This is a genomic window from Streptomyces sp. NBC_01546 (assembly GCF_045208355.1).
Taxonomy (GTDB): domain Bacteria; phylum Actinomycetota; class Actinomycetes; order Streptomycetales; family Streptomycetaceae; genus Streptomyces.
The window spans coordinates 6,509,842-6,565,617 of sequence record NZ_CP109379.1; the positions used below are offsets into that span (position 1 = coordinate 6,509,842).

Consider the following 55,776-nt stretch of genomic DNA (forward strand, 5'->3'; position numbering starts at 1 on the left):
TGGTCGCCGAGCCGACGCTGCGGCCGGTGCAGGCGCTGGTGCGGTGGGATCCGGTGGGCCATGCCGTACGGGAGCTCGCGGAGCGGGCCCAGCTCGGGTTCCCGCCGGTGTCCCGGATGGCGGCGGTGGCCGGCCGGGGCGAGGTCGTGGAGGCCTTCCTGGCCGGGGCCGGGCTGCCGCCGGACGCGGAGATCCTCGGCCCGGTGCCGCTGGTGGGGCGGCGGGGGGAGGCCAGTCCCGGGGAGCGGGCGCTGGTCCGGGTCCCGCCGGGCAGCGGGGCGGCCTTGGCGGCGGCCCTCAAGTCGGCGCAGGCGGCCCGTATGGCACGGGGACTCCCGGCGTCGGAGTCGGTCCGGGTCCGCATCGACCCGCTGGACATCGGCTGAGGGGTCGCCCTGCGTGCGCTGCGCGCCCGTGCCCTCACACGGCGACGGGCTGGACTGCGCTGTGCGCGATCCAGCCCGTCGGTGTTCGAGGCGGGGAGTCTCCCAGGCCGTCGGGGGTCGGCGTCCCGGCGGCGGGAGGGTCAGCCGTTGCGCGGGCCGGGGAAGGCCGGGGAGCGGGGGCCCGACACGGCCTGGGACTCCTCGCGCAAGGGCTGCGGCGGCACCGAGCGGGCGGCCGGGATCGTGGGCAGCGGGCCCATGGTCCGGGTGGTCGTCGCCTCGGCCGCCGGCTCCGCGGACTCGGCGGCCTGCGCACGCCGCGCACCGTAACGCCGGTGTACGGCCTGCTTGGTGACGCCCAGCGCCGAGCCGACGGCGTCCCACGAGAAGCCGAGTGAGCGGTCGAAGTCCACGGCGGCGGTGACCAGCGTCTCGACGCTGTCCCGGAGTTCCTGCGCGAGGCGGACGGTGGGCGCGGGCGCCCGGCCGTAGACGACGAAGCCCGTGGAGGGACCGGAGCGGCGGGGGCGGTACACATTGCCGAGCTGGGCGGTGAGCGTACGCAGGGCATCCACCTGCCGGCGAACCCGCTCGATGTCCCGCACCAGCAGGTGCAGGCTGGCCCGGGCTTGGGCGTCGTGGGTGGCGTGGTCGGCCATGAAGAAGCCTCTCGAACCGGTGCTGAAGGGCGGTCGGGCCGCAGAAACCGTTCGCGGCGCGGCCCGTTTTGGTCAATCTCTCTTGACCAACGCGCCACCCGGCGCCCAGGTCACGCTCTGGGGGCGTGTCGGCATATGCGAGAGGCGCGTGTGTGTACGTACGCCCCCTTCCGGTCACCGGTGGGGCGCCCGGCCAACGCCCCATAGACTGGTGCGCTGCTGACAGCCGAGATAGCGAGGTAGGACCCCAGTGAAGCTCGTCTTCGCAGGCACCCCCGAGGTCGCCGTGCCCGCCCTGGACGCCCTCATCGCCTCCGGGCGGCACGAGGTCGCCGCCGTCGTCACCCGGCCCGACGCACCCGCCGGCCGCGGGCGCCGGCTCGTCGCCAGCCCGGTCGCCGAGCGCGCCGAGGAAGCCGGGATCGAGGTGCTCAAGCCCGTCCGGCCGCGCGACCCCGAGTTCCAGGCCCGGCTGCGCGAGATCGGCCCGGACTGCTGCCCGGTCGTCGCCTACGGGGCGCTGATCCCCAAGAGCGCCATCGAGATCCCCAGGCACGGGTGGGTCAACCTGCACTTCTCGCTGCTGCCCGCCTGGCGCGGTGCCGCGCCCGTACAGCACTCGATCATGGCGGGGGACCAGGTCACCGGCGCCTCCACCTTCCAGATCGAGGAAGGCCTGGACTCCGGCCCGGTCTACGGGATCCTGACCGAGGAGGTCCGGCCGACCGACACCAGCGGCGACCTGCTCACCCGGCTCGCCTTCGCCGGCTCCGGACTGCTGGCCGCCACCATGGACGGCATCGAGGACGGCACCCTGCGCGCCGTCGAGCAGCCCGTCGACGGGATCTCCCTCGCCCCCAAGATCACCGTGGAGGACGCCCGGATCGACTGGACCGCCCCGGCGATGCGCGCGGACCGCGTCGTGCGCGGCTGCACGCCGGCGCCGGGCGCGTGGACCGTCTTCCGCGGGGAGCGCCTCAAGCTGATCTCGGTGGGCCTGGTGCCGGACCGCACCGACCTCGCGCCGGGTGTGCTGGCCCCGGCCAAGAACAACGTCTACGTCGGAACCGGCTCGCACGCCGTGGAACTGCTGTGGGTCCAGCCCCAGGGCAAGAAGCCGATGCGGGGCGCCGACTGGGCCCGAGGGGTGCGGATCGCTCCCGGCGAGCGCGTCGGCGGGGCCGACGTAGGCTGATCCCAGCCGGTTCCTCCCCGGCCGATTCGCATACTCGTACGCAGTCGAAGCACCTCGTAAACCCGGAGCACCTTTCACGTGAGCGAACAGCCCCGTCGCCGACCCGCCGCCGGAGCGGGAGGCAAGCAGGCCAAGCCGTACCGCCGACCGCAGAAGGACCCCGTCCGGATGCTGGCCTTCGAGGTGCTGCGGGCGGTGGACGAGCGCGACGCCTACGCGAACCTCGTGCTGCCGCCGCTGCTGCGCAAGGCCCGCCAGACGGAGGGCTTCGAGGCGCGGGACGCGGCGCTGGCCACCGAGCTGGTCTACGGGACGCTGCGCCGGCAGGGCACGTACGACGCGGTCATCAAGGCCTGCATCGACCGCCCGCTGCGGGAGGTCGACCCGCCCGTGCTGGACGTGCTCTCGCTCGGCGCGCACCAGCTGCTCGGGACCCGCATCCCCACGCACGCGGCCGTCTCCGCGAGCGTGGAGCTGGCCCGCGTGGTGCTCGGGGACGGGCGCGCGAAGTTCGTGAACGCCGTGCTGCGCAAGATCTCCGCGCACGACCTGGACGGCTGGCTGGAGCGGGTCGCGCCGCCGTACGAGGACGACGCCGAGGAGCACCTCGCGGTGTACCACTCGCACCCGCGGTGGGTGGTCAGCGCCCTGTGGGACGCGCTGGGCGGCGGGCGCGCCGGGATCGAGGACCTGCTGGAGGCCGACAACGAGCGGCCCGAGGTCACGCTGGTGGCGCGGCCGGGGCGGTCCACCCCCGAGGAGCTGCTGGAGGCGGTGGGCGAGGAGTCGGCGCTGCCCGGCCGCTGGTCCCCGTACGCGGTACGGATGGCCGAGGGCGGCGAGCCGGGCGCGCTGGAGGCCGTGCGCGACGGGCGCGCGGGTGTCCAGGACGAGGGCAGCCAGCTGGTGGCGATGGCCCTGGCGGCGGTGCCGGTCGAGGGCCGCGACGAGCGCTGGCTGGACGGCTGCGCGGGCCCCGGCGGCAAGGCGGCGCTGCTCGCGGCGCTGGCGGCGCAGCGCGGCGCGTTCCTGCTGGCCTCCGAGAAGCAGCCGCACCGGGCGCGCCTGGTGGAGCACGCGCTGGCGGGCAACCCCGGCCCGTACCAGGTCATCGCGGCGGACGGCACCCGGCCGCCGTGGCTGCCGGGCTCCTTCGACCGCGTCCTGATGGACGTCCCGTGCTCCGGCCTGGGCGCGCTGCGCCGCCGCCCCGAGGCCCGGTGGCGCCGCCGCCCGGAGGACCTGGAGGGCTTCGCGCCGCTCCAGCGCGGGCTGCTGCGGGAGGCGTTGTCGGCGGTGCGGGTGGGCGGCGTCGTCGGCTACGCGACCTGCTCGCCGCACCTGGCGGAGACGCGGGTGGTCGTGGACGACGTCCTGAAGGGCCGCGGCGCGGCCGCGACCCCGGTATCGGCCGAACTGATCGACGCCAGGCCGTTCATGTCGGGCGTCCCGGGCCTGGGCGACGGACCGGACGTCCAGCTGTGGCCGCACCTGCACGGCACGGACGCGATGTACCTGGCACTGCTGAGGCGCACGGCGTAGGCGCGTTTCGCGGGGGGCGGGGAGTCCCGCCCCCCGCCCCCCGCAGTCACACCGCCATCCGCCGTCCCCGGATCGGTGACAGTGCCACCGGCAGGAACGACACCGCCAGGATCGCCGCGCCCGTCCACAGGGTCGTGTGCAGCGTGGTGAGTTCCGCCAGGAGGCCCGAGGCCGCCGCACCCAGGGCGATGGCGCCCGTCAGCATGAAGCGGAAAGTGGCGTTCATGCGGCCCAGCAGGGGGTCCGGGGTCAGGTGTTGGCGGAGGCTGACCCCGAGGACGTTGTCCGAGCCGATCTTCATGCTGGACACCATCCAGCCGGCGCCCGCGAGCCACAGCCACGGGCCGTGGTCCAGCAGCGGTACCAGCAGCGCCGCCGGCGTCAGGCTCAGCAGCAGGGCGCGGCCGTAGCCCACGCGCGCCGCGAAGGGGCGGGCCAGCCGGGCGCCCAGGAGCAGCCCCGCACCGCCCGCCGCCCAGAACAGGCCCAGCGAGGCGGGGGAGAGGCCCAGCTCCCGTACGAAGAGCACCGGCAGCATGGCGTTGACGATCGAGCCGCCCAGGTTGGTCAGGCCGGCGGCCAGGGCCAGGGCGCGCAGTTCGGGGTGGCCCAGCACGTGCCGCAGGCCCTCCCCGATCTGGGACCGCAAGGACGTACGGACGCCTCCGGGCGGGGCCGGGGCGGGCCGGATCCGGGTGAGGCGGAGCGCCGAGACGAGGTACGCGGCCGAGGAGCAGGCCAGTGCGAACGGGGCGGTGAGTGCGGCGATCAGTACGCCGCCCACGCCGCGTCCGGCGATGTTGGCGGCGGCCATGAGCGTCACCATGGCCGCGTTCGCCCGGACCAGGCCGCCCCGGCCGACCAGCTGGGGCAGCACGCTCTGCGAGCCCACGTCCGAGAACACGGTCGCGCAGCCGTTCAGGAGGACGACCAGGTAGAGCTGGGTCAGGGTCAGCGCGTCCAGCCACCACGCGAGCGGGAGCGAGGCGAAGAGGGCCGCCCGGGCGAGGTCCGCCGCGATCAGTACGCCGCGGGTGCGCATCCGGTCGACCCAGGCGCCGGCCGGCAGGCCGATCAGCAGGAAGGCGAGCGTGGCCAGCGCGGCGAGGGTGCCGACCTGCGCGGGGGAGGCGTCGAGGGAGGTGAGGGCGAGCAGCGGGACGGCCACGTGGCCGGTGTTGGTGCCGAGCTGGTTGAGCGTGGCGGCGCCGAAGAGGGTACGGAAGTCCCGGCTGCCCCAGGGAGAGGAGGGGCGGATGACCTCTTCCGGGGCCGGTGCGGCCGGCTTCCGGGAGTCCCCGGGATGCCGACCCGGCCGCTCGTGGGGCATGGATGTCATGGACAGAACCGTGCCGAAGGCGACCTCGCAGGACAAGTGAAATGTTCTCCATGATCACTTTAGCTGCGCTACGCGGCGCGTGACTTCCGGGGTCGTGGCCGGAACCGTGTGGAGGCATGGCACGCTTGGGGCATGGCCGCTCAGATTTATCCCAGCATCCTGTCCGCCGACTTCGCCCGACTCGCCGAGGAGGCGAAGGCGGTCGAGGGAGCCGACTGGCTGCATGTCGACGTCATGGACAACCACTTCGTCCCCAACCTCACCCTCGGGATGCCGATCGTGGAGTCCCTGAGCAGGGCCACGGACATTCCGCTGGACCTCCACCTGATGATCGCGGACCCGGACCGCTGGGCCCCGCAGTACGTCGAGGCGGGCGCCGGGTCGGTCACCTTCCACGCCGAGGCCGCGGCGGCCCCGGTGCGGCTCGCGCGGGAGATCCGGGCGAAGGGCGCGCGGGCGTCCATGGCCCTCAAGCCCGCGACGCCGATCGAACAGTACGAGGACATCCTCCCCGAGCTCGACATGCTGCTGATCATGACGGTCGAGCCGGGCTTCGGAGGCCAGCCCTTTCTCGACATCATGCTGCCCAAGATCCGCCGCACCAGGGAGCTGATCGCCAAGCACGGTCTGGAGCTCTGGCTCCAGGTGGACGGCGGGGTCTCGGCCTCGACGATCGAACGCTGTGCCGAGGCCGGCGCCGACGTCTTCGTCGCGGGCAGTGCGGTCTACGGCGCCGTCGATCCGGCCGCCGCCGTGAGCACGCTGCGTGAGCAGGCGGACGCGGCGATCTCCGTGGCGCCCTGGGCTTGCGACCACTGAGCCAAGCGTTGGTGAACAGCTCGATGAACGGAAGCTGTCCAGGCTGATCAACGGCCGTCGGATCTGACAGGATGAACGGCGAGTCGAGAGTGTGAACACGAGAGTGTGAACAGCAGTGAGGAGAACGCGGTGTCTGCAATGTCGGCGGGACGGTCAGCCCTGCGGATGGGACCCGCGGAGCTGGTACAGGCGGCGGCCATGGCGCGCCGCTTCTACCTCGAGGGCAAGTCCAAGATCCAGATCGCCGAGGAGTTCGGCGTGAGCCGCTTCAAGGTGGCCCGGGTCCTGGAGACCGCCCTCGAACGCGACCTCGTACGGATCGAGATCCGGGTGCCGGCCGAACTGGACGCGGAGCGGTCGGACGCGCTCAGGGCCCGGTACGGGCTGCGGCACGCCGTCGTGGTGGAGTCGCCCGCCGACGCCACCGAGGACGCGCCCGATCCGGAGAACCTGGGCGCGGTCGCCGCCGATCTGCTGGGCGAGCTGGTCAACGAGGGCGACGTACTGGGCCTGGCGTGGGGACGGTCGACCATTCACATGGCCGCCTCCCTGCACCGGCTGCCGCCGTGCACCGTGGTGCAGCTGACCGGTGTGTACGACGCGGGGACCGCCGAGCGCGGGTCCGTGGAGGCCGTACGGCGTGCCGCGCAGGTCTCCGGCGGGGACGCCCACCCGATCTACGCGCCGATGCTGCTGCCCGACCCGGCGACCGCGGCCGCGCTGCGCAGCCAGACCGGGATCGCGCGTGCCTTCGAGTACTTCGACAAGGTGACGGTCGCCGCCGTCTCCATCGGGTCGTGGGAGCCGGGCATCTCCACCGTCCACGACATGCTGACGGACGAGGAGCGGGCCCACTATGCCTCGCTGGGCGTGGCGGCCGAGATGTCGGCCCACCTGTTCGACTCCGAGGGGCGGCGGGTCGGCCGGGACCTCGGCGAGCGGTGCATCACCGTCGAGGCCGACCGGCTGCGGCGGATCCCCGAGGTCGTGGCGATCGCGGGCGGGCTGCGCAAGGCCTCCGCGATCGGGGCGGTGCTGCGGTCGGGGCTGGTGACCAGCCTGGTCACGGACACGGCGGTCGCCGACTACCTGCTGACCGAGTCGGCCCCCGGGCTGCGGCCGGCGCTCGAGCGGGCGGATCCGGACGACCTGTAGGCGCCGCTGGTGCGGATGGTGCCGGAATTGAGATCCGAACGGCGGACCGCACGGCGGCTTGCTGGGCGCATACTGGTTCCAATGACAAAGTCAGCAGTACCTCGCCGCCATTTGCCGTCCAGCCCGTTCAAGGCCCCCGTGGAACAGCCCATCCGGCAGTTCAGCGTCGGCGACCGGGTTACTCACGATGAGCACGGCCTCGGCCGTGTCGTCGGAATCGAGGAGGGGATCGCTGTTCTCGTCGACTTCGGGTCGGTCCAGAAACGAGTCCTGAGCCCATACACCAAGATGGCCGCGCTCTGAGGCCACCGGGCGATTCGCGAGCGAATCGGATATTTGGCACGATCGGTGCATGATCTTTCGGAACGTGCCCCGATCGTTGCTGCGTTTGCTGGGGGCCGTGTTCCTGTGCGCCGCGCTGGTCGGTGCGGTGGGCTGCGGCGGGAAGGACCCCGCGTCACCTGTCGCGGCCAGTTCCCGTGCCGTCCCCGGTGCCGCTCCTTCGTGGGCGAAGGGGATGGCGACCGTACGGGCCGACGCGCTGCCGCAGCAGGCCCGGGACGTGCTCGCGCTCATCGACAAGGGCGGGCCGTATCCGTACCGCCAGGACGGGACGGTCTTCGGGAACTTCGAGAAGATCCTGCCCAAGCAGAAGCGCGGCTATTACCACGAGTTCACGGTGAGGACGCCGGGGGAACGGGACCGCGGGGCCCGGCGGATCGTGACGGGTGAGGGTGGGGAGTTCTTCTACACGGACGACCACTACGACACCTTCAAGGCGGTTCTCCGATGACCCTGGACCCGCAGCCGCTCGCCCCTGCGCTCGCCGCCGCCGAAGCCGCCGGGTGGACGGCCCTAAGGCTGGACCTGGACGGCGTACGGGGGAAGGCCGAGCTGATGCGGCGTTGCGGGGACGCCCTGCGGCTGCCGGAGTGGTTCGGGGGGAACTGGGACGCGCTGGCCGATTCGCTCCGGGACCTGTCGTGGTTGCCGGACGCCGCGGGGCGGCTGGTGGCCGTGACCTCGTGGCGGGGCTTCGCCGATGCGCGGCCGGGTGACTGGGAGGTCCTGGTCGAGATCCTCGAGGAGGCCGTCGATTTCTGGCGGGAGGCCGAGGGGGCTGCGCCGCCGCTGACCGTGCTGCTCGCCGAGTCCGGGCCCGGGCCGGTTGCCGGGGCTCCGCCCCGGACCCCGCGCCTCAAGCGCCGGCGGGGCTGAAAGAATCGGGGCTCCGCCCCGGACTCCGCGCCTCAAACGCCGGCGAGGCTGGATGTGCGCCGGCCGGGCTGAAAAGACCTGGGGCTCCGCCCCAGACCCCGCGGATCGTGCCCGGTGGGGCTGGGGCGGTCGCCTTGTCAGGAGGTCGGGGTCTTCGGGACCCACGGGGGAGTTTGGCCCCAGGACCAGACCGGGATCTTGGCCGCGTCCACCGGCGGCGGGTTGGGGCCCGAGTAGATCAGGGCCATGCGGGTGCCCCACTCGATGTAGTAGACGAACACCGCGCGGAACTCGGGGTCCGTCGGGAGGCCGACCTCGTCCGCCGTGTCCAGGAGCAGGTCCACCCAGCGGCGGCGCTGCTTCTCGGTGATGGCGCGGCCCAGGTGCTTGGTGGCCATGTGCTGGTGGCCGCCGTGGTGGGCGGAGTAGTCCGACGGGCCGCCGAAGACCTCCGACAGCCAGACCGCGACGTGCTGCGGGTGCTCGGAGTCCATGCCGGCGAAGACCGGGGCCAGGATCTCGTCCTGCAGGGCGTGGCCGTAGAAGGCGTCGGTGAGGCGGTTCATCGCCTCCGCGCCGCCCATCCACTCGTAGATGGTGGGTGTCGTGCTCATGGTTACCCTGCGGCCTTTCCTGTTCCGACGACGGACGTCACGAGGTAGTGCTGCATCTCCTCGATGGCCGTCACGTACGGCCGGATCGCGCTGAAGAAGGCGGGGAAGTGCTCGCCCTTGCGGAAGCCGTTGAGGTGGGCGTCGACCGAGGTCCAGCGGATACGGAGGATGTAGCGCTCCTTCTCCTCCTCGCAGCGGGCCAGTTCGTAGTCGATGCACTCGGGCGAGGCGGCCAGGGCCTCGGCCGCCCGGGTGTACGCGTCCTCGAAGGCCTGCTGGTCGTCTAATGCGATCCGGTAGCGGATGTATTCGACGGTGGTGGTCATGGTGCGTGCCTCTCCCTGGATGGTGGTCGTGGCCAGCCTTACGGGATCATGCGTGCCCGTGGGGGGATTGCGTTATTCGGACTCGGACTTCCTGGAGTCCGTGCTCTCCGCCACGTCCGGGCCCTGTGCACGGACCTGGTGGACCTTGTCCAGGGAGTCGCGCAGTTCCGTCAGCCAGGTGTCGGTGTTGGCCCCCACCAGGCGGACGCACCAGGCGAGGGCGTCGGCCCGGCTGCGGGCCACGCCGCCGGCGACCAGGGTGTCGAGGACCTGGCGTTCGGACTGGCGCAGGCGGGTCATGACCGGGACGGCGAGGTGGGTGAAGAGGGTCGTCTCCTCACCCGCCCGCACGCCCCAGGCGACCTTGCGGCGGTAGAGCTCCTCGGCCTCGCGGGCCACTTCGATGCGCTGTTCGCGGGTGCGTTCGCGGAACGCCTTGACCGACTCGGTCGCCGGGACGGTGCCGACGACCGTGATCTCCTCGCGGTCGGCCGTGACCGACACGAGGGACTCGTACACGTCCACCGGCAGGCGCTCGGCGAACCACGCGCGGAGCTGTTCGCTCTGTTCGGCTGTAATCATGTAATCAACGTTGCATCCGATACCTTCTTGATCGCAAGGCGTTCGCGGTCGCGTTCGCTCTCAGCCCATCGAGCGGTAGCGGTGGATCAGCGAGACGGCCATCGCGCCCTCGCCGACGCCCGACGCGACCCGCTTCACCGAGTGGGCGCGGACGTCGCCCGCCGCGAAGACACCGGGGACGCTGGTCTCCAGCGGGTAGGGGGCGCGCTCCAGGCTCCACTCCGCCGGGAGCTCGCCGCCGTTCGCGATCAGGTCCGAGCCGGTGAGTACGAAGCCGTACTCGTCGCGCTCGACGACGCCCGAGAGCCAGTCGGTGTGCGGGCGGGCGCCGATGAAGGTGAACATGAAGCGGGCCGGGACCTCGGTGTCCTCGCCCGTCGCCGAGTCGTGCAGGGTCAGCCGTTCCAGGTGCTCCTCGCCGTCCAGCCGGAGCACCGTCGTACGGACCCTGACCTCGATGTTCGGGGTGCGGTCGATCTCGTCGATCAGGTAGCGGGACATGCTCGCGTCCAGGGAGTCCGCGCGGACCAGGATCGTCACGCGGGCGGCGTACTTGGCGAAGTGCACCGCGGCCTGGCCGGCCGAGTTGGCCCCGCCCACGATGAACACGTGCTGCGAGATGCAGGCCGAGCTCTCCGTGGTCGCCGCGCCGTAGTACAGGCCCGCCCCCTCGAAACGGTCCGCGCCGGGGGCCTCGAGGCGGTTGTACGAGACCCCGGTGGCCAGGAGGACCGTCTCGGCGGAGATCTCCGTGCCGTCGGCCAGCGTCAGGATCTTCGCCGGGTCGTCGCGGGTCAGCGAGACGACCTCCACCGGGTGCAGGATCTCGGCGCCGAACCGGGAGGCCTGGATGGTGGCGCGGCGGGTCAGGTCGCTGCCCGAGAGGCCCGACGGGAAGCCCAGGTAGTTCTCGATCAGGCTGGAGGTGCCGGCCTGGCCGCCCGGGGCGCGGGAGTCCAGCATCAGCGTCGACAGGCCCTCGGAGGCCGAGTAGACCCCGGCCGCCAGGCCCGCCGGGCCCGCTCCGACGATGACGCACTCGTAGTGCGGGCGGGAGGCGGTGGTGATCAGGCCCAGGTGCTGTGCGAGCTGGGTGTCGGTCGGGGCGGAGAGCACCGCTCCGTCCGGGAAGCGGACGAGCGGGAGCGCGGCGTCGGGCTGGCCGGCGATCAGGGTCAGCGCCTCGGGGTCCCGTTCCACGTTGAGGAAGCGGAACGGCTGGCCGTTGCGGGTGAAGAAGTCCCGCACGGCGTGGGTGCCCGGGGAGACCAGGTGGCCGGCGACGATGATCCCGTCGTACGCGGGCCGGTAGGTGGCCAGCCAGTCCGACAGCAGGTCGTCCAGGACCGGGAAGAGCCGCTCGTGCGGCGGGTCCCACGGCTTGAGCAGGTAGTAGTCCAGTCGGACCCGGTTGATGGCGGTGATCGCCGCGTCCGTCTCCGCGTACGCGGTCAGCAGCACGCGACGGGCGTCCGGGAAGCGGCTGACCGCCTCCAGCAGGAACTCGACGCCGGTGACGTCGGGCATCCGCTGGTCCACGAGGAACAGCGCCGGGTCGTGGCCGCGTTCGTCGAGGGAGTCCAGGATCTTCAGGGCGTCGGCGGCCGAGGAGGCGCCGAGCACCCGGTAACGGTCTCCGTAGGCGCTGCGCAGGTCGCGGCGCACCGCGCGCAGCACCTGCGGGTCGTCGTCCACGGCCAGGATGACGGGCTTGCGGTTCTCCGCGCGCTCGGTCACGGCCGCGGTCACGGCGGCCGCGCTCTCGGGGGCCGCGCTCACGCCGGGTCCAGCATCAGCTGGTCGGCGTAGCACCAGGCCCAGTCCTCGCCGGGCTCGTGGGAGGCGGCGATGGGGTGCTCGGACGTGCGGTAGTGCCGGGTGGCGTGACGGTTCTTCGAGGAATCACAGCATCCGACGTGCCCGCAGCTGAGGCACATCCGCAGATGTACCCAGCCGTCACCGGCGATGAGGCACTCCTCGCAGCCCTCGGTCCCGGGCTTCACCGGACGTATCTGATCGATGTGCGTGCACAACAGGTCCATCGTCATCGTCCCCGTCCCTCTCCTCGTGCTCACGCTCGTCAACAACACAGCCGCGCGCCCGTGATTCACGGCGCGTCCAGACGATAGATCGGGGCCCTGGTAATGGTTCACTGATTCGGCCGAAGTCAGGTAGTCCTGAAGCTACTTCATGACGTCCGACGACGACTTCCTGAGGTGACCCCATGACCTGGCCCGCTACCTCACGAAGTCGCACACGGGCGCTTTGACGCAGGCTCTGGGCGCGGCCAGTGTGGTGGACGCCAACGACAACAGGCGGCGCCTGGAGGAATACGTGAGCAGAAAGATTCTGGTCATTGTCTCCGAACACGGTTACTGGGCCGAAGAACTGATAGGGCCCGTATCGAAGTTCGATGAGCGGGGCTACGAGGTCATATTCGCCACGCCGACCGGAAAGCGTGCACACGCTCTCCCGCCGAGCCTCGACGCGAACTACATCGATCCTCCACTGGGACGCTCGGTCACCACCGAGGAGAACGCCCGGCTGGGCCGGGAGTTCGAGCAGTCGAGCCGGCTCGACTCGCCGCTCGACATCGAGGCGTGGGTTCCCGAACGCCCGTACACGAGCGACGCGGGCTACCTGCCCAAGCTGGAGCAGTACCACCGCGATCTGGACAAGATCGACGCCGACATCGCCGACTACGACGCGATCCTCATCGTAGGCGGCAGCGGCCCGATCGCCGACCTCGCCAACAACGAGCGCGTGCACGCCCTGATCCTGGCCTTCAAGAAGGCCGGCAAGGTCGTGGCCGCGGAGTGCTACGGGGTCGCCTGCCTGGCCTTCGCCCGGGACTGGAGCGACCGCAGGAGCATCATCTGGGGCAAGCACGTGACCGGCCACTGCAAGGAGTACGACTACAAGGACGGCACCGGATTCCTCGGTACCGACTTCAACATGGGGCCGCCGCCGTACCCGCTGGAGTACATCCTGCGCGATGCGACGGGCCCGCGCGGCGCGTACCACGGGAATTTCGGAAAGCCCGTGTCGGTCATCGTCGACTTCCCGTTCGTGACGGGACGGTCCACCCCGGACTCGTACCTCACGGGACAGAAGATCGTGGAAGTCCTCGAGGACGGTCTCACCCGATACGGCTGGTAATTCCGGAAACTCGTGGGAATGAGGGGGAGTTCGATGAATACCGGAGCCACTCCCGGACGGGAAAGGCTGATCGAGCAGTTCAAGGCCGACGGCCTGAATGTGATGTTCGGAAATCCGGGGACGGTGGAACAGGGATTCCTCGACGCGGTGGACGCGGCAGAGGACTTCCAGTACATCCTCGCTCTCCAGGAGACCGTGGCCGCCGGTATCGCCGACGGATACGCCCGGGCGACCGGCGGCGCGGCGCTCCTCCAGCTGCACTCCGGGGTGGGGCTGGGCAACGGCATCGGGATGCTCTACCAGTCGCTGCGCGGCCACACCCCGCTCGTCGTGGTCGCCGGTGACGCCGGGGTCCGCTACGACGCCATGGACGCGCAGATGGCGTCCGATCTGGTGGCGATGGCCAAGCCGGTGACGAAGTACGCGACCCGGGTCACCGACCGGCACTCCGTGCTCCGCACCATCCGGCGGGCCGTGAAGATCGCGCTCACCCCGCCCCGCGGGCCCGTGTTCGTGGCACTGCCGATGGACGTGCTGGACGAGCTCAACTCCGAGCCCGTGCTGCCCGCCACGGTGCCGCTCACGGACGTGGCGCCCTCGCCGGCCTCGGTGGGGCGGGCGGCCGAGCTGCTCGCCTCCGCCGAGCGGCCCGTCGTCCTCATCGGCGACGGGGTCTCGCTCTCCGGGGCGCAGAACGAACTGGCCGCCGTCGCCGAGCTGCTGGGCGCCGACGTGTACGAGGTCGACTCCTCCGAGGTCAACATCGCGGCCTCGCACCCGCTGCGGCGGGGCCAGACGGGCCACATGTTCGGCCCGCACAGCAAGGACCTCGTAGGGAACGCCGACGGGGTGCTGATCGTGGGCACCTATGTCTTCCCGGAGGTGTTCCCCGAACTGGAGAGCCCCTTCCGGGAGGGCGCGAAGGTCGTCCACATCGACCTCAACGCCTATGAGATCGCCAAGAACCACCCGGTGGACCTGGGGCTCGCCGCGGATCCCAAGCAGGCGCTGCGCGCGCTGGCCGGCGTACTGGAACACCGGCTGACCCCGCAGCAGCGGGCCGCCGCGGCGGCCCGGATCGACGTACGGGCCCGCGAACGGGCCCGCGAGGCAAAGGCGCAGACCGACGACGGCACGCCGATGTCGGTCTTCCTGCGGACCCTGGCCGAGCGCACCGGCGGAGACCTGATCGTCTTCGACGAGGCGCTGACCACCTCCCCGCTGGTCACGAAGTACCTGCCCGCGGAGCGCCCGGGCGACTACCACCTCACCCGGGGCGGTTCGCTGGGCGTGGGCTTCCCGGGCGCGGTCGGCGCCAAGCTGGCCCGTCCGGACCGGCTCGTCGTCGGCTTCGCGGGCGACGGCGGCTCGATGTACACGTACCAGGCGCTGTGGACCGCGGCCCGGCACGGCATCGACGCCAAGTTCGTCGTCTGCAACAACCGCAAGTACCGGCTGCTGGACGACAACATCGCCCAGTACTGGCGGGAGCGGGACATCCCCGAGCACGGGTTCCCGGGCTCCTTCGACCTCTCGCACCCCGAGATCGACTTCGCCGGGCTCGCGCGGTCGCTCGGCGCCGGCGGGATGCGGGTGGAGAAGCCGGACGAGGCGGCCGCGGCCGTGAGCCGGATGCTGGCCCACCCCGGTCCGTTCCTCGTCGACATCCAGATCTGACCAGAGCAGTCACGCAGCACGGAACAGGAGGAGACCGCATGCCCGCCGAGCGGCAGTTGACCGAGGACGCGATCCGCAGTTTCGCCGAGGACTGGTACGTGGCGCTGGACCAGCACGTACCGCTGGACCAGGTGCTCGCCCTGATCACCGAGGACCTGGAGTTCAAGGTCCCCGAGGACGTCTTCCTCGGGCACCAGGGCTTCGGCCGCTGGTACGAGGCCGTCACCAACCGCTTCTTCGACGAGGTGCACACCGTCACGAAGGTGGAGCCCGTCATCGAGGGCGACCGGGCGATCGTCCGGGTGCTCGTCAACTGGCAGGCCAAGATCTGGGACCCGCCGGCCGCCCGCAGCGAGTGGCTCGGCTTCGACGCAGACCAGACCTGGACCGTGGTGGCCGGTCCCGACGGACCGCTGATCAAGCAGTACACCGTCAACGACCTGGCTCCGATGCCCGGTTCCGGCTCGCTCTGACCGCCCCGGCGAAGGAGAAGCGACGATGACCGAAGTGACACGGGAGCGGGTCCAGGCGGCCTACGCCGCCCTCGGCTCCGGCGACCGGGCGCGCATCCTGGAGTACTACTCCGAGGACCTGCGCTGGCTGGTGCCGGGCAACCACCCGCTCGCCGGCTGGTACGAGAGCCTGGACGCCTTCCTGGAGCTGATGGGGCAGACCCACAAGCTCACGGGCGGCACCTTCCGGATGGACCTGGAAGCGGTCCTGGTCGGCGAGGACTGTTCCGCCGACGTGTGCCGCAACGTCGCCCTGCGCGACGGCGCGGACCAGGACAGCCGGTCCCCGTACGAGCGGATGGACTACCCGGTCTTCCACTACATGCGGTGGCGGGAGGGCCGGATCGTCGAGGGCCGCGACGGGCTGTTCGGCGACACGGCCTCCGCCTTCAGCCAGTTCTGGGCGCCGTTCGCGCCGGACGGAACCCGCAGGGACCGATAGGGGGATGAGCGCGATGGACGCAGAGCAGATCCTTGAGAAGTACTACGAGTACGCCAACGCCGGTGACTGGGACCGCTGGTGCGACCTGTTCGCCGACGACCAGGTCATGGACGAGCAGCTCGCCGGTCACATCGAGGGCCTCGAGGTCCTGCGCTCGATGATGAAGGGCATGGGCACCATGTACCGAGTCTTCCGGAACGAGCCCGTGCACTTCATCGTCGACGCGGACGGGGAGAAGGCCGCCGCCGTCTCGCACCTGACCGCGGTCAGCGCCTCGGGCGAGGCCATCGAGGCCCGCGTCATGAACTTCTTCCGGATCGTGGACGGAAAGATCGCCTACATGGCGAACTACCACGACACCGTCCCCTTCCAGGTTCTGAGCCAGGGCTGAGGAGGGACCCATGAGCGTGGAAGAGTACGACTACATCGTCGTGGGATCCGGCACCGCGGGCAGTGTCCTCGCGAACCGGCTCTCCGAGGACCCGGACGTCTCCGTCCTCGTCCTGGAGGCGGGCGGCTCCCGGATCCCGCCGGAGGTCGACGACCCGTCCTCCTGGTACAAGCTGCTCGGCGGGCCCGTGGACTGGGGCTACACCAGCACCCCGCAGCCCGGCCTGGACGGCCGCCGCACCTACGAACCGCGCGGCAAGGCCCCCGGCGGCAGCAGCAACCTCTACATCATGATGCACATCAGGGGCCACGCCTCGGACTTCGACAACTGGGCCTACCAGGGCGCCGCCGGCTGGGCGTACGAGGACGTGCTCCCGTACTTCGCCCTGCTGGAGGGCCAGGAGGACGCGACCGCCGCCACCACCGGCACCCGCGGCCCCCAGCGGATCACCAACGCCGGACGGCACGGCCCCAACCCGGTCTCGCGCGCCTTCATCGATGCCGCGGTCGAGCTGGGCCACGAGGAGGTCGCCGACTTCAACACCGACGGGCCCCGGCGCGGCCTCTTCGGCACCGGCTGGCACCACATCGACGTGGCCGACGGCCGCCGCCAGGGGGTGCTCGCCGCCTACCTGGAGCCCGCGCTCGACCGCTCCAACCTGACGCTGCGCACCAACGCGCAGTCCACCCGGCTGCTCTTCGACGGGGACACCTGCACGGGCGTCGAGTACGCCCAGCTCCAGGCCCCCGCCGAGTTCCCGGGCCGGACGGTCCGGGACGGTCACAGCAGCACGGCGGCGCCCGGGCTGCACACCGTACGGGCCCGCCGGGAGGTGATCGTGGCGGCCGGGGCGATCGAGTCGCCGAAGCTGCTGCTGCTCTCCGGCATCGGCCACCCCGAGCAGCTGCGCGAGCACGGCATCGCGGTCACCGCGGCCCTGCCCGGGGTCGGCGAGAACTTCCACAACCACGTGCTGACCGGGCTGATGGCCGAGGTCACCCAGGAGCTCCCGCCGCCGGCCCAGAACCTGTCGGAGAGCGCTCTGTTCCTGTCCTCGCAGCCCGGACTGCCCGCGCCGGACCTCCAGATCGCCTTCGTCCACGTCCCGTTCGACGTGATCGTCGGCCAGGACCACCCCAACACGGTGTCCATCCTGCCCGGGGTGGTGCGCCCGGTCTCGCGCGGCTGGATCAAGCTCGCGAGCGCCGACCCGCTGGCCCACCCGCTGATCAACCCGAACTACCTGGGCGACCGGTGGGACCTGGAGCGCATGGTGCAGGGCATCAAGATCGCCCGGGAGATCTTCGCGACCTCCGCCTTCTCGCCCTGGTACAAGCAGGAGCTCCAGCCCGGACCCGGCTACGCGAGCGACGAAGACCTGCGCACCTTCGCGAAGCAGAAGTCGGAGAGCTACCACCACCAGGCCGGCTCCTGCCGCATGGGCATCGACGACCTCTCCGTCGTCGACCCCGAGCTGCGGGTGCACGGCGTACGGAACCTGCGCGTCGTCGACGCCAGCGTGATGCCCGCGGTCCCGTCGGGCAACTGCCACACCGCCATCGCGATGATCGCCGAGCGCGCCGCGGACTTCCTGAAGGGGGCCTCCCGTGCCTGACGTGGTGCTGCGCGAGGGCGCGCTGACCGGGACCCGGATCGCGGTGCTCGTCGAGAGCGACTTCTACGAGCCGGAGATCTTCTACTACCAGCACCGGTTCGCGGAGGAGGGCGCCGAGGTCGACTTCCTGACCCGGCTGTGGGGCAACGACTCCATCACCTTCTCAGGTCACGAGTACCGGGCGCCCTTCACCGCCGACAAGTCCCTGGAGGGGCTGAGCGACGAGGAGCTGCGCCGGTACGCGGCGATCATCGTGCCCTCGGGCATGGTCGCCGACCGGCTGCGCTACACCGAGGACGTGGACGTCCTCGCTCCCGCCACCGAACTGCTGCGCCGGGCCTTCGCGGAGCCGACGGTCCTCAAGGGGATCATCTGCCACGGCATGTGGCTGGCCTCCTCCATCCCGGACAAGATCCGGGGCCGCAAGGTGGTCTGCCACAACAACCTCATCGGCGACGTCCGCAACATGGGCGCCGAGTACGTCGACGAGGACGTGGTGGTGGACGGCGACCTGGTCACCGGCCGCACCGGCGCCCACCACCACCTCTTCGCCCGCCGGATCATCGAGCTGGTCGCGGCGGAGCGGGGCCGGAGGGCCGGCTGATGGGACGGATGGTCTGGTCGCACGTGGGCCTGAACTGCACGGACCAGAAGACCACCGAGGAGTTCTACACCCGGTACTTCGGCTTCACCCGGGCCCGGGTGGTCGACCTCGGAGAGGCCCAGATCGTGTTCCTGCGCAAGGGGGACGCGTACCTGGAGCTCTTCGCGGCCGGCGCCGATCCGGCCCGCCCCGCGAACGACGACGGGCCGCAGGCCCCGGGGCGGATGCGCCACCTGGCCTTTCAGACCGACAGCGTGGACGCGTTCCTGGCATCGCTGGGCGACGCGGCCGAAGTGACCCTGGGGCCGCTGGACTTCGACGACTTCATCTGCGGATGGCGGACCGTGTGGGTCCGCGATCCCGACGGAGTGATCGTCGAGGTCAGCCAGGGATTCGAGGACGACCGCACTCACGAGGGCTCTCACGACAAGGACGGTGCATGACATGGCGGACGCCGTGAGCTTCTCCTTCTCCGACACGATCGCCGGCTACGTCGAACGCTTCGACTCCGCGTCGCGCGTGCTGCGCCTGAAGACATCCGACGACCGCGGGTTCGACGTCTCGCTCGCCGGCGGCCCCAGCGCCGAGCTGGTCCGCAACCTGGACGAGCCGTACATCGACGCCTCCGGGCACATCGACGAGATGCTGTCGCCGGGCCGGTTCCTCTTCGTCTACGGGGTCCACTACCCGGAGCAGGGCGGGCGGTACGACGCCAAGCGCCTGGTGTTCCTGGGCCGGGGCGCCGAGGACTTCCGCTTCGAGGAGCCCAGCTGGTGGATCAAGCAGATCGAGTCGCTGGCCGACTTCTACAAGCGGGCGCAGTTCGGCGACGGGCCGGTGGACTTCACCGAGTACCGCACCGAGATCCGGCTCGGCGGTGACAAGACCGCGAGCCACGTCCAGGAGACCGACACGATCTCCCGCCTGGTCTACGGCATGGCCTCGGCCTACCTGCTGACCGGCAAGGACGAGTACCTGGAGGTCGCCGAGCGCGGCACCGAGTACCTGCGCAAGCACATGCGGGTCGTGGACAGCGAGGAGGACGTGGTCTTCTGGTACCACGGCATCAGCGTCGACGGGGACAGCGAGCGCAAGCTGTTCACCTCGGAGTTCTCCGACGACTACGACGCGATCCCGATGTACGAGCAGATCTACGCGCTGGCCGGCCCCATCCAGACGTACCGGGTCACCGGTGACATCCGGATCAAGAACGACGCGGACGCCACCATCCGGCTGTTCGACAAGTTCTTCTTCGACGCGGAGCAGGGCGGCTACTACTCGCACATCGACCCGATCCTCTTCAGCGCCGACCACGAGTCCCTCGGGGAGAACGCCGAGCGCAAGAACTGGAACTCGGTCGGCGACCACGCGCCCGCCTACCTGATCAACCTGTACCTGGCGACCGGCGACCAGAAGTACGCCGACTTCCTCGAGTACACCTTCGACACCATCGCGGACAAGTTCCCGGACTACAAGAACAGCCCCTTCGTCCAGGAGCGCTTCTTCCGCGACTGGTCGCACGACACCGCGCACAGCTGGCAGCAGAACCGCGCGGTGGTCGGCCACAACCTGAAGATCGCCTGGAACCTGATGCGGATGAACTCGCTGAAGGCCAAGCCGGCCTACGAGGAGCTCGCCAAGAAGATCGGCGAGATCATGCCGGCGGTCGGCAGCGACGTGCAGCGCGGCGGCTGGTACGACGTGGTCGAGCGGATCAAGTCGGGCGACGAGGAGACGTATCGTTTCGCCTGGCACGACCGCAAGGCCTGGTGGCAGCAGGAGCAGGCGATCCTCGCCTACCTCATCCTGGGCGGCACGGTCGGCGGCGACGCGAACGTGCGCGAGGCCCGGCAGGCGCAGGCCTTCTACAACACCTTCTTCCTCGACCACGACGAGGGTGCCGTCTACTTCAACGTGCTCGCCAGCGGTACGCCGTACCTGCTCGGCACCGAGCGGCTCAAGGGCAGCCACTCGATGTCCATGTACCACTCGGCGGAGCTCTGCTACCTCTCCGCCGTCTACAACAACCTGCTCATCAACGGCCGGGAGATGGACTTCCACTTCCAGCCCGACCCGACCAACCTGCCCGACCGCGTACTGCGCGTCTCGCCCGATCTGCTCCCGGCCGGCTCGGTACGGATCGCGTCCGTCGAGATCGACGAGAAGCCGTACACGGACTTCGACGCGGATGCCCTGACCGTGCGGCTGCCCGACGTCCAGGGGCGGGTGAAGGTCAAGGTCCGGCTGCGTCCAGTGGCCAAGAAGTAGCGCTCAACGGGGGGCGCCCCAACCAGAGGGGAATGCAATGACTCTCAACGTCAAGGAACGCCGGAACAAGACGGGCACCGTGCTCGTCGCCACCGGTGAGATCAACAGCGAGACATCCGGCTCGCTGCTCCAGGCCCTGCTGCCGCTGGTCCGCGAGGGCAAGCCGCTCAAGATCGACCTCACGGCGGTCACCTACGTCTCCAGCGCGGGCCTGCGCACCCTGCTCGTCGTCTACCGCGAAGCGCAGCACGCCGGCGTCGCCGTCACCCTCTACGGGGTGAGCGAGGAAGTCCGGTTCGTCATGTCGGCGACCGGCTTCCTCGACTTCTTCGAGACCGGCGAGGCGGCGGCCGCGGCCGCCAAGGCCAAGGCCAAGGCCGCGCGATGAGCGAGGCCCAGTCCGAGCAGGTCCTGCGTGTGGACGCGTACCCGACCCACGAGGTGGGCGGGTACCGCGTCCGCGCCGGCAAACCGTTCCCCTTCGGGGCCAATGTGGTCCCCGGCGGGGTCAGCTTCTCCGTCTTCTCCGACCAGGCCACCTCCATGACCCTGGTCATCTTCAAGCGCGGAGAGCCCGAGCCGATGGCCGAGCTGGAGTTCCCCGAGGAATTCCGCACCGGCAGCGTCTTCGCCATGACGGTCTTCGGCCTCGACCACGAGAACATCGAGTACGGGTACCGGGCCGACGGCCCCTACGACCCGGTCAGCGGCCACCGCTTCGACGCCCGGCAGATCCTCTCCGACCCGTACGCCCGGCTGATCGCCGGCCGTGACGTGTGGGGCGTGGAGCCGGACTACAGCCGCGGCTACCAGTACCGCTCCCGCGTCTGCCTCCAGGACTTCGACTGGGGCGACGACACCCCGCTGGGCATCCCCGCCGAGGACCTCGTCGTCTACGAGACCCACGTGCGCGGCTTCACCCGGCACCCCTCCTCGGGGGTCACCGCCCCCGGCACCTTCGCGGGGCTGCGCGAGAAGATCCCGTACCTCAAGGAACTCGGGGTCAACTGCATCGAGCTGCTCCCGGTGTTCGAGTTCGACGAGAGCGACAACCCGCGCAGCAACCCGGAGACCGGCGAGAAGCTCTTCGACTACTGGGGCTACAACACCGTCTCGTTCTTCGCGCCGAAGGCCGGCTACGCGGCCACCGGGCGGTACGGGATGCAGGGCGACGAGTTCCGCACCCTGATCAAGGACCTGCACGCGGCGGGCATCGAGGTCATCCTCGACGTCGTCTTCAACCACACCGCGGAAGGCAACGAGCAGGGCCCGACGATCTCCTTCAAGGGGCTCGACAACGCCACGTACTACATGCTCACGCCCGAGGGGTACTACTTCAACTTCAGCGGCACGGGCAACACCGTCAACTGCAACCACCCCGTCGTGCGCAACTACGTGCTCGACTGCCTGCGCCACTGGGTCGCCGACTACCACGTCGACGGCTTCCGCTTCGACCTCGCGGCCATCCTCGGCCGGTCCCCGGACGGCACCCCGCTGCCCAACCCGCCGCTCCTGGAGCTGCTCGCCTTCGACCCGGTCCTGCGGCACACCAAGCTCATCGCCGAGGCCTGGGACGCGGGCGGACTCTACGAGGTCGGCAACTTCCCGGCGTACGGCCGCTGGGCGGAGTGGAACGGGAAGTACCGCGACACCGTGCGCAGCTTCCTCAAGGGCGACCCCGGGGTGACCGGCGAACTGGCCACCCGGATCGCCGGATCGCCGGACCTCTACTCCAGCCGCGGGACCTCGGCGTCCGTCAACTTCCTGACGGCGCACGACGGTTTCACCCTGGCCGACCTCGTCTCGTACAACGACAAGCACAACGAGGCCAACGGCGAGGGCAACAACGACGGCGGCAACGACAACGCCAGCTGGAACTGCGGCGCCGAGGGGCCGACCGACGATCCCGAGGTCAACGCGCTGCGCACCCGGCAGATGAAGAACGCCCTCGCCATCCTCTTCACCAGCCAGGGCATCCCGATGCTGCTGGCCGGGGACGAGGTCGCGCGGACCCAGCAGGGCAACAACAACACGTACTGCCAGGACAACGAGCTGTCCTGGTTCGACTGGGACCAGGTCGACGACAACGCCGAACTGCTCCGGTTCACGCGGGAGATGATCGCCTTCCGCAAGCACCACCGCGAGCTGCGCTCCACCTCCCACCCCACCGGACAGGTCCGCGAGAACCTCGGCCTGCCGGACATCAGCTGGCACGGGGAGCGGGCCTGGCAGCCCGACTGGTCGGCCGAGAGCCGGCTGCTGGCGGTGGCCCGCTGCGGCACCGGCGACGACGACGTGGTGTACGTGGCCATGAACTCGCACTGGGAGTCGCACGACCTGGAACTGCCCGCCCTGCCCGGCGGCCGGAGCTGGCACCTGTTCGCCGACACCGGGGCCGAGGCACCGCACGACATCCGCACCCCGGGCAGCGAGCAGGAGCTGGACAACGCCGGGAAGTACCTGATCGGCCCGCGGTCGGTCGTGATCCTGGTGGGCCGTACCAACGATCCCGACCGTTTCGACACGCCCTGACCGAAGGAGACCTGACATGCCGCTTTCCGTGTCCCTGAGCATCGAGGGCGACACCACCGTGATCGAGCTGACGGGCGAGCTGGACGCCAAGACCGCGCCGGACTTCCACCAGACCATCGAGAAGGCCGCCGGCCACGGCACCAGCACCGTCGAGATCAGGATGGCAGGCGTCGGCTACATGGCCAGCGCCGGACTGCGCTCCCTGGTCTTCGCCCAGCAGAAGGTCGCGAACAACGTCACCATCAAGGTGGTCGGTGCCATCGAGCCCGTGTCCCGGACGATCCGGACGGCAGGGCTCGACCGCAGCATCGTTCTCTCCGATGAGTGACCACCGTGACTGACATGGTCGAACTGGCGAGGACGTCCGCCGTACTGGAGGTGCCCGCGACGGTGGGGGCACTGGGCGACATCGCCTCGTTCGTCCTGCGGCTGGCCGGACGGGCGGGCCTGGGCAAGGGCGCCGCCTACCGGCTCCGGCTGGCCGTGGACGAACTGGCCACGAACGTCGTGATGCACGGGTACCGGGGCGGCGACGGACGGATCACCGTCCGCGGCCGCTCCGGCCCGGGCGGGGTGCGGATCACCATCGAGGACGCCGCACCCGCCTTTGACCCCGTCGAAGGCCGCCTTCCGCCCGCCCCCGGGGTTCCCCCGCAGGACCGGCGGATCGGCGGCCTCGGCATCCACCTGGCGCTGACCAGCGTGGACGAGTTCAGCTACGTGTACAGGGACGGCCGCAACATCAGCACGCTGACTGTGAAGGCTGAGGGGACGGACCCATGCCCTCCACGACCGTGATCATCCTCGACGAGTACCCGCCCCCGCCGCCCGAGCTGTTCGAGGCGCTGCGGACCATGGACGCGGAACTCGTCACCCGTACGCTGACGGAGCTCCGGGAAGGACCGCTGGAACTGCTGCCCGTCGCGGACGTGCTGCTCGCCCCGGCCGAATCCGACGGGGAGTCCGTACGGATGGCCGTGCGCCGGCTGCGCCGCTGGGCCGGGGCCCCCATCGTCGTCGTCTGGACGGTGACCGAGTTCGCCGCCCTGGAGGAACACGTCCGGATCGGGCACGACTACCTCGTACCGCCCTTCCTGCCCGCCCTCGTCGGGGCCCGGCTGCACAGCTGCTCGGAGCGCGCCGGACTCGGCCGCACCCTGCGCGAAGCCGACGCCCGCGCCGAACTCATGGGGTACGAGAAGGAACTGGAGATCGGCCGGGAGATCCAGGCCGGGTTCCTGCCCGAATCGCTGCCGGTCCCCGAGGGCTGGGAGATCGACGTCCGGTTCCGGCCGGCCCGGCAGGTCGCCGGGGACTTCTACGACGTCTTCGAGATCTCCCGGGGCCGCCGGCTGGCCTTCGTCGTCGCCGACGTCTGCGACAAGGGGGTGGGAGCGGCGCTGTTCATGGCGCTCATCCGCTCGCTGCTGCGGCACACCGCGGAGAACAGCGGCCTCCAGCACCTGGTCGCCGCGGGGCGCACGGGCGGCAGCAGACGCATCCCGGTGGTCGGCGCCACCCCGCTGCTCAACGCGGTCACCGCCACCAACGGCTACCTCACCCGCAACCACCTGCGGCAGGGCTACTTCGCCACCCTCTTCTTCGGCGTGCTGGACCCGGTCACCGGCAGCCTCGTCTACATCAACGGGGGCCACAACCCGCCCCTCCTGCTGCGCGCCGACGGCAGCCCGCCCGTCGCCCTCGAGGTCACCGGGCCCGCCGTCGGGGTACTGCCCGACTGCGTCTTCACCCTCGGCTACGCCCAGCTCAACCTCGGCGACACGCTCTTCGTGTTCACCGACGGGGTCCCCGAGGCCCGCTGCCCGAACGGCAGCTTCCTCGGTGACGAACGGATGCTGGAACTGCTCGCCGGCACCCAGGTGAGCGGCAAGGACGTGGTCGACCGGATGGACCTGGCGGTGCGCGAGCACACCGGCACCGCCGAACAGCACGACGACGTCACCATGCTGGCCCTGCACCGGCCACGCGCGGCGCGGGGGCCGCACGCGGACGGTGCCAGTCACAAGGTGGTGGCCTAGATGACCCGCACCATCGTGGTGCACTCGCACCGCGGTGGCACGGGGAAGTCCTCGGTACTGGCGAACCTCGCGCTGCTCCTCGCGGCCGAGGGACGCCGGGTGGGGGTGGTGGACACCGACATCCAGTCACCCACCCTGGACCTGCTGTTCCGGCTCGGACCGGGCGCCTCCCTGGCCGACTACCTGCTCGGCCGCTGCGAGATCGAGGCCGCGGCCCAGCAGGTGAGCCTGCCCGGGCTGTACGTCGTACCGGCCCGGACCGGCACCGCCGCCCTGCGCGAGATCATGACCAGCGGATACGACGTGGGGCTGCTTCCGGAGGGTTTCGACCGGCTGGCCGAGCACTACGCCCTCGACGTGCTGCTGCTCGACACCCACGCCGGGCTCAACAACGAGTCGGTGACCGCCATGGCGAGCGCCGACGTGCTGATGATCATGGCCCGGGCCGACCGGATCGACCTCTCCGGGGTCGAGGAGACCATCGCCCTCGCCGGGCGGCTGGCCTGCCGGCGGACCCTGGTGCTGAGCATGGCCCCCGAGGGCATCGACCGGGTCGAGGCCCGGCGGCGTGCCGAGGAGGTCTACGGCGCACCCCTGGCCGGAATCCTTCCGTACTCGCCGGAAATGGCGGCGCTGCACGGAGAGCGCATATTCGCAGAGGCTCATCCCGACCACCCCCTGGTCGGTGAATTCCGCACCATCATCTCGGCGTTGGACGCACGTGACGAAGTATCGCGTGCATGACGCCGCCCCCTTACGCCCCCCTGTAGGGGCCGTGTTGAATCGGCAGCGAATCCAGAACAAGGAGAGAATCATGAAGATTCTCGTCGTCATGACGGCCAAGGCCACGCTCCATCTGCTGGACGGAGAACAGCACCCCTCGGGATTCTGGGCCGAGGAATTCGTCATTCCCTTTTCGTTGTTCAAGGCCGCCGGCCACACCGTGGACGTGGCCACGATCGGCGGCCGGGCACCGACCGTCGACCAGACGAGCATCGACCCCCAGTTCCTCCAGTGGGTCCGCCCGCAGGGCTCCCCGGACGAGGACGCGGCCAACGCGGCCGAGTACGTCCGGGTCATCCGGGACACCGCGCAGCTCACGGCTCCCCTCGCGCTGGAGTCCCTGACCGAGAAGGACATCGCCGACTACGACGGCGTGTACGTCAGCGGCGGCCACGGAGCCATCGGCGACCTGCCCAAGTCCGACGAACTCGCCCAGATCCTGCGCTGGGTCATCGCCCAGGACAAGCCGCTCGCGACCGTGTGCCACGGCCACACCTCGCTGCTCGCGCTGCGCGACGGCGAAGGCCGCTGGCCCTTCGAGGGCTACCGGATGACGGCCTTCTCGCACGCCGAGGAGATGGTCACCAACATGGCCGGCCGGCTCCCGCTGATCCTCGAGGTCGAGCTCACCCGGCTCGGCGCACGCTACGAGAAGGCCGAGGCGATCTGGGACTCGCACGTGGTCGTGGACCGCAAGCTGACCACCGGCCAGAACCCGTACTCCTCCAAGGCCCTCGCAGAGACGTTCTTAACGCAGCTCGCGAAGGGCTAGTACCGCCCCCGCATCCGACACCGGAAGGCAGCCATGACCAAGCGCGCGCTCAGCGACCAGCCCTTGGCCAACCCCGGGAAGCTGTTCATCGGCGGCAAATGGGTCTCGGCCCAGGACGGCCGTACCGAACCGGACATCAGCCCCATCGACGGCCAGGAGATCGTGCCGGTGGCCCAGGCCACCGCCGCCGACGCGGACGCGGCCGTCGCCGCGGCCCGCAAGGCGTACGAAGAAGGTCCGTGGAGCAGACTCTCCGCGCAGGAGCGCGCGCTGCGGCTGAACCGGGTCGGTGAGCTCATCGAGCGAGACCTGGAGGAGATCGCCCTCCTGGAGACCGTGGACATGGGCAAGCCGTTCGCCTTCTCCAGCACGGTCGACGCTCCCATGGCCGCGCAGCTCATGCACTACTACGCCGGTGCGGTGACCCGCGTCGACGGCTCCTCGCGGGCCCCGGCCGGCGGGCAACTCGCCTACACCCTGCGCGAACCGCTGGGCGTGGTCTGCGCCATCACCCCGTTCAACTTCCCGCTGCTGCTGTCGATGACGAAGATCGCACCGGCACTGGCGGCGGGGAACACGGTCGTCCACAAGCCCTCCCCGGCCACCCCGCTCACCGCCCTGAAGATCGCCGAGCTCTTCCAGGAGGCGGAGATCCCGGACGGGGTGCTGAACGTCATCACCGGTCCCGGCGTGGAACTGGGGGAGACCCTCACCGACCACCCGGACATCGACAAGATCGCGTTCACCGGCTCCACCTCCGTCGGCCAGTCCATCATCCGCAAGGCGGCCGGCACCCTGAAGAAGGTGACGATGGAGCTCGGCGGCAAGTCCGCCAACATCGTCTTCGCCGACGCCGACCTCGACGCGGCCGAGGAACTCGCCTTCTTCGGCATCTACTACAACAAGGGCGAGATCTGCACCGCCGGCTCCCGCCTGCTCCTGCACCGGCCCATCCACGACGAGATGGTCGAACGCCTGGTCCGCCGGGCCGCCGCCCTCAAGCCGGGCGACCCGCGCGACCCGGCCACGCTGTTCGGGCCGCTGGCCCACCGCGGCCAGTTCGACAAGGTCAGCTCCTACATCGAGGTCGGCGAGAAGGAAGGCGCGGTCCTGCGCACCGGCGGCACCGGGTGGACCCCCGAGGGGGCCTCCGAGCAGGGCCTGTACTTCCTGCCGACCATCTTCACCGGCGTCGACAACGGCATGCGGATCGCCCAGGAGGAGATCTTCGGGCCGGTCCTGTCGATCATCCCCTTCGACACCGAGGAGGACGCCGTGCGCATCGCCAACGACAGCGCGTACGGCCTCGCCGCCGGTGTCCACACCAAGGACCTGCGGCGCGCCCACCGGGTCGCCTCGCAGATCAAGGCCGGCACGGTCTGGGTGAATTGCTACAACCAGTACGACCCCGCCGTGCCCTACGGCGGCTACAAGGCCTCCGGCTACGGCCGCGAGTGCGGCCCGGAGTCCCTGGAGAGCTACACCCAGACCAAGTCGGTCTGGATCGGCATGGACTGACCCCTGCTCGGACCGAGACCGGCAACTGAGGAGCGTCAATGCGGACAGGCATCATCGGCACCGGGCGGATCGGTACGGTCCTCGCACGGATCCTGGTGGCGGCAGGCCACGAGGTCGTGCTCGCCAATGCCCGGGGCCCGCAGACCCTCGGCCCGCTCGTGGCCGAGCTGGGACCGGCGGCCTCGGCGGCGCACCCCGCCAAGGCCGCCGGGCAGGCCGAACTCCTGGTGCTGATGGTGCCGTTCGACAGCGTGCGGGGGCTCCTCCCCCCGCACGTGGTGCAGGACAAGGTGCTGGTGGACGCCACGAACGCGTTCACCGGCCCCGGCGACCCCGCCGACCTCGGCGGGCGCGGCTCCAGCGACCTGGTCGCCGAGTGGTATCCCGGCGCCCAGGTCGTGAAATCCCTGAACACCATGCACTTCGAAACCCTCGCCGTAGCCGGCACCGCAGCCGGTGAGCGTCTGGCGCATTTCACGGCGGGCGACGACGGGAAATCGAAGGAAATCGTCGCGGGAATCATCACGGATCTGGGATTCGCGCCCGTAGACACCGGCCCGCTGCACTCCGGGGGAATTCTCCAGCAGCCCGGCGGGCCCCTCTTCAACCGGCCGCTCACGGAAGCGCAGGCGCTGGCATGGATATCACACTGAACGTGAACGGAAGACCCGAGCAGTTCTCGGCGCAGCCGAACGAACTGCTCGTGGAACGGCTCCGCGACGGCCTCGGACTGACCGGCACCAAAGTCGGCTGCGACACCGGCCAGTGCGGCTCCTGCGTCGTCCAGCTCGACGGCCGTTCCGTCAAGAGCTGCCTGATCCTCACGGTGTCCGCCGCCGGATCCGAGGTGGCCACCATCGAGGGCGTCACCACCCCCGGCGGCGAACTGAACGGCCTCCAGGAGGCGCTGCGCCAGGAGCACGGCACCCAGTGCGGGTTCTGCACCCCCGGCATGGTCATGGCGCTGGGCGAGCTCGTGGACAACACCGCCGGCGGCGAGGCGCCCACCGAACCCGAGATCCGCGAGTGGCTCACCGGCAACCTCTGCCGCTGCACCGGCTACCACAGCGTCGTACGCGGCGTGCAGCGCGCCTGCGCCGCCGCCCGCGCCGAAGCACCCGCCGGCTCCACCGCCGTCGGACAGGAGGTGTGAGGGCCATGACCACAGTGACGGGGGAAACCGCCCTCCCGGGCAACGGCGTCCTCGGCCGGCCGCTGGACAGCCGCGAGGACCCGCAGCTCCTGCGCGGAGAGGCCACGTACGTCGCGGACATCGATCTGCCCGGCACCGCCCACATGGCGATCCTCGGCAGCCCGGTCGCCCACGCGAAGATCCTCTCCATCGAGACCAAGGCGGCCGAGCAGCTGCCCGGAGTGCTGAAGGTGGCCACCGCCGCCGACTTCACCGACGTCATGCCGCTGCCCTGCATCTGGATACCCGGCGGGGTCGAGAGCCACTTCCCGCCCCACCCCTACGGACTTCCCGGCGCCCGGCCGGTCCTCACCGGCGACACGGTCCGCCACGTCGGCGACCCCATCGCCGTGGTCGTCGCCGAGACCCCGCGCCAGGCCACGGCCGCGCTCGCCGCCATCGCCGTCGAGTACGAGCCGCTGCCCGTGGTCACCCGGGCCGACGAGGCGCTCGCCGAAGGCGCGCCCCAGCTGCACGAGGCCGTCCCGGGCAACCTGAACGCGTACTGGACCTGCGGCGACAAGGACCGCACCGACGCGGCCATCGCCGAAGCCGAGGTCACCGTAGAGCTCGACCTGGTGAACCAGCGCACCATCAACAGCCCCATCGAGCCGCGGGGCGCGGTCGGCGACTACAACGCCGCCACCGGCGAGTACACGCTCTACGCCTCCACCCAGGGCCCGCACAACCACCGCTTCCTGCTCTCCGCGCTGGTCCTCGGCATCCCCTTCAACAAGCTCCGGGTGGTCGCCCCGACCGTCGGCGGCAGCTTCGGCACCAAGGGGTACCTGTACCCCGACATGGCGCTGGTCCTGCTGCTGTCCAAGGCCCTGGGCCGGCCCGTGAAGTGGGTGGACACCCGCACCGGGCTGATGAACTCCACGGTCCAGGGCCGCGACCACCGCCAGCACGTCACCCTGGCCGGCACCCGCGACGGCCGCATCACCGCAGTGCGCTGCACCAGCTACGCCAACCTCGGCGCGTACCCGTCGACGATCGGCCCCGGTGTGGCCACCGCCCTCATGGGCCGCTCCATCAGCGGGATGTACGACATCGACGCCGCCTTCTGCGAGGTCTACGCCGCCTTCACCAACACCGTCTCGCTCGGCGCCCAGCGCGGCAGCGGGCGCGCCGAGGCCGCCTTCCTGATGGAGCGCCTCGTCGACCGGTACTCATCGGAGATCGGCATGGACCCGGCGGCCGTACGGCGCAAGAACCTGGTGCCCAAGGAGAAGTTCCCGTACGACAACGGCCTCGGCTGGACCTACGACTCCGGGAACTACCAGCTGAACTTCGACCGGGCGCTCGAGCTGTCCGGCTACGCCGACATGCCCGCCCGCAAGGCCGAGGCCCGCACCCGCGGCAAGCGGCTCGGCGTCGGACTCGCCACCTACGTGGCGATCTGCGGAGTCGGCCCCTCCACCCGGATGTCCAAGGAGGGCATGCTGGGCGGAACCTGGGAGAGCGCCAACATCCGGGTCCACCCCACCGGCGAGGTCACCGTCACCGTCGGCTCGGCCTCCACCGGCCAGAGCCACGGCACCGTCTTCGCCCAGGTCGCCGCCGACGAGCTCGGCATCGACCCGGCCCAGGTCCAGGTCTACGAGGGGGACACGCTCAAGGCCCCGTACGGACAGGGCACCTACGGCTCCCGCTCCTACAGCATGGCCGCGCCCGCCGTGGCGCTCACCGCCCGGAAGCTCAAGGCCAAGCTGGTCCGGGCCGGCGCCGTCTTCCTGGGCATCCCCGAGGACAAGGTCGTCTACGCGGGCGGCAAGGTCTACGAAGAGGGCAACGAGGAGAACACCAAGACCTTCGCCGAACTGGCGATGGCCATGTGGTACGGCTGGGGCCTGCCCCCGGAGATCGAGCCCGCGCTCGACGAGACCACCCACTTCGACCCGCCGGACTTCAACTACCCCTTCGGATCACACGTCGCGGTCGTCGAGATCGACGAACTCACCGGCGAGACCGAGGTGGTGGCCTACACCGCCGTCGACGACGCCGGGAACATCGGCAACCCGAAGGTGGTCCTCGGCCAGATCGAGGGCAGCATCGTCCACGGCCTCGGCCAGGCCCTCATGGAAGCCGCCGAGTACGACGAGAACGGGCTGCTCGTCAGCTCCGACCTCAACCACTACGCCCTGCCGCGCGCCGCCGACGTGCCCTTCTTCGACCTCGACAAGACGGTCACGCCCAGCCCGCACAACCCGCTCGGCGCCAAGGGCGCCGGCGAGATCGCCACCGTCCCGCCCGCCGCGGCCGTCGTCAACGCCGTCGTCGACGCCCTCTCCGACCTGGGTGTCCGGCACATCGACATGCCCCTCACCCCCGAGAAGGTCTGGCGCCGCCTGAGAGGGGAAAGCCAGTGATCCTCACCGAGTTCGACTACGTCCGGCCCGTCGGCCTCGACGAGGCACTGACCCTGCTGTCCGGGACGCCCGGCGCCCGGGTGCTGGCCGGGGGGCAGAGCCTGCTGCCCGACCTGCGCACCGGGGCCGAACAGGCCCGGCTGCTGGTCGACATCCGCCGGCTCGAGGAGCTGCGCGGCATCGCCCGCGGCCCCGGGGGACTGCGGATCGGGGCCCTCACCACCCTCGCCGAGCTCTCCGCGGACCCGCTGGTCCTCGCCGGAGCACCGGAGCTGGCCGCCGCGGCCCGCGCCAACGGCGACCCCCAGGTCCGCAACCTCGGCACCGTCGGCGGCAACCTCGCCGCCGACGGGCGCGCCACCGACCTGCCGGTGGCCGCCATCGCCGCCGACGCCCTGGTCGAACTGGCCGGTCCCGGCGGGCTGTCGACCGTAACGGCCGAGGAGTTCGCGGCTTCGGGCGCACCCGCGGGCACGGTCGTCACCGCCCTGCTGGTGCCCGGGGCCGGGCGGGCCGGCGCCTTCGAGAAGACCGCCGACCGGGCCACCCGCTACCCGGTGTGCGCCACCGCCGTACGGGTCACCCCCGACGGGCCGCGCATCGCCGTCACCGGGGCCACCGCCCGCCCGCTGCGCCTGCGCGGGGTCGAAGACCGGCTGCGCGGGGGCCCGTACACCACGGACGCCGTCCTCGCGGCCTTCCGCGCCGAGCCCCGGGAGCTGTTCGTCCCCGGGCGCGGCACCTCGGCCGAGTACCTGGGCCATCTCGCGGGGGTGCTCACGGCCCGCGCACTGGCAAGGGCCCAGGCCCTCGCCTGACCCGCACATCACGGGCCCTCTCAGGGGCTCATCACGGGGGAGTTGAGCAAGCAGTGGCCGACACATCGAAGACGACCACGGGGGTCAGCGTGCACCCAGCCGCACCAGCGGCCGGCGCGCCCAGAGCCTCCGGCTTCTGGCTGGTGGGCGCGGTCCTCGTCCTGCTCATGCTCTCCTCCTCCGTGCCCTCCGCCCTCTACGTGCTCTACCAGGAGAAGTGGGGGCTGTCCTCCGGCACCATCACGGTGGTCTTCGCCCTGTACGCGGTGACCGTGCTCGCCGGGCTCCTGCTGTTCGGGTCGCTGTCCGACACCCTCGGCCGGCGCCCCGTCCTGGGCGCCGGGCTGGTCCTGGCGATCGTCTCGATGGGACTGTTCGCCGGGGCCCAGGGGCTGGGGCTGCTGCTCGCCGCCCGCGCCGTACAGGGGCTGGCCGTGGGCCTGGCCACCGGGGCGATGGGCGCGGCCCTGCTGGAACTCAGCCCCGCGTCCCGGCCCGCGCTCGGCGCCCAGGTCAACAGCGCCGGGCCGACCGTGGGGATCGGGCTCGGCGGGATCGGGGCCGGCCTCCTCGTCCAGTTCGCCCCCGCGCCGACGGTCCTGAGCTACGTGCTGCTGATCGGGGCCTTCGCCGTGACCCTGGTGGGCGTGGTCCGGATGCGGGAGAGCGCACCGGGGGCGGGGGGCCGCTTCCGGGTGGTCCCGCACCGGATCCACGTGCCGGCCGGCTCCCGCGGCACGTTCGCCGTCCTCGTCCTGACCATCGTCGCGGTCTGGTCGGTGGGCGGCTTCTACCTCTCGCTCGGCCCGCACCTGGCGCTCTCGCTGCTGGAGTCCACCAACTACCTCGTCGGCGGCGGCACGGTCGCCCTGCTCGCGGGCGCGGCCACCGTGGCCCAGCTGATGCTGGGCCGCACCGAGGCCCTGCGCACCGCCGTGCTCGGGCTGTGCGGACTGCTCGCCGGACTCGGCCTGGTCCTGCTCGCACTGGGCCTCGGCTCGGCCGCCGTGTTCCTGGTGGCCACCGCGGTGCTCGGCAGCGGCTGGGGCGCGGCCTTCCTCGGCTCCTTCCGCGCGCTGAGCGGACTCGCCGACCCGGCACACCGCGGCGAACTGACCGCCGCCGTCTACGTGTTCGCGTACCTCGCGATGAGCGTGCCGGCGGTCCTCGCCGGGATGCTCACCAACATCCACGGCCTGCACCGCACCTCGGTCGGCTTCATGGCCGCCGTCGCCGCGGTGTGCGCCCTGGCCCTGCTCGTCACCGTGCGACTGGCCGCCCGTACCCGGGCCGAGGGGAGGGCGGTGTGAACGACCTGGAACTGAGGTCCGCCCTGCACGGACTGGAGATCTTCGCCGGGATCACCGACGACCAGCTGGACTGGCTGGTGTCGGTCTCCGAGCCGCGGGTCCTCGCCGACGGGGAGGTCCTCTTCCGCGACGGTGAGGAGGCGACCGGCTTCCACGTCCTGCTCTCGGGCGGGCTGGTCGTCACCAAGGTGGTCGACGGCCGGGAGGAGGTGCTCACCCGGCACTCCACCGAGGAGGAGAGCGCCGCCGCCGAGGAGCACGACGGCAAACCGTCCGCCGCCCACCGGTTCACCGGTGAACTGCCCCTGCTGACCGAGGGCTCCTACGTGGCCACCGCGGCCGCGAGCGGGCCGTCGACCACCGTCGTGGCGTATACGAAGCCGGTCTTCTTCGAGATGCTGACCCGCTGCCACGGGGTGGCCGCCGTACTGATCCCGGTGCTGGCCTGGCGGATCAAGTCCTCCGAGGTGCAGGCCCGCAAGCGGGCCACCGTGGAGGCGCTCGGCACCCTGGCCGCCGGCCTGGCCCACGAGCTGAACAACCCGGCGGCCGCCGTGGCCCGGGCCGCGCAGGAACTGGCCCCCGCCCTGGACCGGCTCACCCGCACCGCCCAGGCCTGGGGCGCGGCCGCCACCGGCGCGGAGCGCTCCGTGTTCGACCGGCTGGCGGACGAGCTGGACAAGCTCCCGCCACCGGTGATCACCGACCCGCTCGCCCAGGCCGACGCCGAGGAGGAGATCGCCGACTGGGCGGAGGAGGCGGGCACCGAGCGGCCCGGCCTGCTCGGCTCGGGGGTCTCGGACCTCGGGCTGGAGCTGGGCTGGCTGCTGGAACGGCTGGAGGGGGTCGGCGAGCCCTCCCTGCCGGCCGCACTCGACCACCTGGCGGCGCTCCTGGAGATCCGCTCGCTCGCCGCGGAGCTCCGGGCGGCCGGTCCGCGGATCTCCCAACTCGTCTCCGCCACCCGGGATTACGCCAATCTCGACCGCGCCCCCGAACAGAGCTTCCAGGTGACCGACGGACTGGAGAACACGCTGGTCGTGCTGCGTGCCAAGCTCGCCGGGATCAGCATCGTGCGGGAGTACGAACCCGGCCTGCCCGAACTGACGGGCTATCCGAGCGAGTTGAACCAGGTGTGGACCAACCTGGTCGACAACTCGGCCGAGGCCATGGAGGGTTCCGGCATACTCACGCTGCGCGCCCGGGCCGAGGGCATCTGCATGGTCGTGGAGATCACCGACACCGGCCGCGGCATCCCGGAGAAATCCCTGCCGCGGATCTTCGAACCCTTCTACACCACCAAGGACGTGGGCAAGGGCACGGGCCTGGGGCTGCACCTCAGCTACCGCATCGTGACCCAGCGCCACCACGGGTCCATCACGGCCCGCTCGCGTCCGGGCGAGACCCGGATGGTGGTCCGGCTGCCCTTCGCCGGCGGCGCCCAGTCCTGCGCCCCACCTGCCGCAACACCAGAAGTACCCACCTCCACCAGTTGAATGATCGGAGTCGACATGGCCAAGTACGACATCTCCAAGCTGCACCCGGTGTTCGTGCGCCAGATGGAAGCGCTGGCCGCCCTGGACATCGAGGCGGTCATGAAGAACTACACCGACGACGCGGTGCTGTTGCGCTTCGAGGGCGTCTCGGTCGGCATCGACGCCGTTCGCGAGACGTTCACCGGATATCTCACCGTGAAGCCCACGCTGGTGGAACTCCAGGAGTACATCGAGACGGACGACACCATCTTCTACCGGGCGATCATGAACCTGAACGGTGAACCGGAGCACGCGTTCGGGACACTTGTGGTCCGCGATGGCCGAATCTGGCGGCAGACGGCCGGGTTCGGCGGCTGATCCCGGAAATCTGGGTAGCGTGTGCGGGGAGGGCGGTGGGTGTGCGCCCTCCCCGTATGTGTGGCAGGTCGTAGATATATGCAAGAAGTGGTGAAGGGGAGGCCATGGAACGCGAAACCGGACGGGTCGAGGCATTCAGTGATGGTGTATTTGCCATCATCATTACCATCCTCGTCCTGGAATTGAAGGTTCCGGAAGAAACGGGATCCGACTTCTGGCACGGAGTTTGGGAACAGTGGCCGCATTACGCAGCCTATGTGGTGAGCTTCCTCATCATCGGCGTGATGTGGGTGAACCACCACACCATCTTCAGTCACCTCAAGCGGGTCGACCGGCCGCTGTTGTTCCTGAATCTCCTGGTGCTCATGGTGGTATCGGTGATTCCCTACACCACCAACGTCCTCGCCGAACACCTCATGGAGGAAGGCTCCGCCACCCCGGCGGCCGTCCTCTACAGCCTCGTCACCGTGGCCTATGCCTTGGCGTTCCTGGCCTTCTGGTGGTACGTCACCCGGGTCGGCCACCTCTTCCACGAAACGGTCGACAAGGAAGGCGCCCGGGCGACGCGCGTGCGGTTCGGCCTCGGCGCCATCGCCTACCCCTTGACCGTGGTCCTGGCGTTCTTCTCCGCACCGCTCACTCTTGTCGCGCACTTCCTGATCGCGATCTACTATGCGGCGAACCAGATCCCCATCCCCCTCGTGGTAGAGGAAGAGCGGCTCGAAACTGCGAGCGACCTCAGGAAGTAGCCGCCGGGGCCTACGGCCGTTCTTCGCGGTCAAGTAGGGTATTGGATCTAGCTGGTCGCGGGGGAGGCCCAGATGGCTCGCGTAGTCCTGCCGGAGGAATCCACGAAGGAAATCTCCGAATTGATCGATGTACTGATCTCTCTTCTCTTCGAGTCCTTACCCCGGCGGGACCAGCGAAACTGGGCCCGCGTTTATCTGAACGGCCTCGTGCGGACTAAAGGGAAGAAAACAATCCGCAACATCGCCGGAACCGGAGCCAGTTCCGTAGAGCAGAGCCTTCAGCAGTTCATCAGCAAGTCCCCCTGGGACTGGACCCCGGTCCGCCGCTCCCTCGCGCAGCACCTCGAACGCACCGCACAGCGCCCGTTGGCCTGGGTGCTCCAGCCCATGGTCATAGAGAAGGCCGGCGACCGCTCGGTCGGCGTGGGCCGGCAGTTCGTCCCGCAGCTCGGTCGCACCGCCAACTGTCAGCAGGCCAGCGGGATCTGGCTGGCCTCCAGCGAGGCCAGCTTCCCGGTCGAATGGACCCTCACCCTCCCGGGGCCCTGGACCAGCGAACTCCTGCGTCGCCGAAGGGCCGGAATCCCCGACACGGCCCGCTCCCTCACCCCCGCCCAGGACGCCGTACACGCCGTCCAGCGGATGGCCGCCACCTGGCAACTCCAGCGCCGGCCCGTGGTGATGGAGGTCGCCAACGGCGATCTCCCGCAGAGCATCGAGTCCTTCGCCCTCCAGGACATCCCCTTCGTCTTCAAGGTCGACGGCTCGCTGCCCGTCTCCTTCGGCGGCGCCGGCCGCCACAAGCCCGGCCCGCACACCGCACCCGCCCGCGAGCTCATCGACTCCCTGCGCTCCCAGCGCCGCGTCGTCGAATGGACCCGGCACGGCCGGGCCGAGGGCGCGGTGACCCTGCTGACCTCGGCCTCGATCCTCGCCACCCCCAGCGAGGACCGGCCCACACCCGCGCCCACCACCCCGCTGCTGCTGGTCGGGGCCTGGACCGAAGCCGCCCTGCTGCCCTCCGAGTTCTGGATCACCAACATCGGCGACCGGCCGCTCGCCCAGCTGTTCCTGCTCGCCAAACTCACCGACCGCGTCTCCCTCGACTTCACCGAGACCTGCGAACCCGTGGGCATCCGGGACTTCGAGGGCCGCTCCTTCCGGGGCTGGCACCACCACGCCACCCTGGCGAGCGTGGCCCACGCGGCCAGACTCCTCGGCGCACGGGACCGCGCACCCGGCGGGGGCGTGCCCGGACGGAGCCTGGGGGAGTACCCCGGACCCGCCCGCTCCGCCGCGACCCGCTCCGCCGCCACACCCCGGCCACCCGCCGTCCTGCCGCCTCGACCGCTCATCCCCGGGCAGACCCCCAGACGCGAGTACATCCGCTGATGCTCGACATAGCCGACGAGCTACGCGCGTGGTGTGCCGCGCGCCGGGAATTCGCCCTGGCCACCGTGGTCGCCGTCAGCGGTAGCGCGCCCCGCGGACCGGGCGCCTCGCTCGCCGTCGACGACCGGGGCACCGCCCTCGGCTCCATCTCCGGGGGCTGTGTGGAGTCCGCCGTGCACGAGCTCTGCCTCGACGCCATCGAGTCCGGCGAGGGCGGCCTGCACCGCTTCGGCTACAGCGACGACGACGCCTTCGCCGTGGGACTCACATGCGGGGGAGTCCTCGACGTCCTGGTCACCCCGGTACGCGGCGGCGACCCCGTCCGGCCGGTCCTCGGCTCGGTGCTCGACGCCGCCGCCGGCGGTACGCGGGCCGCACTGGCCCGGGTGGTCTCCGGCCCGCCGTCGCAGCTCGGCCGGGCGCTCGCCGTCCACGCCGACGGATCGTACGAGGGCGGGCTGGGCGGCGGCGCCGCCCTGGACCGGGAGGCGGCCGAGCGGGTACGGGCCCTGCTGCTGGCGGGCCGCACCGGCACCGCCGAACTCGGCACGGCGGGCGGACTGTGCGGGGAGCCGCTGACCCTGCTGGTCGAGTCGGCCGCCGAGCCGCCCCGGCTGATCGTCTACGGCGCCATCGACTTCGCCGCCTCCCTCGCCCGGATGGGCGCCTTCCTCGGACACCGGGTCACCGTGTGCGACGCCCGGCCCGTCTTCGCGACCCCGGCCCGCTTCCCCGGCGCCGACGAGGTGATCGTCGACTGGCCGCACCGGCACCTGGCCGCGGAATGGGACGCGGGCCGGCTGGACTCCCGTACCGCCGTCTGCGTCCTCACCCACGACGCCAAGTTCGACGTACCGCTCCTGTCACTCGCCCTGCGGCTGCCGCTGACCTACGTCGGAGCCATGGGATCGCGGCGCACCCACGCCGAACGGGTCGAGCGGCTGCGCGCGGAAGGAGTGCCGCAGGAGGCGCTGGACCGGCTGCGCTCCCCGATCGGCCTCGACCTGGGCGGCGGAACCCCGGAGGAGACGGCCCTGGCCATCGCCGCCGAGTTCACGGCGGTCCGGCACGGCGGATCGGCCCTCCCGCTGGTGGCCGGCCGCCGGCCGATCCACCGCCGCAGGACCAAGGTCCCGTAGGAAAGAACCAGACGGCCCGGAATGTCCTGGACGATCGGCACGGGCGGCGTAAACCCCGGGTCATGGGAGAATGAAGTACGTGCGTTTCCTCGGCTGCCCTGTCGAGGCCATAGATGGATCCTTCGATCGACTGGGATGTTCAGCACGTGCGTTTCCTCAATGACCAGAAGCCGCCGTACGACCTGACGTACGACGATGTGTTCATGGTGCCGAGCCGCTCCGCGGTGGGCTCCCGTCAGGCCGTCGACCTTTCCGCGCCCGACGGCACCGGCACCACCATTCCGCTCGTCGTGGCGAACATGACCGCGATCGCGGGCCGCCGGATGGCCGAGACGGTCGCCCGCCGCGGCGGGATCGTCGTCATCCCGCAGGACATCCCGATCGAGATCGTCACCGACGTCATCTCCTGGGTGAAGACCCGCCACCACGTGCTCGACACCCCGATCACGCTGGCGCCCACCCAGACCGTCGCCGACGCGCTGTCCCTGCTGCCCAAGCGCGCCCACGGCGCCGGCGTCGTCGTCGACGACGAGGGCCGCCCGATCGGCGTCGTCACCGACCACGACCTCACCGGCGTGGACCGCTTCACCCAGCTCTCCGAGGTCATGTCGAAGGAGCTGCTGCTCATCGACGCCGACATCGACCCCCGCGAGGCGTTCAACAAGCTCGACGCGGGCCACCGCAAGCTGGCCCCGGCCGTCGACAAGGACGGCAAGCTCGTCGGCATCCTGACCCGCAAGGGCGCGCTGCGCGCGACCCTGTACACGCCGGCCACCGACGCGGGCGGGAAGCTGCGCATCGCGGCCGCCGTCGGGATCAACGGCGACTTCGCGGCCAAGGCCAAGCAGCTGCTCGACGCGGGCGTGGACACGCTCGTCATCGACACGGCGCACGGCCACCAGGAGTCGATGATCAACGCGATCAAGGCCGTCCGCGCGCTGGACCCGCAGGTCCCGATCGTGGCCGGCAACATCGTCGCCGCCGAGGGCGTGCGCGATCTGATCGAGGCCGGCGCGGACATCATCAAGGTCGGTGTGGGCCCCGGCGCCATGTGCACCACCCGCATGATGACCGGCGTGGGCCGCCCGCAGTTCTCCGCGGTGCTGGAGTGCGCGGCGGAGGCCAAGAAGTACGGCAAGCACGTGTGGGCCGACGGCGGCGTCCGTCACCCGCGTGACGTGGCGATGGCGCTGGCCGCCGGTGCGTCCAACGTCATGATCGGCTCCTGGTTCGCCGGTACGTACGAGTCCCCGGGCGACCTCCAGCAGTCCGCCGACGGGCGCCTGTACAAGGAGTCCTTCGGCATGGCCTCGGCGCGTGCGGTGCAGAACCGTACGAGCGAGGAGTCGGCCTACGACCGTGCCCGCAAGGGTCTGTTCGAGGAGGGCATCTCCACCTCGCGGATGTTCCTCGACCCGGCCCGTCCGGGCGTCGAGGACCTGATCGACTCGATCATCGCGGGCGTGCGGTCGTCGTGCACCTACGCCGGTGCCGGGTCCCTCGCGGAGTTCGAGGAGAAGGCCGTGGTCGGGGTCCAGTCCGCCGCCGGTTACGCGGAGGGCAAGCCGCTGCACGCCAGCTGGAGCTAGGCCTCCCCCTTTCCCGCAGCCCCCGGCCACCCGTTGGCCGGGGGCTGCGGCGTACCCGCGCGAGGGTCCGCTGCTGGGGGCTCCGCCCCCAGACCCCCGCGCCTCAAACGCCGGCGGGGCTGGAATTGCCGCCGGGCGGCACGTGCGAGTGCAGCTCAGCCAAAATTCAGCCCCGCCGGCGTTTGAGGCGCGGGGTCTGGGGCGGAGCCCCAGCAGGCGGCCCGCAGGGGGCAACCGTTCGGCGCGCCGTTCGACCGGTTGGCGACCCGCAGGGCGGATACGTCAAGCGGCGGATAACTCCACGGCACTGCTCCGTCACGCTCAGGTCACCGACCTGGAAGGGGCACGCCGTGACCAGTACCAGCACCGCCGTGACCAGTACCAGCACCCTCCCCCGCCACACCGACGCACACGCACTCGCCCGGCTGCACAAGGAGCACGGCAAAGCCCTTTACGCCTTCCTCCTCGGCCTGACCTTCGGCGACCGTCACCGTGCCGAGGACCTCGTCCAGGAGACCCTCTTCCGCGCCTGGAAGCACCCCGAGGCGCTGGAGAGCGCCCACGCCTCCATGCGGCCCTGGCTGTACACCGTGGGCCGGCGCCTCGCCATCGACGCCCGGCGGGCCCGCCAGGTGCGCCCCGCCGAGGTCGGGCCGGACGCCCTGGAGTTCTCTCCGGCCGCCGACGACCGCACCGAGCAGGCCGTCGCCGTCCTCGACGTCCGCGAAGCCCTGCGATTACTCAGCCCCGAGCACCGCGCCGTGCTCGTACAGATCTACTTCCGCGGGGCCTCGGTCTGCGAGGCCGCCGAGGCGCTCGGAGTGCCGCCCGGGACCGTGAAGTCCCGTACCTACTACGCCTTGCGGGCGCTGCGCGCCGTCATGCCCGGCTACGGCCCCGGCGCCCCCGACGCACGGGCCGCCGCCTGAGCCGCCACCGCCGCCCGCGAGCGGACCTGCAGCTTCGCCAGGATGTGCGACACGTGCGTCTGCACCGTCCGCCGGGAGAGGAACAGCGCACTCGCGATCTCCGGATTGGAGCGGCCCTGCGCCACCAGCAGCGCCACCTTCAGCTCGGCCGGGGTCAGCGCCTCCCAGCCGTTCGCCGGCCGCCGCCGCGCCGACCGGCTGCCCCGGCGCACCCCCAGGCTCCGCAGCCGGGCATCGGCCCGGGCCACGTCCCACCGCGCCCCGAGGTCCTCGTACGCCGCCACCGCGCGGGTCAGCGCCGACCGCGACCCGGCCAGGTCGCCGTGCCAGGCCCGCGCCACCGCCAGGTCCTCCAGCGTGTGTCCCAGCATCAGCGGCCACCCGCCGCGCTCCCCGAGCAGCACCGCCTCCGCCAGCAGGTCCGGATCCTGCGCGAACAGGCCCCGGCAGCGCAGCAGCGCCAGCGCCGGACCCGGATGGTCCGGCAGCGCCGCCGCGATGCGTCCGCACGCCGCCACCGCCTCCCGCGCCGTGCCGCTCTCCCCGCTCTCCAGGGCCAGCCGGACGATCTCCGACAGCACCCAGGGCCGCTCGTACGACACCAGGTCCTCCGCTGCCTCCGCGCCGTCCGCCGGCCCGGGCCGCAGCGCGCGCAGCGCGTCGGCCGGGCGGCCGTCCCGCTCCGCCAACAGGGCCCGCGCCAGCTGGACGTGGGAGGCGTACCGGCGTGCCCCGGGCGTGGCGAAGGCATCGTCCGGCAGGCCCGCGAGCTCCGCCTGCGCCGCCTCCCGCTCGCCGCGGTGGCCCAGCACCAGCGCCCGCAGCCCGTGCACCACCACCGGCAGCCAGCCGTCGGACACCGGCAGAGCGCATGCCCGGGCCACCGCGGACAGGGCCTCGTCCCAGTCGCCGAGCCGGTAGTGGAACTCGGCGAGCCGGGCCTCGGTCACCACCAGCCGCCCCGTGGAGCCGGTCGCGGCCGCCAGCTCCCGTGCCTCCCGCAGGGCGGCGGCCACGATCTCCGGCTCGTCGAAGCGCATGTGGCCCTCCGCCTGGTTCGCCAGCAGCAGCAACCGCATGTCGTTGGCGGCCGGGCTGCGCCGCGCGCAGACGATCCCCTCCGCCACCTGGTGCAGCGAGTCCCGGCCGCGGCCCAGATGGAACAGCGCGTACGACAGGGCGTGATGGGCCTCCGCCGCACACAGCGGATCGGCCAGCCGCCGCGCCCGCGCCACCAGCGGCCCGGCCAGCGCGAACGCCTCGGCCGCCCGGTGCAGATCGGCCAGCGCCAGCACCCGGCAGGCTTCCAGCCTGAGCCGCCAGGCCGCCGAAGGGAACTCCTCGGCCAGGGCCCGCTCGGTGACGTCCAGGGAGCGGGCCATGTCCCCCTGGATCATCAGCGCCGACACCAGTTTGAAGTCCACCGCCGCCCGCCGGTCGGGATCCGTGGTCCGGGCCCGCAGCGCCTCGAGGAGACCCGCCGACTCCGGGCGGCGCAGCATCAGGGCCGCGTCCGCCAGCTGCTCCTCCAGCGCCTCCCGCGTCCGCGGCTCCCGCGGGTCGCCCTGCGCGATGGCCCGCTCCAGCAGTTCGGCCGCCGCGCCCGGCGCCGCGGCGATCAGCGCCGGCGCCGCGTCGGCCAGCCAGCGCACCGCCCACGGGCTCAGCCGTCCGGCGCGCACCAGCTGCCCGGCGGTCCGCGCCGGATCCAGCCCGGCCTCGGAGAAGGCCCGTGCGGCATCCTGGTGCAGGGCCGCGCGCAGCGCCCCGGGGGTCTCGGCGGACAGCACCCGCCGCAGCGCCGGGTGCCGGAAGCGCAACAGGTCCCCGGTGTCCTCCAGCAGCCCCGCCAGCAGCGGCTCCTCCAGGTCCGCGAGCAACTCCCGTGCGGGCCTGGCCTGTACGAGGGCCAGCTCGTGCGCGGTGAAGGACGGACCCAGCAGTGCGGCGTGCCGCAGGGTGGTGCGCGCCGGCCCGGAGAGCCAGTCGAGCCCCCGGCCCAGGGAGGCGGGCGGCGCCGGCAACTCGGCCACCGGGACGGACAGTTCCGCGCAGCCCGCCTCGACCCGGACGAGCCCGGACCACTGGGCGAGGAGCTCCCGCAACAGCCGGGGATTGCCGCCCGCCTGCTCCGCCGCCTCCCGCAGTCGCGGCCCGGGCGGCGCCCCCACCAGGTCGCGGATCAGTTCGGCCGACTCCGCCGCCGTCAGCGGCTCCAGCCGGACCGTGCGCCCGCCCACCGCCGCGCACAGCCGCTCCGCCCCGGGCCGGCGGGGCAGCGGCCGCCGGGTCGCCGCCAGCATCAGCGGGAGCCGGCCGGTCGCCGCCGTCCCGGCCAGCCGCCGCCACAGGAGCAGGCTGGCCGCATCCGCCCAGTGCGCGTCGTCCAGCACCAGCAGCAGCGGCCGCTGGGCGCACCACTCCTCGACGCCGGCCGTCAGCAGGTCCATCGCCGCCAGCAGCGCGCCGCCGGGCTCGGTCGCCGCCTCGGCCTCCCGCAGCAGGCCGACGACCGCGGCCGGGCGGGACCCGCCGGGTGCACGCAGTCCAGTACGGCCCGCAGCGGCAGGTCCACCGCGAGGGCGTCGGCCGCCGCGTACCGGACCCGGCAGCCGAGCGCCGCCGCCTGGGCGAGGGCCTCCCGTACGAAGGCGGTCCGGCCCGCGCCGGGTTCGCCCTCCACGGTCAGGCAGCCTCCGCCGCCCTGCGCACCCCCGCGCACCCATTCCCGTAACTCTTCATGATGCTGCTCTCGCCCGACCCGCACGTCGGCGGTCCTTCCGGTCACATCGCGCCGGTCACAGGATGCCACGCGGCGCCACCGTCAGTACCGGGGAGGATGCTGGCCCGGAGGTGAACTGTGCACGCCCGCACGGTACTTCGGTATCCGCACGGTGACCTTCAGACCGGCCCCGATGCCCGTCTCGATCACCGGCCCGTAGTCGTCCCCGTACACCTGCCGGATCCGCTCGTCGACATTGGGCAGCCCGATGCCGGAGGAGGAGCCGGCGTGTTCCCCGGCCAGGATCCGGCGCAGCAGTGCCGGGTCCATCCCGATCCCGTTGTCCTCGACGGTGATCACCGCCTCGGCGCCCGCGTCGCGCGCGGTGATGGTGATCCGGCACTCCTCGGGGGAGTCCTCCAGCCCGTGCTTCACGGCGTTCTCCACCAGCGGCTGGAGGCAGAGGAACGGCAGCGCCACCGGCAGTACCTCCGGCGCCACCTGCAAGGTCACCTTCAGCCGGTCCCCGAACCGGGCCCCGGCCAGTGCCAGATACTGCTCGACGGAACGCAACTCCTCGGCGAGCGTGGTGAATTCACCGTGCCGGCGGAAGGAGTACCGGGTGAAGTCCGCGAACTCCAGCAGCAGGTCACGGGCCCGCTCCGGATCCGTCCGGACGAACGAGGCGATCGCGGCGAGCGAGTTGAAGATGAAGTGCGGGGAGATCTGCGCCCGCAGCGCCTTGATCTCCGCCTCCATCAGCCGGGTCCGCGACCGGTCCAGCTCCGAGAGCTCCAGCTGCACGGAGACCCACCGCGCGACCTCCGTAGCGGCCCGCACCAGTACCGCCGACTCCCGGGACCCGTAGGCCACCAGCGCCCCCAGCATCCCGTCCTCGCCCGTGAGCGGGGCCACCACCGCCCACTTCAGCGGACAGTCGGGCCGCTGGCACTCGGTCCGCACGCTCTGGCTGCGCCCCGACTCCAGCATCACCGCCACCCGGGCCATCGCCCGCCGCTGGTGGTGGTCGGCGCCCGGGCCGTCCCAGGCCAGCACCGACTCCCGGTCGGTCAGGCACAGCGCCTCCGTGCCCAGCAGCGACCGCAGCCGCCGGGAGGCCTTGCGGGCGGCGTCCTCGGTCAGCCCGGCCCGCAGCGGGGGAGCGGCCAGCGAAGCCGTGTGCAGGGTGTGGAAGGTGGCCCGCTCCACCGGCGTCCCGAGGTCCAGGCCGGCCGCCCGCTCACCGCGCCGGGCATGCCACCGGCCCGCCAGCCAGCCCGCGCCCAGCAGCAGGGCCGCGGCCGCGACCGCCAGCACCACGAGAGCCGTTCCGCTCACCGGACACCTCCCGCCCGGTCCCCGGCCACCACGTTCTCCGGCAGGTGCAGCCGCGCCAGGGTGGCCGCCGTCCCCGCCGGAATCCGCGACCGGGTGCCGAGCGACACCAGCACCATCGTCAGGAACCCGAGCGGCACCGACCACGCCGCGGGCCACGCCAACAGGGTGTGCACCCAGCCCGCCGGGGCCAGTCCGCCCCGGGTCGCCAGCACCGCGCTGAGCGCCGCCCCGCCGCCCGTGACCAGCCCGGCCACCGCGCCGGGCGGGGTCAGCCGAGGCCACCAGATGCCCAGCACCAGCAGCGGACAGAACGACGAGGCCGACACCGCGAAGGCCAGCCCCACCGCGTCCGCCACCGGCACGTCACGGGCCGCCACGCTCCCGGCCAGCGGCACCAGGATGGCCAGCAGCACCGCGAAGCGGAAACTGCGCACCCCGCGCGTCGGCAGCAGGTCCTGGTGCAGCACCCCCGCCACCGCCATGGTCAGCCCCGAGGCCGTCGACAGGAACGCCGCGAAGGCGCCGCCGGCCAGCAGCGCCCCCAGCAGCTCCCCGAGCAGCCCGCCCAGCATCCGTTCGGGCAGGACCAGCACCGCCGCGTCCGCGTCGCCGGTGAGGGCGAGCTCGGGCGCGTAGATCCGGCCCAGCGCCCCGTACACCGGCGGCAGCAGGTAGAAGACCCCGACGAGGCCGAGCACGACCAGCGTGGTGCGCCGCGCGGCCCGCCCGTTGGGGCTGGTGTAGAAGCGCACCGCGACGTGCGGCAGGCCCATGGTCCCGAGGAAGGTGGCCAGGATCAGCCCGTACGTCGCGTACAGCCGGTACCCCCAGTGGTCCCCGGACAGCGGCTCCGACCAGCTGGACACGCCGAGGCCCGCCTCCGCCCGGGTGTCGGGGACGGGCGTGTCCGGGGCGAACTCCAGCCGCGCGTTCGCCCGTACGGAATGCTGCCCGGCCGCGAGGGTCAGCGGGGCCGCCTCGTACGTCCGCCCGTCCACCTGCCCGCTCACCGTCAGCACGAGCGGCTCCGCCACCGACAGCCGGACGTCCTCGGCCACCGTGACGGAGGTGTGCTCGCGGAAGACGGCCGGTGCGTCGAAGGTGGCCCGCGGCGCGCCGTCCCCGGCCCACGCGGCGACCAGGAAGAAGGCGGGCACCAGCAGCGCGGTGAGTTTGAGCCAGTACTGGAAGGCCTGCACGAAGGTGATGCTGCGCATCCCGCCGGCGGCCACGGCCGCGCTCACCACGAAGGCCACCACCACCCCGCCCACCCAGTGCGGGGCCCCCGTCAGGATCTCCAGGGTCAGGCCCGCGCCCTGCAACTGCGGCAGCAGGTACAGCCAGCCGACCCCGACCACGAACAGCACCGCGATCCGGCGCACGGCCTGGGACTCCAGCCGGGCCTCGGCGAAGTCCGGCAGCGTGTACGCGCCCGAGCGGCGCAGCGGGGCCGCCACCAGCACGAGCAGCACCAGGTACCCGGCCGTGTAGCCCACCGGATACCAGAGCATCTCGGGCCCCTGGAGCAGCACCAGCCCGGCCACCCCGAGGAAGGACGCGGCGGAGAGGTACTCCCCGCTGATCGCGGCAGCGTTGAGGCGGGGCCCGACGGTGCGGGAGGCGACGTAGAAGTCGGAGGTGGTCCGGGATATCCGCAGCCCGAGCGCGCCGACGAGGACGGTGGCCAGGACGACGACGGCGACCGCGGTCAGCGCGTACGTCTGATTCACCGGTCGGTCCTTCGGCTGGGTGGAGGGTGACCGGAGTCTATGCACGCCCCCTGACCGGGCAACAGACGCGATTCGGACCGGACGGCTCAGACGGCGGGGTCGCGGTGTTCCGCGCAGTCGCGCAGCGCGATCTCCAGCTCCACGTACGACTCCTCCGCCCGCCGGAAGGCCAGCGTCAGCGCGGCCTCCGCACGGGGCGGCACCTGGCCGCGGACCCCCTCGCCCGCCTCGTACAGGACGTCGGCCCAGCGCGCGGCGGCACTCCGCAGGCGGGCCAGCAGCGCCTCCGCCTCGGCCGGCCCGGCCGGCACGCTGCGCGGCAGCCCGGTCAGCGCGTCGAGCAGGGCCTGGATTTCGGACATCTCGCTCCTCCCGCGCCGGAAGATCCACGATACGCGGGGCGGGTGACACCGGCGGGCCGTTCACCCCTGCGGTGCGGCCGACGGCACCGGGGGATCGCCGTACGCCCCTCGGCGCGCGACGAACGGCGCCGGGGCGCCGCCGGACGGTCGTCCGACCGCCGGGCGCCGCTCGGCTCGCTCGTCTCGGTCCGGCACGGTCCCGCTCGGCCGGGGGTCAGCCGGTCGCCTGGCGCATCAGGAGGTCCCGCAGCTCCCGCGCGTGCCTGCGGCTCACCTGGAGTTCCGCGGACCCGACGCGGACCGTGGTGGTGCCCGCGTCCAGCCGGAGCTCGTCGATCCGGGCCAGGGCCACCAGATGGCGGCGGTGGATCCGCACGAACCCGCGCGCCGCCCACCGCTCCTCCAGCGTGGACAACGGGATGCGGACCAGGTGGCTGCCCTCGTCGGTGTGCAGGCGGGCGTAGTCGCCCTGGGCCTCGACGTACGCGATGTCGGCGATCGCCACGAACCGGGTGACGCCGCCCAGCTCGACGGCTATCTGGTCCGGCGTGCGGTCGGCGATGGTGACCTCGGCCGCCTGGCGCAGCGGCGGCGGTACGGCGGGAGCGGTGGCAGCGGCGGCGACCGGCGGCGCGCCCTCGGCGGCCACCGGCGTCTCCTCGGCCCGCCCCAGCTGCGCGCAGGCCCGCCGCACGGCCTCGGCCAGCCGCTCCGGCCGCACGGGCTTGAGCACGTAGTCCACGGCCTTGAGGTCGAAGGCCTGTACGGCGAACCCCTCGTGGGCCGTGACGAACACGATCAGCGGCGGCCGCGCGAAGCCGGCCAGCAGCCGGGCGATGTCGAGCCCGGTCAGCCCGGCCATGTGGATGTCGAGGAAGACCACGTCGATGCCGTCCGCGCCGTCCGGTCCGGCCTCCAGCGCCACGGTGATCCGGCGCAGCGCCTCGGTCGCGTCCGAGGCGCCCTCCGCGCTGCGGATCCGGGGATCGGAGCGCAGCAGGTAGAGGAGCTCCTCCAGGAGCGGCTTCTCGTCGTCGACGGCCAGTACACGCAGCATGCGGGGAGTTTAGGAGGTGTTCCGCCAGGGCGGAACGGCGCGCGGCCCTGCCCCGGGGGATGAGGGCAGGGCCGCGCGGTCAGGAGGTGGGGGGTTACTGGACGGTGATGAGCTTGCCGTCGGGGGAGACCGCGTACCAGGTGCCGCCGACGCCCTGGCCGTTGATGTCGCCCGGGTTCTTGTCACCGGTGAAGGTGTACACCGGCCAGCAGTCGACGGTCTGCTGCTTCTTGCCGTCCGGGCGGTCCAGCACCAGGTAGTTCCGCTCGGTGATGCCCTTCACGTTGGCCTTGTCCACCGGGGGCACGACCGGCCACTTGGCCAGGCAGTCACCGACGCACTTGGAGACCATCGGCCACGCGGTGTCCGGCTTGAACCGGTAGACCGTCATGCCCTTGCCGTCGACGATGTGGTCACCCAGCTTGGGGTCCTTCGCCACGGACAGCCCCGCACCCGCCTCGGCCGCACCGCCCGCGGCCGGAGCCGCCTTCGCCGCCTTCTTGCCGTCGGGGGCGAACGCGAACCACACCCCGCCGACGCCCTGGCCGTTGAAGTCGCCCGCCTTGGCGTCCTTGTTGAAGCGGTACGCGGGCCAGCCGGCCACCGTCAGCTGCTTCGTGCCGTCGCTGCGCACCACCTCGCCCAGCAGCGCCGGGTCCATGCCCGCCGCGGCGGTGGCGTCGCCGGCCGCGACCACCGGCCAGGTCTTCGCGCAGTCCCCGTCGCAGTTCGACTTCGAGGGCTTGGCGGTGTCCTTGTCGAACCGGTAGAGGGTGAGACCGGCGGAGTCGGTGAGGACCGAGCCGATCTGGTCGCTGGTGGCGACCGCCAGCTGTCCGGCGGGCTTGGCGCCCGAGCCGTCCGCGGCGTAGGCCGGGGAGGAGGCCTCGGCAGCGGCCCCCGCAGGCTTGGCCGTGTCGGCGGCCTTGTCCTCCGACGGGCCGCAGGCGGTCGCCGCCAGGATGACGGCGACGGCGGCCGCGGCGAGGGTGGTTCCGCGCTTGATGCCCATGTTGATCTCTCCCACGTGTATGTCTGCTCCGCGCCGTCGCCCCAGCGGCGGCAACTGTGCACAGGACACGCCCTGGTGGGTTCGATCTGTTCAAGGCGATCGGTGTGGGCTGTTTCACTCACCCGGCGGCGAACCCCGCCCGCCGCAGGGCCGTGGCCACAGCGAGGCCGAGTACCTGGTGCCCGGAGTCATTGGGGTGCAGCCCGTCCTCCAGGTGCTCGGGACCGAGCAGGTCACGGCCCGGGAGCACGGCGAGCCGGTCGTCCCCCGCGGCGATCCGGTCCCGGGTGGCGCGCTCCATCGCGTCGCGCAGGGCGCCCAGGGTGGCGCCGAGCCGGTTCGGGGTGCGCTCGGCGTCGGGCCGCAGGACGGGGGAGACCAGCAGGAGCGGGGTCCGCGGATGCCCCTGGCGGACCAGATCGAGGAAGGTGCGCGTGGTCTCGTACAGCAGGGGGGCGGAGAAGGGCACCCGGGACCAGCAGTTGGTGCCGAACGCGAGGGTGAGGACGTCGGCGGGCAGGCCGGCGAGCTGTTCGGCGGTGGCGAGCTCGCCGCGGGCGGCGCCCGCGTAGCCGAGGTTGACCGTGTCCCAGCCCAGGGCCCGGCCGGTGACCGCGGGCCAGCCGTGGGCGGGCCGGGTGGACCACCAGCCCTCGGTGATGGAGTCCCCGTGCACCACCCAGCGCGGGGCGGGCGGCGGCGGCTCGAGCGGGCCGCCTATCCCGCGCAGGCCGAGGACCAGCGGGGACTGGGCTTCGGGCGGGTGGACGGTGAAGGGGCCCGTGCCGCCGCCCAGTTCGATGCGTACGACGGCCTCCGCGGCCGGTTCGGTGAACACCTCGCGGACTACCCCGTGCCGGTCCCACAGCGCGAATCCGTGCGCGAGGTCGCGCAGGGCGTCGGTCGGGCCGGGCACCGTGGCCCGGTAGCGGATCTCCACCGCCCGCGCGGTCCCGGTGGTGAACTCGAGCCGCACTCCGATGGGCAGGGTGGCCCGCTCGCCGGTGTCCCAGGGCAGCCTCATGCTGTCGGCCGGGTCCGCCCGCACGGGCCGCCCCTTGTCGAGCCAGGCGACCCCCCGCAGGAACGGCCCGGGGTCCTGCCACAGATCCAGGTCCATGGCGGCACGCTGCGGGAGATCTGATGAGCTGTCAAGAACGCCCGTCGAGGTCCGCTGTGCAGCGATCGATCATCCGCGCGCAACAAAGGACCATCTGGGACAGATCCGCGCAACGATCGTGCGGCAATGTGCAAGGATGGTGCATTACGGGCGGTATCACTCAGCTCGTAGGCTCACTCGCTGTACGTGGAGTGGCGCGGACCGCCTGCTCGGCGGTCCTCCCATGCCCAGGCAGGCTTCTGCTCGCCTGCTCCTGCTCCGGACCGCTGCGGTCGACGCCTGAATCCCCACCCGCAGCGAAGAAGGAGTCACCCCGTGCTCGACCACGGCCAGGCGCCACCCGCCACGACCGAGGCCCGCAGGCCCGCCCACCCGCTGCTCCGCCGCAAGCCGGTCGAGCAGCTGGTCGCCGAGGGCGGCCAGGGCGAGGGCGGCTCGCTGCGCCGCTCGCTCACCATGTGGCAGCTGACGATGATCAGCATCGGCGCGACCCTGGGCACCGGCATCTTCGTCGTCCTCGGCGAGGCCGCCCCCAAGGCCGGCCCGGCCGTGACGATCTCGTTCATCATCGCGGGCCTGACCGCGCTGTTCTCGGCCCTGTCCTACGCCGAGCTCGCCGGATCCGTCCCGGTCTCCGGCTCCTCGTACTCCTACACCTACGCCACCATGGGCGAGCTCATAGCCTGGATCTGCGGCTGGTGCCTGGTCCTCGAGTACGCCGTGTCGGTCGCGGCCGTCGCCGTCGGCTGGGGCCAGTACCTCAACGAGCTCCTCGAGGGGACCCTGGGCTTCACCATCCCCGAAGGCCTCTCGGCCCCGCTGGGCGAGGGCGGCTGGATCAACCTGCCCTCGCTGGTCGTCGTCCTGCTCGCCATGGTCTTCCTGATGCGCGGCGCCAAGGAGAGCGCCCGGATCAACACGATCATGGTCGCGGTGAAGGTCGTCACGCTGCTGCTCTTCATCGGCATCGGCGTCATGGGCATCAAGGCCGGCAACTACGCCCCGCTCGCCCCGCTCGGCGTCACCGGCATCAGCGCCGCCGCCTCCACGCTCTTCTTCTCGTACATCGGCTTCGACGCCGCCTCCACCGCCGGTGAGGAAGCCAAGAACCCGAAGAAGGACCTCCCGCGCGCGATCATGCTCTCGCTGGGCATCGTCACCATCCTGTACGTGCTCGTCGCCTTCGTCGCCGTCGGCGCCATGCCCTGGCAGGACTTCAAGGGCACCGAGGCCGCGCTCGCCCAGATCATGACCGACGTCACCGGCCACAGCTTCTGGGGCGTCGTCCTCGCCGCCGGCGCGGTCGTCGCCATCGCCTCCGTCGTCTTCGCCGTCCTCTACGGTCAGACCCGCATCCTCTTCGCGATGTCCCGCGACGGCCTCGTCCCCAAGGCCTTCGCCAAGGTCGACGCGAAGACCGGCGTCCCCCGCGTCAACGTGCTGATCGTCTCGCTCTTCTGCGGCGCCCTCGCGGCCTTCATCCCGCTGGGTGAGCTGGCCAACGCGACCAGCATCGGCACCCTCTTCGCCTTCGCCCTGGTCAACGTCGCGGTCGTGATCCTGCGCCGCACCAAGCCCGACATGCCCCGCACCTTCAAGGTGGCGCTCTTCCCGGTCACGCCGATCCTCGGCTTCCTCGCCTGCGGCTACATGATGTACAGCCTGCCGATCGCCACGTGGGTCGCTTTCGGTGTCTGGATGGCCGTCGGCCTCGTGGTCTACTTCGTGTACGGCATGCGCCGCTCCACATTGGCCACAGCAGAAAAGTGATCCACCCGCAGTGCGACTGAACGATCTCGACGAACGCATCGTGCACGCCCTCGCCGAGGACGCCCGCCGTTCCTACGCGGACATCGGCTCCGAGGTCGGGCTCTCCGCCCCCGCCGTGAAGCGGCGCGTGGACCGGCTGCGGGCCGAAGGCGCCATCACCGGCTTCACGGTCCGCGTGGACCCCGCCGCGATGGGCTGGGAGACCGAGGGCTTCATCGAGATCTACTGTCGCCACAACACCTCGCCGGACGACATCCGGCGAGGGTTGGAGCGGTACCCCGAGGTGGTGTCCGCGTCGACCGTCACCGGCGACGCGGACGCCCTCGTCCAGATCTTCGCCTCCGACATGCGGCACTTCGAGCGGGTCCTGGAGCGCATCGCGGGCGAGCCCTTCGTGGAGCGCACCAAGTCGGTCCTGGTGCTCTCCCCGCTGCTGCGCCGCTTCACCTCGGGCGCGCCGGCCTAGAGCCCGCGCCCGCGAGGTCCCGGCCGCGCAGCGAGCGGCGTTCCTCCTCCGTCAGGCCGCCCCAGATCCCGAACGGCTCACGGGTGCGCAGCGCGTGATCCAGGCAGGCCGCGCGCACCGGGCACACCGCGCAGACCCGCTTGGCGGCCGCGTCCCGCTCCTCGCGGTCCTCGCCGCGCTCGCCGGCGGGATGGAAGAACCGGCCCGATCCCAGATCCCGGCAGGCAGCCCTCGACTGCCACTCCCAGAAATGGTGCGTGGCGCCGGGCAGGCTGGTGACGTCCGTCATGGCAGTTCCTTTCCGTGGGTTGTCCCGCGTCTGACCGCTGGACGTCCACCGAAACCCGCCCATCCCAACCGCCCCCGGATCAGGCCTCCTTGGCCGGCGTACGGAGCCCCACGAAGTCCGGGCGCCGGCGCAGCTCGAAGCCCATCGACGCATAGAGCCGAAGAGCCCCCGTGTTCTCGGCCGCCGCGTGCAGGAACGGGCTGTCCCCGCGCTCGCGGACCGCCGCGGCGACCGCGCGTATCAGCCGCCCGGCCAGGCCCCGGCCGCGGTGCTCCGGGTGCGTGCACACCGCGCTGATCTCCGACCAGCCGGCCGGCCGCATCCGCTCCCCGGCCATCGCGACGAGCCGGCCCTCGTGCCGGATCCCGAGGTACGTGCCCAGCTCGACCGTCCGGTCCAGGAACGGGCCCGGCTTGGTCAGAGCGACCAGCTCCAGCATCTCCGGTACGTCGGCGGGCCCCAGCGGGACCGCGTCAGGCGCGGCCTCGGCCGCCACCGCCCGGCCGTCCAGCTGTACGCCCGGGATCGTCAGCACCGTCTCCCACCCCGGCGGCGGGGTCAGCAGCCCCGTCACCCACACGCCCTCGCCCGGCCCGGCCAGCGCGGCCAGATCCGCCCAGGCGCGCGCGTCCGCCGGGTCGGCGAGCCCGGCGAAGGGGCTCGCGTCCCCGGTGTAGCGGGCGGCCAGCCCGGCCGGCCCGTGCTCGGCGAAGCCGCGGTGCGGCCCGGTCAGCGCGGACCAGACCGGGTTGTCGAGTACCTCGGGGGACATGGGTGCGCGCTCCTTCGCTTCGGTGCGGCGGCGAAGCCGGCCCTCGCCGCCTTCTTGACGGCCCCGGACACCGCCACGAGACTGCGGGAGACGGCCGGATGGCCTGCGCCCGCCGCGGGAAGCCTAGCCACCGCGAGGCGGGCCGCCGAGGACGGGACGGGGGCGGGTACCGGTGGACGAGGCCCGGACGGCGGACGCGGGGACACAGCCGCTGCGCCGCTGGTGGCTGACCCGGCGCCTGCACATCGACCTCCTGCGGGTGTGCAGCGCATTCGGCCCGCGCGGCTGAAGCCCGTAGGCCCGTAAGCCTGTAGGCCCGTAGGGCCGTACGCCCGCACAAGACGAGTGACCCGGACCGGCCGCGCACCGCGCGCACCGGGACACCGTCCTGCCCCCGCCGCACCTGCGCCGTCCCAGGAGAACCATGTCCTCGCACACCGTCCTGCCCCGCACCGGTACGGCCCCCGCCCTGCGCGGCCGCATCGGGAACGGGTTCTCGCCCGTACCGCACCGCTACCGCCTCTACCTCTCCGCCGGCTGTCCCCGTTCCCGGCAGGTGGCCGGGGTCCTCGACCTGCTGGGCCTGCGGCACTCCGTCGCCGCGACCGTCCTCGAGGCCGACCGGGACGCGCCCGGGCACACCGCGCTGCTCCTGGCGTACGAGGCCGCGGGCCACCACTTCGACGGCGCCGTGACCGTCCCCGCCCTGGTCGACACCTGGAGCGGCCGCGTGGTCTCCGACCACACCCCGGACATCCTCGACGATCTACGTTTCCTGGCCGCTCACCCGGCGTTCAGGGCCCTGCGCAACGAATCGTCGTAGGGGTGGTGGAACGCGCAACGAATCGATGCGCTGAGCGCAACGGTCACGGCTTGTCCCGGTCGAACGCGCGAACGTACCGTTTTACGACCCCACCCCTCCTGTCACAGAGGTAGTCCATGCCCCCGCTGCGCACCGCCCTCCTCCAGAGCTCCGGACGGCTCGGCGACACCGCCGAGAACCTCAAGGCGCTCGACGAGGCCGTGGCGCGCGCCGCACAGGGCGGGGCCGGGCTCCTCGTGACCTCGGAGATGTTCCTCACCGGCTACGCCCTGGAGATCCAGGACATCGCCGCCCTCGCCGAACCGGCCGACGGCCCGTCCGCCGCCGCCATCGGCGAGATCGCCCGCCGCCACGGGGTCGCCGTCCTGTACGGCTACCCCGAGCGCGCCGGCGAGGCCGTCTTCAACGCGGCGCAGCTCATCGGCCCCGACGGGGTCCCGCTCGCGAACTACCGCAAGACGCACCTCTTCGGCTGCTTCGAGCAGGACGCCTTCACCCCCGGCGACACCCCCGTCGTCCAGGCGGACCTCGGCGGCCTCCGCGTCGGCATCATGATCTGCTACGACGTGGAGTTCCCCGAGAACGTCCGGGCGCACGCGCTCGCCGGCACCGACCTCCTCCTGGTGCCGACCGCGCAGATGCACCCGTTCCAGTTCGTCGCCGAACAGCTCGTCCCCGTACGGGCCTTCGAGAACCAGATGTACATCGCGTACGTCAACCGCACCGGCCCGGAAGGCGAGTTCGAGTTCGTCGGACTCAGCTGCCTGGCGAGCCCCGACGGGGTCACCCGGACCCGGGCCGGACGCGGCGAGGAGCTGGTGTTCG

The 55,776-nt window shown here is 71.8% G+C and carries 59 protein-coding genes (2 of these 59 cut by a window edge); 42 read left to right on the forward strand and 17 right to left on the reverse strand.

The features are described from left to right. Positions 1-386, forward strand: partial view of a primosomal protein N' gene (locus OHA89_RS29875; protein WP_266612501.1) — the end only. Its footprint begins 1,663 nt before the window's first position; the window shows 386 of its 2,049 coding nt (coding positions 1,664-2,049); its start codon lies off the left edge, out of view; it ends in the stop codon at positions 384-386. A 140-nt stretch (positions 387-526) separates the two neighbouring features. On the opposite strand, the gene OHA89_RS29880 is transcribed toward OHA89_RS29875, so the two are convergent. Then, on the reverse strand, positions 527-1,045 hold the full coding sequence (locus OHA89_RS29880; protein ID WP_215150845.1) for a hypothetical protein: 519 nt from the start codon (positions 1,043-1,045) through the stop codon (positions 527-529). Between the two features lie 250 nt (positions 1,046-1,295). On the opposite strand from OHA89_RS29880, the gene fmt reads away from it, so the two are divergent. Both fmt and OHA89_RS29890 read left to right on the forward strand, forming a co-directional pair. Further along, positions 1,296-2,240 carry a methionyl-tRNA formyltransferase gene (gene fmt / locus OHA89_RS29885; protein WP_257557213.1) on the forward strand — a complete coding sequence of 315 codons (945 nt, stop codon included), beginning with the start codon at positions 1,296-1,298 and terminating at the stop codon, positions 2,238-2,240. Positions 2,241-2,318: 78 nt separating this feature from the next. Beyond that, complete coding sequence (locus OHA89_RS29890) at positions 2,319-3,782, forward strand: RsmB/NOP family class I SAM-dependent RNA methyltransferase (RefSeq protein ID WP_266610803.1); 1,464 nt, start codon at positions 2,319-2,321, stop codon at positions 3,780-3,782. 46 nt (positions 3,783-3,828) lie between these two features. Here OHA89_RS29890 and OHA89_RS29895 read toward each other — a convergent pair whose 3' ends face one another. Beyond that, positions 3,829-5,040: an MFS transporter gene (locus tag OHA89_RS29895; RefSeq protein WP_266612503.1), complete on the reverse strand. Its 1,212-nt coding sequence runs from the start codon at positions 5,038-5,040 to the stop codon at positions 3,829-3,831. A 213-nt stretch (positions 5,041-5,253) separates the two neighbouring features. On the opposite strand from OHA89_RS29895, the gene rpe reads away from it, so the two are divergent. The 5 genes from rpe to OHA89_RS29920 all read left to right on the forward strand — a co-directional run bounded on the left by rpe (position 5,254) and on the right by OHA89_RS29920 (position 8,313). Then, the gene (gene rpe, locus OHA89_RS29900; protein ID WP_215147922.1) at positions 5,254-5,940 is read left to right on the forward strand and encodes a ribulose-phosphate 3-epimerase; all 687 of its coding nucleotides are present in this window, start codon (positions 5,254-5,256) and stop codon (positions 5,938-5,940) included. A 105-nt stretch (positions 5,941-6,045) separates the two neighbouring features. Next, positions 6,046-7,095, forward strand: a complete 1,050-nt coding sequence (locus tag OHA89_RS29905; protein ID WP_208948665.1) for a sugar-binding transcriptional regulator — start codon at positions 6,046-6,048, stop codon at positions 7,093-7,095. 81 nt (positions 7,096-7,176) lie between these two features. Beyond that, complete coding sequence (locus tag OHA89_RS29910) at positions 7,177-7,398, forward strand: CarD family transcriptional regulator (RefSeq protein WP_215147924.1); 222 nt, start codon at positions 7,177-7,179, stop codon at positions 7,396-7,398. Between the two features lie 49 nt (positions 7,399-7,447). Continuing rightward, positions 7,448-7,888: a ribonuclease domain-containing protein gene (locus tag OHA89_RS29915; RefSeq protein ID WP_266610808.1), complete on the forward strand. Its 441-nt coding sequence runs from the start codon at positions 7,448-7,450 to the stop codon at positions 7,886-7,888. Then, positions 7,885-8,313 (forward strand): barstar family protein, encoded by a 429-nt coding sequence (locus OHA89_RS29920; RefSeq protein ID WP_257557232.1) that lies wholly within the window; start codon positions 7,885-7,887, stop codon positions 8,311-8,313. The genes OHA89_RS29915 and OHA89_RS29920 overlap by 4 nt, the downstream gene beginning before the upstream one ends. Positions 8,314-8,450: 137 nt before the next feature. On the opposite strand, the gene OHA89_RS29925 is transcribed toward OHA89_RS29920, so the two are convergent. The 5 genes from OHA89_RS29925 to OHA89_RS29945 all read right to left on the reverse strand — a co-directional run bounded on the left by OHA89_RS29925 (position 8,451) and on the right by OHA89_RS29945 (position 11,883). Continuing rightward, complete coding sequence (locus OHA89_RS29925) at positions 8,451-8,927, reverse strand: group II truncated hemoglobin (RefSeq protein WP_215147931.1); 477 nt, start codon at positions 8,925-8,927, stop codon at positions 8,451-8,453. A 2-nt stretch (positions 8,928-8,929) separates the two neighbouring features. Next, complete coding sequence (locus OHA89_RS29930; RefSeq protein WP_215147933.1) at positions 8,930-9,253, reverse strand: antibiotic biosynthesis monooxygenase family protein; 324 nt, start codon at positions 9,251-9,253, stop codon at positions 8,930-8,932. Between the two features lie 72 nt (positions 9,254-9,325). Further along, positions 9,326-9,835, reverse strand: a complete 510-nt coding sequence (locus OHA89_RS29935) for a hypothetical protein (protein ID WP_257557234.1) — start codon at positions 9,833-9,835, stop codon at positions 9,326-9,328. Positions 9,836-9,895: 60 nt separating this feature from the next. After that, a complete protein-coding gene (locus OHA89_RS29940) occupies positions 9,896-11,572 on the reverse strand; it encodes an FAD-dependent oxidoreductase (protein WP_266612505.1) in 1,677 nt (558 codons plus the stop codon). 38 nt (positions 11,573-11,610) lie between these two features. Beyond that, positions 11,611-11,883: a UBP-type zinc finger domain-containing protein gene (locus tag OHA89_RS29945; protein WP_266610811.1), complete on the reverse strand. Its 273-nt coding sequence runs from the start codon at positions 11,881-11,883 to the stop codon at positions 11,611-11,613. Positions 11,884-12,169: 286 nt separating this feature from the next. Here OHA89_RS29945 and OHA89_RS29950 point away from each other — a divergent pair, with 286 nt between their 5' ends. The 29 genes from OHA89_RS29950 (at position 12,170) to OHA89_RS30090 (ending at position 41,490) form a co-directional block, all read left to right on the forward strand. Then, a complete protein-coding gene (locus tag OHA89_RS29950) occupies positions 12,170-12,994 on the forward strand; it encodes a type 1 glutamine amidotransferase domain-containing protein (RefSeq protein WP_257557238.1) in 825 nt (274 codons plus the stop codon). A 33-nt stretch (positions 12,995-13,027) separates the two neighbouring features. After that, on the forward strand, positions 13,028-14,671 hold the full coding sequence (locus OHA89_RS29955) for a thiamine pyrophosphate-binding protein (RefSeq protein WP_266610814.1): 1,644 nt from the start codon (positions 13,028-13,030) through the stop codon (positions 14,669-14,671). A gap of 38 nt (positions 14,672-14,709) precedes the next feature. Beyond that, the gene (locus tag OHA89_RS29960; RefSeq protein ID WP_215147942.1) at positions 14,710-15,144 is read left to right on the forward strand and encodes a nuclear transport factor 2 family protein; all 435 of its coding nucleotides are present in this window, start codon (positions 14,710-14,712) and stop codon (positions 15,142-15,144) included. A 25-nt stretch (positions 15,145-15,169) separates the two neighbouring features. Beyond that, on the forward strand, positions 15,170-15,625 hold the full coding sequence (locus tag OHA89_RS29965) for a nuclear transport factor 2 family protein (protein WP_406367504.1): 456 nt from the start codon (positions 15,170-15,172) through the stop codon (positions 15,623-15,625). Positions 15,626-15,638: 13 nt separating this feature from the next. Beyond that, positions 15,639-16,016, forward strand: coding sequence for a nuclear transport factor 2 family protein (locus tag OHA89_RS29970; protein WP_257557242.1), 378 nt, complete (start codon positions 15,639-15,641; stop codon positions 16,014-16,016). A gap of 10 nt (positions 16,017-16,026) precedes the next feature. After that, complete coding sequence (locus tag OHA89_RS29975; RefSeq protein ID WP_266610818.1) at positions 16,027-17,631, forward strand: GMC family oxidoreductase; 1,605 nt, start codon at positions 16,027-16,029, stop codon at positions 17,629-17,631. Beyond that, positions 17,624-18,235, forward strand: coding sequence for a DJ-1/PfpI family protein (locus OHA89_RS29980; RefSeq protein WP_215147950.1), 612 nt, complete (start codon positions 17,624-17,626; stop codon positions 18,233-18,235). Before OHA89_RS29975 ends, OHA89_RS29980 begins: the two co-directional genes overlap by 8 nt. After that, a complete protein-coding gene (locus tag OHA89_RS29985; protein WP_257557261.1) occupies positions 18,235-18,678 on the forward strand; it encodes a VOC family protein in 444 nt (147 codons plus the stop codon). Before OHA89_RS29980 ends, OHA89_RS29985 begins: the two co-directional genes overlap by 1 nt. A gap of 1 nt (position 18,679) precedes the next feature. Continuing rightward, on the forward strand, positions 18,680-20,503 hold the full coding sequence (locus OHA89_RS29990) for an AGE family epimerase/isomerase (RefSeq protein ID WP_406367506.1): 1,824 nt from the start codon (positions 18,680-18,682) through the stop codon (positions 20,501-20,503). Between the two features lie 37 nt (positions 20,504-20,540). Continuing rightward, positions 20,541-20,891: an STAS domain-containing protein gene (locus OHA89_RS29995; RefSeq protein ID WP_215147956.1), complete on the forward strand. Its 351-nt coding sequence runs from the start codon at positions 20,541-20,543 to the stop codon at positions 20,889-20,891. Then, a complete protein-coding gene (gene glgX, locus OHA89_RS30000) occupies positions 20,888-23,035 on the forward strand; it encodes a glycogen debranching protein GlgX (RefSeq protein WP_257557265.1) in 2,148 nt (715 codons plus the stop codon). Before OHA89_RS29995 ends, glgX begins: the two co-directional genes overlap by 4 nt. A gap of 16 nt (positions 23,036-23,051) precedes the next feature. Further along, positions 23,052-23,363: an STAS domain-containing protein gene (locus OHA89_RS30005; RefSeq protein WP_215147958.1), complete on the forward strand. Its 312-nt coding sequence runs from the start codon at positions 23,052-23,054 to the stop codon at positions 23,361-23,363. 14 nt (positions 23,364-23,377) lie between these two features. Next, positions 23,378-23,833 carry an anti-sigma regulatory factor gene (locus OHA89_RS30010; RefSeq protein WP_251065236.1) on the forward strand — a complete coding sequence of 152 codons (456 nt, stop codon included), beginning with the start codon at positions 23,378-23,380 and terminating at the stop codon, positions 23,831-23,833. Beyond that, a complete protein-coding gene (locus tag OHA89_RS30015; RefSeq protein WP_257557267.1) occupies positions 23,815-25,074 on the forward strand; it encodes a PP2C family protein-serine/threonine phosphatase in 1,260 nt (419 codons plus the stop codon). The genes OHA89_RS30010 and OHA89_RS30015 overlap by 19 nt, the downstream gene beginning before the upstream one ends. Then, the gene (locus OHA89_RS30020) at positions 25,075-25,818 is read left to right on the forward strand and encodes a MinD/ParA family protein (protein WP_215147962.1); all 744 of its coding nucleotides are present in this window, start codon (positions 25,075-25,077) and stop codon (positions 25,816-25,818) included. A gap of 70 nt (positions 25,819-25,888) precedes the next feature. Further along, positions 25,889-26,629, forward strand: a complete 741-nt coding sequence (locus tag OHA89_RS30025) for a type 1 glutamine amidotransferase domain-containing protein (protein WP_257557268.1) — start codon at positions 25,889-25,891, stop codon at positions 26,627-26,629. Between the two features lie 33 nt (positions 26,630-26,662). Further along, the gene (locus tag OHA89_RS30030) at positions 26,663-28,147 is read left to right on the forward strand and encodes an aldehyde dehydrogenase (protein WP_266610821.1); all 1,485 of its coding nucleotides are present in this window, start codon (positions 26,663-26,665) and stop codon (positions 28,145-28,147) included. A 38-nt stretch (positions 28,148-28,185) separates the two neighbouring features. Beyond that, positions 28,186-28,800 (forward strand): NADPH-dependent F420 reductase, encoded by a 615-nt coding sequence (locus OHA89_RS30035; RefSeq protein ID WP_215147968.1) that lies wholly within the window; start codon positions 28,186-28,188, stop codon positions 28,798-28,800. Beyond that, entirely contained in the window at positions 28,797-29,300 is a 504-nt protein-coding gene (locus OHA89_RS30040) for a (2Fe-2S)-binding protein (protein WP_406368637.1), read from the forward strand. The genes OHA89_RS30035 and OHA89_RS30040 overlap by 4 nt, the downstream gene beginning before the upstream one ends. A gap of 5 nt (positions 29,301-29,305) precedes the next feature. Further along, positions 29,306-31,711: a xanthine dehydrogenase family protein molybdopterin-binding subunit gene (locus tag OHA89_RS30045; protein WP_406367509.1), complete on the forward strand. Its 2,406-nt coding sequence runs from the start codon at positions 29,306-29,308 to the stop codon at positions 31,709-31,711. Then, entirely contained in the window at positions 31,708-32,529 is an 822-nt protein-coding gene (locus tag OHA89_RS30050; RefSeq protein WP_266610824.1) for a xanthine dehydrogenase family protein subunit M, read from the forward strand. Before OHA89_RS30045 ends, OHA89_RS30050 begins: the two co-directional genes overlap by 4 nt. 53 nt (positions 32,530-32,582) lie before the next feature. Next, entirely contained in the window at positions 32,583-33,839 is a 1,257-nt protein-coding gene (locus OHA89_RS30055; protein ID WP_257557271.1) for an MFS transporter, read from the forward strand. Continuing rightward, on the forward strand, positions 33,836-35,335 hold the full coding sequence (locus OHA89_RS30060; RefSeq protein WP_266610826.1) for an ATP-binding protein: 1,500 nt from the start codon (positions 33,836-33,838) through the stop codon (positions 35,333-35,335). The genes OHA89_RS30055 and OHA89_RS30060 overlap by 4 nt, the downstream gene beginning before the upstream one ends. Beyond that, a complete protein-coding gene (locus OHA89_RS30065) occupies positions 35,336-35,692 on the forward strand; it encodes a nuclear transport factor 2 family protein (RefSeq protein WP_215147980.1) in 357 nt (118 codons plus the stop codon). Positions 35,693-35,796: 104 nt separating this feature from the next. Continuing rightward, a complete protein-coding gene (locus OHA89_RS30070) occupies positions 35,797-36,441 on the forward strand; it encodes a TMEM175 family protein (RefSeq protein ID WP_266610827.1) in 645 nt (214 codons plus the stop codon). A gap of 72 nt (positions 36,442-36,513) precedes the next feature. Then, positions 36,514-37,833 (forward strand): transposase, encoded by a 1,320-nt coding sequence (locus OHA89_RS30075; RefSeq protein ID WP_266610828.1) that lies wholly within the window; start codon positions 36,514-36,516, stop codon positions 37,831-37,833. Beyond that, on the forward strand, positions 37,833-38,972 hold the full coding sequence (locus OHA89_RS30080) for an XdhC family protein (RefSeq protein WP_266610830.1): 1,140 nt from the start codon (positions 37,833-37,835) through the stop codon (positions 38,970-38,972). The genes OHA89_RS30075 and OHA89_RS30080 overlap by 1 nt, the downstream gene beginning before the upstream one ends. A gap of 113 nt (positions 38,973-39,085) precedes the next feature. Next, the gene (locus OHA89_RS30085; protein ID WP_215147994.1) at positions 39,086-40,561 is read left to right on the forward strand and encodes a GuaB1 family IMP dehydrogenase-related protein; all 1,476 of its coding nucleotides are present in this window, start codon (positions 39,086-39,088) and stop codon (positions 40,559-40,561) included. A gap of 350 nt (positions 40,562-40,911) precedes the next feature. Next, entirely contained in the window at positions 40,912-41,490 is a 579-nt protein-coding gene (locus tag OHA89_RS30090; RefSeq protein WP_406367512.1) for a sigma-70 family RNA polymerase sigma factor, read from the forward strand. Here the strand turns inward: OHA89_RS30090 and OHA89_RS30095 are convergent. The 8 genes from OHA89_RS30095 to OHA89_RS30130 all read right to left on the reverse strand — a co-directional run bounded on the left by OHA89_RS30095 (position 41,451) and on the right by OHA89_RS30130 (position 50,831). Then, on the reverse strand, positions 41,451-43,940 hold the full coding sequence (locus OHA89_RS30095; RefSeq protein ID WP_406367514.1) for an ATP-binding protein: 2,490 nt from the start codon (positions 43,938-43,940) through the stop codon (positions 41,451-41,453). The genes OHA89_RS30090 and OHA89_RS30095 overlap by 40 nt on opposite strands. Next, positions 43,928-44,173, reverse strand: coding sequence for a hypothetical protein (locus OHA89_RS30100; RefSeq protein WP_406367515.1), 246 nt, complete (start codon positions 44,171-44,173; stop codon positions 43,928-43,930). The genes OHA89_RS30095 and OHA89_RS30100 overlap by 13 nt, the downstream gene beginning before the upstream one ends. A 141-nt stretch (positions 44,174-44,314) precedes the next feature. Further along, positions 44,315-45,550, reverse strand: coding sequence for a sensor histidine kinase (locus tag OHA89_RS30105; protein ID WP_257557275.1), 1,236 nt, complete (start codon positions 45,548-45,550; stop codon positions 44,315-44,317). Then, the gene (locus OHA89_RS30110; protein ID WP_266610833.1) at positions 45,547-47,280 is read right to left on the reverse strand and encodes a cation acetate symporter; all 1,734 of its coding nucleotides are present in this window, start codon (positions 47,278-47,280) and stop codon (positions 45,547-45,549) included. Before OHA89_RS30110 ends, OHA89_RS30105 begins: the two co-directional genes overlap by 4 nt. A gap of 86 nt (positions 47,281-47,366) precedes the next feature. Then, a complete protein-coding gene (locus tag OHA89_RS30115) occupies positions 47,367-47,642 on the reverse strand; it encodes a hypothetical protein (protein WP_215145324.1) in 276 nt (91 codons plus the stop codon). Positions 47,643-47,856: 214 nt separating this feature from the next. Further along, positions 47,857-48,699, reverse strand: a complete 843-nt coding sequence (locus tag OHA89_RS30120; protein ID WP_215145326.1) for a LytTR family DNA-binding domain-containing protein — start codon at positions 48,697-48,699, stop codon at positions 47,857-47,859. 94 nt (positions 48,700-48,793) lie between these two features. Further along, a complete protein-coding gene (locus tag OHA89_RS30125) occupies positions 48,794-49,711 on the reverse strand; it encodes an SCO0930 family lipoprotein (RefSeq protein ID WP_406368639.1) in 918 nt (305 codons plus the stop codon). 118 nt (positions 49,712-49,829) lie between these two features. After that, positions 49,830-50,831 (reverse strand): GDSL-type esterase/lipase family protein, encoded by a 1,002-nt coding sequence (locus OHA89_RS30130; protein WP_266610838.1) that lies wholly within the window; start codon positions 50,829-50,831, stop codon positions 49,830-49,832. 315 nt (positions 50,832-51,146) lie between these two features. Here OHA89_RS30130 and OHA89_RS30135 point away from each other — a divergent pair, with 315 nt between their 5' ends. Then, on the forward strand, positions 51,147-52,601 hold the full coding sequence (locus OHA89_RS30135) for an amino acid permease (RefSeq protein ID WP_257557280.1): 1,455 nt from the start codon (positions 51,147-51,149) through the stop codon (positions 52,599-52,601). A gap of 10 nt (positions 52,602-52,611) precedes the next feature. After that, a complete protein-coding gene (locus tag OHA89_RS30140) occupies positions 52,612-53,067 on the forward strand; it encodes an Lrp/AsnC family transcriptional regulator (RefSeq protein ID WP_030027017.1) in 456 nt (151 codons plus the stop codon). Here OHA89_RS30140 and OHA89_RS30145 read toward each other — a convergent pair. Both OHA89_RS30145 and OHA89_RS30150 read right to left on the reverse strand, forming a co-directional pair. Then, positions 53,045-53,356, reverse strand: coding sequence for a WhiB family transcriptional regulator (locus OHA89_RS30145; RefSeq protein WP_215145332.1), 312 nt, complete (start codon positions 53,354-53,356; stop codon positions 53,045-53,047). The two genes, OHA89_RS30140 and OHA89_RS30145, sit on opposite strands and share 23 nt — an antisense overlap. A 79-nt stretch (positions 53,357-53,435) precedes the next feature. After that, a complete protein-coding gene (locus tag OHA89_RS30150) occupies positions 53,436-54,128 on the reverse strand; it encodes a GNAT family N-acetyltransferase (RefSeq protein ID WP_266610842.1) in 693 nt (230 codons plus the stop codon). A 172-nt stretch (positions 54,129-54,300) separates the two neighbouring features. Between OHA89_RS30150 and OHA89_RS30155 the strand changes: the two genes are divergently transcribed. The 3 genes from OHA89_RS30155 to OHA89_RS30165 all read left to right on the forward strand — a co-directional run. Next, positions 54,301-54,417, forward strand: coding sequence for a cell envelope biogenesis protein OmpA (locus OHA89_RS30155; RefSeq protein ID WP_257557283.1), 117 nt, complete (start codon positions 54,301-54,303; stop codon positions 54,415-54,417). A gap of 135 nt (positions 54,418-54,552) precedes the next feature. Then, positions 54,553-54,951: a hypothetical protein gene (locus OHA89_RS30160; protein ID WP_257557284.1), complete on the forward strand. Its 399-nt coding sequence runs from the start codon at positions 54,553-54,555 to the stop codon at positions 54,949-54,951. A 116-nt stretch (positions 54,952-55,067) separates the two neighbouring features. After that, on the forward strand, positions 55,068-55,776 hold the 5' portion of the coding sequence (locus tag OHA89_RS30165) for a carbon-nitrogen hydrolase family protein (RefSeq protein WP_266610845.1). 92 nt of this gene lie beyond the right edge of the window; only the first 709 of its 801 coding nucleotides appear in the window; it begins with the start codon at positions 55,068-55,070; its stop codon lies off the right edge, out of view.

What these genes read in the sequence shown, in the direction of transcription:
- OHA89_RS29880 (WP_215150845.1), bottom strand. Translation starts at nt 1,045, where the DNA reads ATGGCCGACCACGCCACCCACGACGCCCAAGCCCGGGCCAGCCTGCAC.
- rpe (WP_215147922.1), top strand. Translation starts at nt 5,254, where the DNA reads ATGGCCGCTCAGATTTATCCCAGCATCCTGTCCGCCGACTTCGCCCGA.
- OHA89_RS29910 (WP_215147924.1), top strand. Translation starts at nt 7,177, where the DNA reads ATGACAAAGTCAGCAGTACCTCGCCGCCATTTGCCGTCCAGCCCGTTC.
- OHA89_RS29915 (WP_266610808.1), top strand. Translation starts at nt 7,448, where the DNA reads ATGATCTTTCGGAACGTGCCCCGATCGTTGCTGCGTTTGCTGGGGGCC.
- OHA89_RS29920 (WP_257557232.1), top strand. Translation starts at nt 7,885, where the DNA reads ATGACCCTGGACCCGCAGCCGCTCGCCCCTGCGCTCGCCGCCGCCGAA.
- OHA89_RS29925 (WP_215147931.1), bottom strand. Translation starts at nt 8,927, where the DNA reads ATGAGCACGACACCCACCATCTACGAGTGGATGGGCGGCGCGGAGGCG.
- OHA89_RS29930 (WP_215147933.1), bottom strand. Translation starts at nt 9,253, where the DNA reads ATGACCACCACCGTCGAATACATCCGCTACCGGATCGCATTAGACGAC.
- OHA89_RS29935 (WP_257557234.1), bottom strand. Translation starts at nt 9,835, where the DNA reads ATGATTACAGCCGAACAGAGCGAACAGCTCCGCGCGTGGTTCGCCGAG.
- OHA89_RS29945 (WP_266610811.1), bottom strand. Translation starts at nt 11,883, where the DNA reads ATGACGATGGACCTGTTGTGCACGCACATCGATCAGATACGTCCGGTG.
- OHA89_RS29955 (WP_266610814.1), top strand. Translation starts at nt 13,028, where the DNA reads ATGAATACCGGAGCCACTCCCGGACGGGAAAGGCTGATCGAGCAGTTC.
- OHA89_RS29960 (WP_215147942.1), top strand. Translation starts at nt 14,710, where the DNA reads ATGCCCGCCGAGCGGCAGTTGACCGAGGACGCGATCCGCAGTTTCGCC.
- OHA89_RS29965 (WP_406367504.1), top strand. Translation starts at nt 15,170, where the DNA reads ATGACCGAAGTGACACGGGAGCGGGTCCAGGCGGCCTACGCCGCCCTC.
- OHA89_RS29970 (WP_257557242.1), top strand. Translation starts at nt 15,639, where the DNA reads ATGGACGCAGAGCAGATCCTTGAGAAGTACTACGAGTACGCCAACGCC.
- OHA89_RS29975 (WP_266610818.1), top strand. Translation starts at nt 16,027, where the DNA reads ATGAGCGTGGAAGAGTACGACTACATCGTCGTGGGATCCGGCACCGCG.
- OHA89_RS29985 (WP_257557261.1), top strand. Translation starts at nt 18,235, where the DNA reads ATGGGACGGATGGTCTGGTCGCACGTGGGCCTGAACTGCACGGACCAG.
- OHA89_RS29990 (WP_406367506.1), top strand. Translation starts at nt 18,680, where the DNA reads ATGGCGGACGCCGTGAGCTTCTCCTTCTCCGACACGATCGCCGGCTAC.
- OHA89_RS29995 (WP_215147956.1), top strand. Translation starts at nt 20,541, where the DNA reads ATGACTCTCAACGTCAAGGAACGCCGGAACAAGACGGGCACCGTGCTC.
- glgX (WP_257557265.1), top strand. Translation starts at nt 20,888, where the DNA reads ATGAGCGAGGCCCAGTCCGAGCAGGTCCTGCGTGTGGACGCGTACCCG.
- OHA89_RS30005 (WP_215147958.1), top strand. Translation starts at nt 23,052, where the DNA reads ATGCCGCTTTCCGTGTCCCTGAGCATCGAGGGCGACACCACCGTGATC.
- OHA89_RS30010 (WP_251065236.1), top strand. Translation starts at nt 23,378, where the DNA reads ATGGTCGAACTGGCGAGGACGTCCGCCGTACTGGAGGTGCCCGCGACG.
- OHA89_RS30015 (WP_257557267.1), top strand. Translation starts at nt 23,815, where the DNA reads ATGCCCTCCACGACCGTGATCATCCTCGACGAGTACCCGCCCCCGCCG.
- OHA89_RS30020 (WP_215147962.1), top strand. Translation starts at nt 25,075, where the DNA reads ATGACCCGCACCATCGTGGTGCACTCGCACCGCGGTGGCACGGGGAAG.
- OHA89_RS30025 (WP_257557268.1), top strand. Translation starts at nt 25,889, where the DNA reads ATGAAGATTCTCGTCGTCATGACGGCCAAGGCCACGCTCCATCTGCTG.
- OHA89_RS30030 (WP_266610821.1), top strand. Translation starts at nt 26,663, where the DNA reads ATGACCAAGCGCGCGCTCAGCGACCAGCCCTTGGCCAACCCCGGGAAG.
- OHA89_RS30035 (WP_215147968.1), top strand. Translation starts at nt 28,186, where the DNA reads ATGCGGACAGGCATCATCGGCACCGGGCGGATCGGTACGGTCCTCGCA.
- OHA89_RS30045 (WP_406367509.1), top strand. Translation starts at nt 29,306, where the DNA reads ATGACCACAGTGACGGGGGAAACCGCCCTCCCGGGCAACGGCGTCCTC.
- OHA89_RS30065 (WP_215147980.1), top strand. Translation starts at nt 35,336, where the DNA reads ATGATCGGAGTCGACATGGCCAAGTACGACATCTCCAAGCTGCACCCG.
- OHA89_RS30070 (WP_266610827.1), top strand. Translation starts at nt 35,797, where the DNA reads ATGGAACGCGAAACCGGACGGGTCGAGGCATTCAGTGATGGTGTATTT.
- OHA89_RS30075 (WP_266610828.1), top strand. Translation starts at nt 36,514, where the DNA reads ATGGCTCGCGTAGTCCTGCCGGAGGAATCCACGAAGGAAATCTCCGAA.
- OHA89_RS30080 (WP_266610830.1), top strand. Translation starts at nt 37,833, where the DNA reads ATGCTCGACATAGCCGACGAGCTACGCGCGTGGTGTGCCGCGCGCCGG.
- OHA89_RS30085 (WP_215147994.1), top strand. Translation starts at nt 39,086, where the DNA reads ATGGATCCTTCGATCGACTGGGATGTTCAGCACGTGCGTTTCCTCAAT.
- OHA89_RS30095 (WP_406367514.1), bottom strand. Translation starts at nt 43,940, where the DNA reads ATGGACCTGCTGACGGCCGGCGTCGAGGAGTGGTGCGCCCAGCGGCCG.
- OHA89_RS30115 (WP_215145324.1), bottom strand. Translation starts at nt 47,642, where the DNA reads ATGTCCGAAATCCAGGCCCTGCTCGACGCGCTGACCGGGCTGCCGCGC.
- OHA89_RS30120 (WP_215145326.1), bottom strand. Translation starts at nt 48,699, where the DNA reads ATGCTGCGTGTACTGGCCGTCGACGACGAGAAGCCGCTCCTGGAGGAG.
- OHA89_RS30125 (WP_406368639.1), bottom strand. Translation starts at nt 49,711, where the DNA reads ATGGGCATCAAGCGCGGAACCACCCTCGCCGCGGCCGCCGTCGCCGTC.
- OHA89_RS30130 (WP_266610838.1), bottom strand. Translation starts at nt 50,831, where the DNA reads ATGGACCTGGATCTGTGGCAGGACCCCGGGCCGTTCCTGCGGGGGGTC.
- OHA89_RS30145 (WP_215145332.1), bottom strand. Translation starts at nt 53,356, where the DNA reads ATGACGGACGTCACCAGCCTGCCCGGCGCCACGCACCATTTCTGGGAG.
- OHA89_RS30150 (WP_266610842.1), bottom strand. Translation starts at nt 54,128, where the DNA reads ATGTCCCCCGAGGTACTCGACAACCCGGTCTGGTCCGCGCTGACCGGG.
- OHA89_RS30160 (WP_257557284.1), top strand. Translation starts at nt 54,553, where the DNA reads ATGTCCTCGCACACCGTCCTGCCCCGCACCGGTACGGCCCCCGCCCTG.